Below are 55,055 nucleotides of genomic sequence, written 5' to 3' on the forward strand. Positions count from 1 at the left end.
CCCACCAGACCACATCCGGCAGCCGGACGACGTGGAAGACACCCTCGCCCAGCACCAGCGCCATCGGCAGAAGGAGGAACAGGCAGGCGAGCGCGATCGCGGCTGCGTCCTGGGCGCGGAGCGGGCCGGTCGACGCGTCCCAGCGCGGCGTCACCCGGTCGAGGCCCGCGCCGAAGCCCGAGGGCAGGGCAAGGCGCAACGACAGGATCGCCGCCGCGATGCCCAGCGCGAATTGCAGCGCCCCGAGGATCGCCGCGCGCCCGAGGTCGAAATCGAAGCGGAACGCCTGGTAGATGGCAAGCTCGACGGTGGTGGCGCGGGGCCCGCCACCCAAGGCAAGTGCCACGGCGAAGGACGTGGTGCAGATCAGGAAGATAACGACGAAGATGCCGGGCACCACGGCCCGCAGCATCGGCAGCTCGATCCGCCGGAGCATGTCGGCGGGCGTGAAGCCGAGCGACGAGGCCAGCCGCAACCGCTCGCCCGGAACGGCCTGCCAACCCTGGAGGATCAGGCGCGTGGCCAGCGGCATGTTGAAGAAGACATGGGCCAGCACGATGCCATGCGGGCCGTAGATCGAGACCGGCTCCACGCCGATCCAGCCGAGCGCGGTGTTGACCACGCCCGCCCGTCCGAACACGGCGACGAGGCCCAGCACCGCGACGATCACCGGCAGGATGAACGGCGCGCCCAGCAGAAGGACCACCGCGCCGCGCCCCGGGAAGGCGCGCCGCGCCAGCGCGCGTGCCACCGGGACCGCCAGCAGCACCGAGAGCGCGGCCGAGATCGCGGCCTGTGCCAGTGTGAAGCGCAGCGCGGCCCAGTCCGAGGTGCGCAAGCCCGCCCAGCCCTCGGCCCGCCACGCGACGGCGGCGAGCGGCAAGAGCAGCGCCGCCGCCACGATCGCGGCGGCGGCGATGCCGAGACGGCGGCCGGTCAGCGGCCCAGCCCGGCCTCGAACGCGGCCACGGCCCCGGCCCGCAGCGCCTCGGCTTCGGCCGCGTCGTAGATCAGCGCGGTCTCGGGCATCGGCAGCGTCGCGAAGCCCTCGGGCAGATCGGCGGGGTCGAGCTTGGCGGGCATCGACCAGTTGCCGGTCGGGATGATCGACTGGAAGGCGGGCGTCAGGATGAAGTCGAGGAACGCCTGCGCCAGTTCGGGCTGGTCGGTGGTGGCGATCTGGGCCGCCGTCTCGACCATGACGTAATGGCCTTCGGGGAAGATCGCCGCGGCCTTGGTGAGGTCGTCCTCGGCGATGATGTGATAGGCGGGCGAGGTCGTGTAGCTCAGCACCATGTCCACCTCGCCCTCGGTGAAGAGCCCGTAGGATTCCGACCAGCCCTGCGTCACGGTCGTGATCTTGGGGGCGAGCGCGGCCCATGCGGCCTCGGCTTCGTCGCCGAAGACCGACGTGACCCAGAGCGCGAGCGCGAGACCCGAGACCGAGCTGCGCGGGTCCTGGATCGCGATGCTGAGATCGTCGGGCGCATCGAGCAGCGCCTGGAAGCTGGCCGGCGCCTCGGTCCGCGTCGTGTCGTAGACGAAGGCCGTATGCCCCCAGTTGAAGGGCACGAAGGTGGCGTCGGTCCAGTCGACCGGCATCGTCAGGTCCGAGATGTCGACATTGTGCGGCGCGAAAAGGTCGGTCGCGCGCGCCCGCTCGGCATCGTCGGTATTGAGGCCGATGACCACGTCGGCGCGGGTGCGCGCACCTTCGAGCCGGAGACGCGGCAGCACATCGCCGGTCACGTATTCGATCTCGCAGGCGCAGGCCTCTTGGAAGGCCGCCTGGATGGCGGGGCCGGGGCCCCATTCGGAGGCGAAGTAGTCGGGCGCGTAGATCGTCAGCGGCTCGGCCCATGCGGGCGCGGCTGCGAGGATCAGGGCCGGGGCGAGGGTGGTCTTCATGTCTCTCTCCACTGGCCGGACGGGTTCGGGGACGAGAGCTCGCACCTTCCCTCCGCCGGTCTTAACCGGTTCAGGTTCAACGGGTCCGCTTGCGCATCTCAGCCTGTCGCCAGGCCCCCCGAGGTGAGGTCTGGATAGCCGACCTCAAAGGCAGAAGCCAGAGGGTCGGTGCGGCGTCGGGCGCCGGGGGCCAGCCCCCGGACCCCCGAGGCATATCCGGCCAGGGACATGTGTGATCGGGCGCGGCTACTCGCTGCCGTCATCGGGGCCGGCGAACTTCATCCGCATCTCGCGCAGGACGGGAATGGCGGCGCGGGTGCGCTCCTCGCCCACATCGCGAACGGCCTGCGTCAGGATCGGACGGATCGCGGCCAGCGCCGCCTCGCGGGCGGCCTTGCCCGACGAGCTGATACCGACGCGCTTGCGGCGGGCATCGTCCCAGTCGGGGCGGATATGAACGTGACCGGCCCATTCCAGCTTGGTCAGCGTATTGGTCATCGCGCCGCGGGTGACGTGGAAGGTGCGGGCAAGCTCGGTCGGGGTCCGCTCCTCGGGGTGCTGGGCGAGATGGTTGAGGACGGCGAAATGCGACAGCTCCATGCCCTTCGGAAGCGCACGGCTCAGGCGGGCGCGTACCAGCTGATCGGCGGTCAGCATCTCGGAGAAGAGCGCGACCGCGAGCTGATCGGCGGAGGAGGCGTCGTCGCTCATGGTCCCTTCCACGCGGGTTCGGCGGTGAGCGAGGGGATGCGGGCGCGGGTCGCCGCCACCGCGCCGAGGTCGATATCGGCCACGTAGGCCCCCGGTTCGGTGCCCGCGTCGAGCACGATCTCGCCCCAAGGTGAGGCGATCATCGAATGGCCATGGGTGTGCAGGGTGCGCTCGGCCGTGACGTCGTGGGCCCCGGTCTGGGCCGGCGCGAGGACGAAGGCGCCCGTCTCGATCGCCCGGGCCCGCAGCAGGACCTCCCAATGCGCCCGGCCGGTCGTCGCAGTGAAGGCCGCCGGGATCGCCAGCATGTCGGCCCCAGCCTGGCCGAGCCGGCGGTAGAGATGCGGGAAGCGCAGGTCGTAGCAGATCGTCATGCCCAGATCGCCCCAAGGCGTCCGGGCGAGCGTCGCGCGACCACCGGGACGGTAGCCTGCGGATTCGCGATACGTCTCGGCCTCGCTGACGGTGACGTCGAACATGTGGATCTTGTCGTAGCGCGCGGCGATCCTTCCCTCGGGGTCGATCAGGAAGGAGCGGTTGGCGAAGCGGCCATCCGGGTCCGCCGTCCGCAGCGCAAGGCTGCCGATCAGGACCCAAATCCCGTGGGTCCGTGCCGCGTCGCGGAGGCCGGCCAGCGTGGGGTCCTGCGGCTCGGGGCGCAGCACGCCCTTCTGGTAGGCACGGTCGAAGGAGAGGCAGTTCGTGACCTCGGGCGTTAGGACGAATTCGGCGCCCTGGGCGACGGCGTCATCGAAGAGCGCCCGCGTCGTCGTCAGGTTCGCGGCCGGGTCGTCGCCGACATTCAGCTGGAGGAGGCCAACCCTCATCCCGCCGCGAGAAGCGGTTCGAGCTTGCCCGCATCCTCGAGCGCGTAGAGATCGTCGCAGCCGCCGACATGGGTGTCGCCGACGAAGATCTGTGGCGTGGTGCGGCGCCCCTGAGCACGCTGCATCATCTCGGCGCGCTTTTCGGGTTGGCGGGATACGTCGTGTTCGATGACCTGCGCGCCCTTCCTCGATAGCAGACGCAGCGCCGCAGTGCAGAAACCGCAGAGCGGCTGGGTATAGACTTCGACGGTTTGCATGGGCCTTGTCCTCGGATCGGGTGTCCCCAGACATATATGCCGTCAGCGGTCCTTCGCAACGCGCGCAAGGACGAGCGCCGTCACCCGCTTCGCACCCGCAGCACGGAGCGCGTCCGCGCAGGCGGCCATCGTCGCCCCCGAGGTCAGCACGTCGTCGACCACCACGACGTGACGGCCAGCGATCTGCGCGTCCGGCGCGACGGCGATGGCACCCGCCATGTTCTCGAACCGATCGGCGACCGAACGGTGGTCCTGCCCGGCGGTCTGACGCGTGCGGCGCAGCGCCATGGGTGCGACCGTGCCGCCGCTCAGCCGCGCCAGTTCGTTGGCCAGCAGCGCGGCCTGGTTGTAGCGCCGTCGCAGCAGCCGCCAGCGATGCAGCGGCACCGGCACGAAGAGCGTCTCCGCATCCACGAGGTCCCGCGCGGCGCGATGCATCCACCGGGCCAGTCCTCGTGCCATGTCGGTGCGGTCGCAATGCTTGAAGGCCAGCGCGATGCGTCGCCCGCCGCCGGCATAGACCAGAGCCGCGCGCCCCTCGTCCCAAGGCCGGGCGAGCGTCAGGCAATCGTCGCAACGCGCCGGACCGTCCGCCTCGCCCGGAAGGGGCACGCCGCAGAGGTTGCAGGCCGCGCCGGTGATGAAGGGCGTGGCCGACCAGCAGTCGGGGCAGAGCCCGCCCGATGCCTGCACGCGCGTGTCGCAGGTCATGCAGGTTACGGGCCAGATCGCGTCGCGCAGCGCGACCGCGGCCCGATGTCCCATGCTTTGCAATGTCGCGGTCATCGCCTAAGTCCCCGGTCATGCCCCGTGCGCCGCTGACCGACACCGCCGCCCTGATGGCCCGCCGCGCCCGCGCGGACGGGACCGCGTGGTTCCTGCACGACGCGGCCATGGACGAGATCGAGGAAAGACTCGCAGACGTTAACAGAACATTTACGGCGCCCGCGATCGTGACCGGTCAGCCCGCGCTCTGGTCGGGCTTCCGGCCGGGTGCGCGGATCGTGCCGGATGCCGAAGTGCTCGACCTCGCGCCCGCCGCGCACGATCTCGTGATCCACGCCATGGCGCTTCACTGGGCGGACGATCCGGTCGGCCAGCTGATTCAGTGTCGCCGTGCGCTGCGGCCCGACGGCCTGTTGATGGTAGCGACGCTGGGCGGCGATACCCTGCACGAGTTGCGTGCCGCGCTGGGCGAGGCCGAGACGCGCGTCACCGGCGGCCTGTCGCCCCGCGTGGCACCGATGGGCGAGGTGCGTGATTTGGGCGCGCTTCTGCAACGGGCGGGGCTTGCACTGCCGGTCGCCGATCTCACGACGCTACCTGTGCGCTACCGTGACCTCGGACATCTTGCGCGCGACCTGCGCGCCATGGGCGAGACCAACGCGCTGGCCGCCCGGCACCGCGTGCCGCCGCCGCGCGCCCTTTTCAGCGAAGCCGCCCGGCTCTACAGGGAGGCCTTCCCCGACGGGGACGGCATCCGCGCGACGTTCCAGACGATCTTCCTGACCGGCTGGGCCCCGTCCGAGGACCAACCGAAACCCCTGCGCCCCGGTTCGGCGCAGGCCCGTCTGGCGGATGCGCTGGGGACGACCGAATACCGAGGGGACGATTTATGAACATGATGACCGACACGAGCCTGCCGCACGCGCCTGCCGATCACCCCAAGGTTCGGATGGGCAAGATCGGCGTGCTTCTCGCCAATCTCGGGACGCCGGACAATTACGACTACTGGTCGATGCGCCGCTATCTGGGCGAGTTCCTGTCGGATCGGCGCGTGATCGACTATTCGCCGTGGCTCTGGCAGCCGCTGTTGCAGGGGATCATCCTGACCAAGCGTCCGTTCTCATCCGGCGCGGCCTACAAGTCGATCTGGAACAATGCCCAGGGCGAGAGCCCGCTGGCCACCATCACCAAGGCCCAGACCGCCAAGATGGCCGAACGGATGCAGGACCGGTTCGGCGACCAGGTCGTGGTCGATTACTGCATGCGCTACGGCAACCCTTCGACCAAATCGAAGGTCGAGCAGATGCAGGCCGCGGGTTGCACCAAGATCGTGTTCTTCCCGCTCTATCCGCAATATGCGGGTGCGACGACCGCGACGGCCAACGATCAGTTCTTCCGGTCGCTGATGACGCTCAAGTGGCAGCCGCCGGTCCGCACCGTGCCCGCCTATAGTGACGATCCCCGCTATATCGACGCGCTGGCGAAGTCGGTCGAGCGGGCTTATGCGATGGCCGATCCGAAGCCCGACATCCTCGTCTGCTCCTATCACGGCGTGCCCAAGCGCTACCTGCTGGAGGGCGATCCGTATCATTGCCAGTGCCAGAAGACGACGCGCCTGCTGCGCGAGCGGCTGGGCTGGGACAAGACCGAGATCGTGACGACCTTCCAGTCGAAGTTCGGCCCCGAGGAATGGTTGAAGCCCTACACCGTCGAGGAGGTCGCGCGACTGGCCGAAGAGGACGGAAAGACCAATATCGCCGTCATCGCGCCCGCGTTCTCTGCGGATTGCATCGAGACGCTCGAGGAGATCAACGAGGAGATCAAGGAGAGCTTCGAGGAGGCCGGCGGCGAGCACTTCCTCTATATTCCGTGCCTCAACGACGACGACGCCCATATGGACGCGCTGGCCGATATCGTGGCGGAAAACCTGGGCGGCTGGGTCTGACGCGACCCGGCTGTCGGGTCACTAGACGGTCGGGATCAGACCGGGTGGCCGGTGAAGATGCGGCTGCCGACCTTCACCTGCATGAGGCCGCCCGTCAGCATCTGGACGAAGATCCCCTGGATCGACAGGTGGTTTCCGATGGTCACGGTCCTGAGCATTCGCGTGCCTCCCCCAGCGCGTTCATGTCCCGCTACTTATATGTCCGAAACGTGGCCCTGTCAGCCACATTCTTGCCCGTTTTGGAAACTGCCCCGTGGTGTGGCTAGGATTGTCGCGCGATCCGTGGGTTAGGTCAGAGCCAGTCGCGCAGGATCGGGATCAGCGGGATGTCGGCCGCCGGCATGGGATAGTCGCGCAGATCGCCCGGACGGACCCATTTCAGGACCTGACCTTCGCGCGGGGTCGGCTGCCCCTCCCACTTCCGGCAGGCAAAGAGCGGCATGAGCAGGTGGAAGTCGTCATAGCCATGGGATGCGAAGGTCAACGGGGCGAGGCAGGACGTCCAGGTGTCGATCCCCAACTCCTCGTGAAGCTCACGGATGAGGGCGGCCTCGGGTGTCTCCCCCGGCTCGATCTTGCCGCCTGGAAACTCCCACAGCCCGGCCATCGCGCGGCCCGGCGGGCGCTGCGCCAGAAGCACGCGCCCGTCCACGTCGATCAGTGCGACGGCGGAGACGAGGACCGTTTTCACCCGCGTCAGGACCGGTAGTCGGCGTTGATCTCGATGTACCGGTAGGTCATGTCGCAGGTCCACATCCGGTCCTCCGCCTCGCCGAGACCCAGATCGACATGCAGCAGGATCCGGTCCCGCGTCATGTAGGCCGCGCCCGCATCCTCGGTGTAGCTCTCGGCCTGCTGCCCGTTCTCGGCCACGAGGATGTCGCCGAAGGAGATGCGGAGCAGGTCGCGATCGGCCCGTGCGCCCGACTTGCCCACCGCCATGACGACACGGCCCCAGTTCGGATCCTCGCCCGCGATAGCCGTCTTCACAAGCGGGCTGTTGGCGATGGCGGAGGCGACGCGTCGGGCATCCAGCACGTTTGCCGCACCCGTGACACGCACCTCGACCAGCTTGGTGGCCCCCTCGCCGTCCATCACGATCTGGATCGCAAGGTCGCGCAGAACCTCGGCCAGCACGGCGCGGAATGCGGCACCTTCGTCGCTGCGGGCGGATTTGATCTCCGGATGGTCGGCGGCGTTGGTGGCCGCGACCACCAGGCTGTCGGAGGTTGAGGTGTCGCTGTCGACGGTGATCGCGTTGAAGGTGGTCTTTGTCAGGTCGCGGACCATGGTCTGCAACGCCCGGTCCGAGATGGTCGCATCGGTGAACACGTAGGACAGCATCGTCGCCATATCGGGCGCGATCATGCCCGACCCCTTGGCGATCCCCGCCACCGTCACCGGCACGCCGCCGATCTTGGCCACGCGGACGCAGCCCTTCGGGAAGGTGTCGGTCGTCATGATCGCGCGGGCCGCGGTCGCCATGCCGTCCGCGTCCAGCGTCGCGGTCAGCCGGTCGAGTACGGCGGTCACGCGGTCATGGGGCAGGGGCTGCCCGATCACCCCCGTCGAGGCGGTCAGAACCCGGCTGGCCGGCAGGCCCAGCGCTTGGCTCGCGGCTTGGCAGATGGCGTTGACCGAATCCGCCCCGGCCGCCCCGGTGAAGGCGTTGGCATTGCCCGAGTTCACCAGGATCGCCCAGCCGCCCGAAGCGGCGCGTGCGTCCAGCTTCGCCTGGCAGTCGCGCACCGCGGCCGATCGGGTGGCCGACGTCGTGAAGACGCCCGCGACCGACGCCCCTGGCGCGATCTCGGCCAGCATGACGTCGGTGCGGCCCTGGGTCTTGATGCCCGCCTCGGCGGTCGCGAAGCGGATGCCGTCGATGGCGGGCAGGTCGGGAAAGGCGGGTGCGAGCGGCGAGACGAGCGGGCCCTTCGGGGCCGTCGCCGCCGCCTCGAGGTCGGCCACGCGCGCCTTGAGCTTGCGGACCTTTTTCTTGAGGGCCTTCGTCTTCTTCTCGGCCTTGCCCATGCAGGTTACTCCAGCAGACCGGTGTCGCGGATCAGGGCCGGGTCCAGTTCGACCTCCATCCGCTCGATCGCGGCGCTCTCGGTGATCTCGGCGATCGCGGCATCGACCTTCTGGGTGGTGACCGCCTGTTCGAGTTCGGCGCGCACCTCCTCGAGGGGCGGTGCGGCCTTCTGGCGGGTCTCGTTGAGCTTGATGACGTGCCAGCCGAAGCTGGTCTGGACGGGGCCGCCCAGCTCGCCCGGCGCGAGGTCGACCACCGCGCCCTCGAATTCCGGCACCATCATCCCGAGGCCGAACCAGCCCAGTTCGCCGCCGTTCGGACCCGAGGGGCCGGTGCTGTGCTCGCGCGCGAGATCGGCGAAATCGGCGCCGCCCTCCAGTTCGGCCACGAGGGCCTGCGCCTCGGCCTCGGTCTCGACGAGGATGTGGCTGGCGTTGAATTCGGGCTCGGGCTCGGTCGCGCCGTACTCGGCATCGTAAGCGGCCTGGATCTCGGCATCGGTGTTTGTGACGGCCGCGGCCGCGTCGATCACGCGACCGGCGAGAAAGGCGCGCGCCTCGTTCTCAAGCCCGATCTCGTTGGCGCGGCTGAGGTCCGCGCGCGCGGCATCGGCCAGCACCTGCTGCTGGATCAGCTGCTCCAGCATCCCGTCATAGAGCGCCTGATCGGGCAGCTGCTGGTATTGCTGCGGCAGCCGTTCGCGCATGGCGATCAGGTGGCCGAGCGTGATCTCGGTCTCGCCCACGGTGGCCAGCACGGTGTCGGCATCCTGCGCCATGGCGGGGGCGGTCAGCACGAGGGCCAGCGCGGCCCCGGTCAGAAGTCGGGTCATCATCGGTCCTTTCAGGTCGCGTCCAAGGCCATTCGTCATGGCGTCGGGGGGCGTTCGTTGACACCCGATGGGCCGGGTCTTAAGTGCGGTCGAGGCTTATTTTACCGCGCCCGCCCATCGGTTTCCCCTGTCTGATATGGGGCCTGTTCCGCATCGGCAAGGGCGCGAGGACAGGACGAACATGCTGGGACTGGGTGGAATTGCGAAGAAGGTCTTCGGCACGCCGAACGACCGCAAGGTCAAGGCGACGCTGAAGACCGTCACCGCCATCAACGCGCTCGAGCCCGAGTTCGAGGCGCTCTCCGACGAGGGCATCAAGGAGCGGACTGCCGCCCTCACCGCGCGGGCCCAGTCCGGCGAGCCGCTCGACGCACTGCTGCCCGAAGCCTTCGCCAACTGCCGCGAGGCGGCGCGCCGCGCGCTGGGCCTGCGGGCCTTCGACACGCAGCTTCTGGGCGGGATCTTCCTGCACGAGGGCAACATCGCCGAGATGAAGACGGGCGAGGGCAAGACCCTCGTGGCGACCTTCCCGGCCTACCTGAACGCGCTGTCGGGGCGGGGTGTCCATATCGTGACCGTCAACGATTACCTCGTCCGGCGCGACGCGGAATGGATGGGCAAGGTGTTCGGTGCGCTGGGCCTGACGACCGGCGTGGTGGTCCCCGGGCAGACCGACGAGGAAAAGCGCGAAGGCTATGCCGCCGACGTGACCTACGCGACCAACAACGAGTTGGGCTTCGATTACCTGCGCGACAACATGCGGTCGTCGCGCAAGGAGATGGCGCAGCGCGGCCACAACTTCGCGATCGTCGACGAAGTGGATTCGATCCTGATCGACGAGGCGCGCACCCCGCTGATCATCTCGGGCCCGTCCGAGGACCGCTCGGATCTCTACACCCGCATCGACGCCCTCATCCCGCGCATCACCGAGGAACATTTCACGCTCGACGAGAAACAACGCAGCGTGACCTTCACCGACGAGGGCAACGAGTTCCTCGAAGAGCTTCTGCTGGGGGAGGGCATCCTGCCCGAGGGGCAATCGCTCTACGATCCGGAATCGACCACCATCGTCCACCACGTCAATCAGGGTCTGCGCGCGCACAAGCTCTTCCAGAAGGATCAGCATTACATCGTCCGCAACGCCGACGTCGTCCTGGTCGACGAATTCACGGGCCGCATGATGCCCGGCCGCCGCCTGTCGGACGGTCTGCACCAGGCCATCGAGGCCAAGGAAGGCGTCGCCATCCAGCCCGAGAACGTGACCCTCGCCAGCGTGACGTTCCAGAACTACTTCCGGCTCTATTCCAAGCTTGCCGGCATGACCGGCACCGCGGCGACCGAGGCCGAGGAATTCGCCTCGATCTACGGTCTCGGCGTGGTCGAGGTCCCGACCAACAAGCCCATCGCCCGTGCCGACGAGCACGATCAGGTCTACCGCACGGCGCAGGAGAAATTCGACGCCATCACCGCCGAGATCAAGGCCGCCCACGAGGCCGGCCAGCCGGTGCTCGTCGGCACGACCTCGATCGAGAAGTCCGAGATGCTGTCCGGCCTGCTGACCGCAGCGGGCATTCCCCACAACGTCCTCAACGCGCGCCAGCACGAGCAGGAGGCGCAGATCGTCGCAGATGCGGGCAAGCCCGGCGCCGTGACGATCGCGACGAACATGGCCGGACGCGGCACCGACATCAAACTGGGCGGCAATGTCGAGTTCAAGGTGATGGAGGCCATCGCCGCCGAACCCGAGGCCGACCCCGACGCCATCCGTGCCCGGATCGAAGCCGATCACGCGGGCGAGGAGGATCGCGTCAAGGCGGCTGGCGGGCTCTTCGTGCTGGCGACCGAGCGCCACGAGAGCCGGCGCATCGACAACCAGTTGCGCGGCCGCTCGGGTCGCCAGGGCGATCCGGGGCGGTCGGTGTTCTTCCTATCGCTGGACGACGACCTGATGCGGATCTTCGGGTCCGAACGGCTGGAGAAGGTACTCAACACGCTGGGCATGAAGGAGGGCGAGGCGATCATCCACCCCTGGGTGAACAAGTCGCTGGAGCGCGCGCAGGCCAAGGTCGAGGGGCGCAACTTCGACATCCGCAAGCAGCTCCTGAAGTTCGACGACGTGATGAACGACCAGCGCAAGGCCGTCTTCGAGCAGCGCCTCGAGATCATGGAAGCCGAGGAGATCGGCGAGATCGCGCAGGACATGCGCCATCAGGTCGTGGACGACCTCGTGGACCAATACCTGCCGCCCAAGACCTATGCCGACCAGTGGGACGGCGCCGGGCTGGCCGAGGCCGGGCGCGAGATGCTGGGCGTGGACGTGCCCGTCGCCGACTGGGCTGACGAGGACGGCGTCGACCAGGAGGTGGTGCGCGAGCGGCTGTACGATGCGACGGACGCGCTGATGGCCGAGAAGGCCGAGGCGTTCGGCCCCGAGCAGATGCGCTCGATCGAGAAGCAGATCCTGCTCCAGACGATCGACGCCAAGTGGCGCGAGCATCTCCTGACGCTGGAACATCTGCGCTCGGTTGTGGGCTTCCGGGGCTACGCGCAGCGCGATCCCCTCAACGAGTACAAGACCGAGGGATTCCAGCTTTTCGAGACGATGCTCGATAGTCTGCGGGTCGAGGTGACGAAGAAGCTGGCGCAGATCCGGCCGCTGTCGGAGGACGAGCGCAAGGCGATGATGGAGCAGCTCATCGCCCAGCAGCGCCAGCAGCAGGAGGCCGTGGCCGCGGCTCAGCCCCAGCCCGTGACCGAGCCCGCCGCCGCCGCGGCCGGGGCGGCCCCCGGCTTCGTCGAGGACGACCCCTCGACCTGGGGCGATCCGGGCCGCAATGAGCCCTGTCCCTGCGGGTCCGGCAAGAAGTTCAAGCATTGCCACGGCGCCTTCTGACGCAGTCGATTTGACGGAAAACGCCCGAAAGGCGGCAGGCGCGGACCCAAGTTCCGCCCGAATCGAGCGGCATTCCTCGGGAAACGAACCGTTTCCCGAGGATCGCCGCGATGACCGAGACCACGCCTGACCAGACGCCCGACTCCGATGCGCCCACCGGCCGGGCCCGCGCCGCCTTTCTGGCCGCCACCGCCCTCGAGCGCGTTCGCGCCCAGAGTCCGGTGCGTCTGGCGGCGGCTGCCGTGATCCTCGCCGGGGCCGCCGTCGCGATCATGATGCAGGTCGTAGGCGGCACCGAACGCCCCGGCCCCGCCGCCGAGAAGACCCAGCCCCCAGCGCTTGTGACCGGCGGTCGGGCGTTGGCCGAGGTCGCCCCTGCCATGCTGCCCGCGCTGCCCCGTGGTCCCGCGTCCACCAGCCTCGCCGCGGCCCCCATCCGCCCGATCAGCGCCGTCGAGCCGGTCCAGTCGGCCGCCGTCGATTGCGCGGTGACGCTGGATACGGCACCGCTCGCCGCCGCGATGGTCTCGGTCGAGATATCCGCCCCCTGCGACGCGGGCGTTCGGGCCGATATTGTGCAGGGCGACCTGCATGTGGCCATCGCGCTGGACGAAGATGGCCGCGCCGCGCTCGACATCCCCGCGCTGTCGCCCGCTCCGCTCGTCGCGGTCAGCATCGCGGATCGCGACCCGGTGAGCGCCCTGACCGAAGCGCGCGACCTCGGCAGCTATCGCCGTGCCGCCCTCGTTTGGGCGCAGGCGGCGGGGCTTGAACTGCATGCCTTCGAGGGCGAGGCCGATTATGGCGATCCGGGCCATGTCTCGCCCGAGACACCGCACACCATCGCGCGCACGCTTGCGGGCAACGGTGGTTTCCTGACCGTGCTGGGCGATCCCACCTTCGACGACGCACGGATGGCGCTGATCTACACGAGCCCCGCCGAGCAGGCGGTCGCCGTCGCCATCGAGGTGCCGGTGACCGAGGCCAATTGCGGGACGGAGGTGGTCGCGGCCACGATCCAGACCGCGCCCGGCGTCACGGCCGAGATGCACCCGCTCACCTTTGCGGTGCCCGGCTGCGACGCGGTCGGCGATCTGGTCATCCTCGGGGACCTTCCGGCCCCCGTCGCGCTGGCGTCGAACTGAGACGGCGGTCGCGGCGCATCCGCCGCGACCGGTCCCTCACATCATCTCGCGGACATCCGTCAAGCGGCCCGTGACGGCAGCGGCGGCGGCCATGGCCGGCGACATCAGGTGGGTGCGCCCACCCTTGCCCTGACGCCCCTCGAAATTGCGGTTCGACGTCGCGGCGCAGCGCTCGCCGGGCGCGAGCTGGTCGGGGTTCATCGCCAGGCACATCGAGCAACCCGCGAGCCGCCATTCGAACCCCGCGTCGATGAAGACCTGCGCCAGCCCCTCTTCCTCGGCCTGCGCACGCACGAGGCCCGAGCCGGGCACGACCATCGCGCGCATCCCGTCCTTGATCCGCTTGCCCCTGAGGATCGCGGCGGCGGCGCGCAGATCCTCGATCCGGCCATTGGTGCAAGACCCGATGAAGACGGTGTCGATCGCGACATCCGCCAGCGGCGTGCCGGGCGTCAGACCCATGTAATCCAGCGACCGCTTCGCGGCATCGACCTTGCCGCCCGCGAAATCCGACGGGTCGGGCACGGCGGCGGTGATCGGCAACACGTCTTCGGGCGAGGTGCCCCAGGTGACGACCGGTGCGATATCCTCGCCCGCGATGGTGACGACCTTGTCCCAATGGGCGTCATCGTCGGAGTGGAGCGTGGTCCACCAGTTCATCGCGGCCTCCCACTGCGCGCCCTTGGGCGCGTGGGGCCGGCCCATGCAGTAGTCGAAGGTCGTCTGGTCCGGCGCGATCAGGCCTGCGCGGGCGCCGCCCTCGATCGCCATGTTGCAGACCGTCATGCGGCCTTCCATCGACAGCGCGCGGATCGCCTCGCCGCAATACTCGATGACGTAGCCGGTGCCGCCCGCGGTGCCGGTCTTGCCGATCACGGAGAGCGTGATGTCCTTTGCCGTGACACCGGGGCGCAGCTGGCCCGTGATCTCGACCTTCATGTTCTTGGCCTTGCGCTGGATCAGCGTCTGGGTGGCCAGCACATGCTCGACCTCCGAGGTGCCAATGCCGTGGGCCAATGCGCCGAACGCGCCATGGGTGGCGGTATGGCTGTCGCCGCAGACGACGGTCATGCCGGGCAGGGTCCACCCCTGCTCGGGGCCGACGATATGGACGATCCCCTGGCGCACGTCCGAGACGGGATAATAATGGATCCCGAATTCGCGCGCGTTCTTGTCGAGTGCGGCGACCTGGATGGCGCTGTCCTCGGTCATGTTCTTGGGGTCCTCGCGGCCCGCGGTCGTCGGCACGTTGTGGTCGGGTACCGCGATGGTCTTGTCGGGCGCATGGACCGCGCGCCCGGCCATGCGCAGACCCTCGAAGGCCTGCGGGCTGGTGACCTCGTGGACGAGGTGGCGGTCGATATAGAGAAGGCAGGTGCCGTCCTCGGCCTCGTGGGCGAGATGGGCATCCCAGATCTTGTCGTAGAGCGTCTTGCCGGTCATGGCGGCGTCCCTCGTATCTGTGCGTGTCGGTCGGTGCGATTGGGGCCGCGTCGGGCGGCGGGTCCGGGGGCGGGGAAGTCCGGTCTCAGCCGCGGGCCGTCACCCCGCGCGCGCGTCCGAAGAACCGCCAGGGCAGGAAGGCATGGTCGGAGAGGCTGTGGACGCGTGTCATCGCGGCGATGAATACGCCCGGCCCCTGCGCGTGGCAAGACGATGCGCCGGACTTGTGCCGCCGCCTGCAGCGCCCCAGAGTGACGCCGACGCGTCGAGACGGGGCCTGATGGACGAAGACGGCGAATTCGCGATCCCGCTCCAGAGCGAGGTTCTCACCATCTGGCAACAGGTCGAGAGTTATCTCGACGGCCTGATGCAGCCGGGTTGGCGCCTGTGGCAGGTTCTGATCGTCCTCGGCCTGGTCGCCGTGGCCTACCTGCTCCGCCGCGTCGTGGCCGAGGTGATGACCCGCTGGATGCGCGGTCAGACGGGGCGCCCGAAATGGCAGCTGCGCTCGCTCGTCATCCTGCGCAACCGGCTTGGCCTGATCTTCTTCGCGGTGTTGGCCTGGGCGACCTACCTCCTGATGCAGGAGCTGACATGGCCCTCGCGAAGCTACCTCGTAGGGCTGGCGGCGACGATCGGCACGGCCTGGATGGTGGTCAGCTTCATCGCGCGCCTGATCCGTAACCCGTTCCTGCGCAAGATCGTCAGTTGGGGCCTTTGGATCTACGTCACGCTCTTCTATCTCGGGATCTGGGACGAGGCGCGCGAGGCGCTCGACCTCCTCGCGCTCGAATTCGGCGAGGTGCGGCTCTCCGTCCTCGGCATCCTGACGGCTATCGTCGTCATTGGCGTGCTGTTCTTCGTGGCCCGCTTCGTCAGCCAGACCACCGCCGCCCGCATCCAGCGCAACGAGGATATCAGCCCCTCGATGCGCGTCCTCGTGGTGAAGATGCTGCAGACCGTTCTTTATGCGGGCGCGTTCTTCATCGGGCTTAAGGCTGTCGGCTTCGACCTCACCGGCCTCGCGGTCCTGTCGGGCGCGATCGGCGTCGGCCTCGGCTTCGGCCTCCAGAAGGTCGTCTCGAACCTCGTCTCGGGGGTCATCATCCTGCTCGACAAGTCGATCAAGCCCGGCGACGTCATCTCGCTGGGCGAGACCTTCGGCTGGGTCACGACCCTGACCGCGCGCTACGTCTCGATCACCACGCGGGACGGCAAGGAGTACCTCATCCCGAACGAGGACCTGATCACCGGGCAGGTGGTCAACTGGTCCCATTCCAACAGCTTCGTCCGGCTCGATATCTTCTTCGGCACGGCCTACGGCGACGACCCCCATGTCGTCCGCCGGGTCGCCATCGAGGCCGCGGCCGGCGCCAAGCGCGTGCTGTCGCTGCGCCCGCCGGTCTGCCACATCGTGGGCTTCGGGGATTCCAGCGTCGATTACATCCTGCGGTTCTGGATCAGCGACCCGACCGAGGGGCTGACCAATATCCGGGGCAACGTCTATCTCGCGCTCTGGGACGCGTTCCAGGCAAACGGCATCAGCATCCCGTTCCCGCAGCGCGAGGTGAAAATCCTCGAGGGCGCGGACGGCGCGCCCGCCGCGATCGGACCGGACGATGGACCTGCTTGACGAGGACGCCACCGCGCAGATCGCAGCGCTCCGGTCGGGCGCGGTGTCGGCCCCGGAGCTCATGGCCGCGACGCTCGACCGGATCGACGCGCGCAACCCCTCTCTCAACGCCATCGTCTCGCTGCGCGACCGCGACGCATTGATGGCCGAGGCCGCGATCCCGCGCGACGGGCCGCTGGCCGGGCTGCCCTGGGCGATCAAGGACCTCGCCGACACGGCCGGACTGCGCACAACCTACGGCCATCCCGCCTTCGCTGATCACGTGCCTGCCGAAGACGCGCCCATGGTCGCCCGGTTGAAGGCGGCGGGGGCCATCGTCATCGGCAAGACCAACACGCCGGAATTCGGCCTCGGCTCGCACAGCTACAACCCGGTCCACGGCGTGACGCGCAACCCGTGGGACCCGACGCGCAGCGCGGGAGGGTCGTCGGGCGGCGCGGGTGCGGCGCTGGCGGCGCGGATGCTCGCCGCCGCCGACGGCTCGGACATGATGGGCAGCCTGCGCAATCCGGCCGCGTGGAACGGCATCTACGGGATGCGGCCGACCTATGGGTTGGTGCCGAACACGCCGCAGGGCGACCTCTTCCTGCATCCGCTCTCGACCGACGGGCCGATGGCGCGCAGCCCGCGTGATCTGGCGCTGATCCTGTCGGTCCTCGCCCCGCATGACCCGGTGCATCCCCATGCGCGTGGTCCCTTTCGCCCCGCGCCGCCGCGTCCCCTGCGGATCGGCTGGGTCGGGGACTGGGGCGGGGCGTGGCCCTGCGAGCCGGGACTGGTCGCTCATGCCGAGGCCACCGCGCGGGGTCTCGCGGATCTCGACCACGCCGTCATGGACATCGCCGCGCCGTTCCCCGCGGACCGGCTCTGGTCGGCCTGGACGACGCTGCGAAGCTGGGCCATCGCCGAGAAGATGCGCCCGCTCTGGACCGAGCGCTTCGCCGGGATGTCGAAGCCCGAGCTCGTCTGGGAGGTCGAGCGCGGGTTCGCCCTGAGCGCCGCCGAGGTCCATGCCGCCAGCGCCGTTGCCTCGGACTGGGCCCGTCGGATGGCCGCGCTGGATATCGACGTTCTGGCCATGCCCACGACCCAGTGCCTGCCCTTCGCTGCCGGGCTCGATTGGCCGAAGGAAATCGCCGGGATCCGGATGGACAGCTACCACCGATGGATGGAAAGCGTCGTGCCCGCCTCGCTGATCGGGCTGCCCGCCCTGTCGCTTCCGGCCGCGCCGGTGGAAGGTCTGCCCTGCGGTCTGCAACTGGTCGGACAGCGTGGCTCGGACGGCGCGCTGCTGGCGCTGGCCGAGGTGTGGCATCGCGACCTGCCCGCCCCTGACGTTGCGTAACTTACTGCGAATGCACTGATTCCATGCGGTGTTGCCCTCATGCCAATTGAATGGCGGGACGTCGCTTCCCATCTGGGCTTCCGTTGCCCGGTGCCAAACCGGGTGTTACGTTCGACCCATGGCCCGAGGGCCGCTCACATACCCGGAGGACCGGAACCTGTCTGTTGACACCATTGCGGCCGGCGCGGCCGATCTCGCCCCCAAGGGCACCCAAGCCAGCGACGACCTGCTGGCACTCATCCTGACATCGCTGGACGACGACAAGGCCGAGGAGATCGTTCAGATCGACCTGCGCGGCAAGTCCTCCGTGGCCGACCATATGGTGGTCTGCTCGGGTCGCTCGACGCGGCAGGTCACGGCCCTGTCCGAAAAGCTGGCCGAGCGCATCAAGCCGGTGGTCGGGCGCTCGCCCAAGATCGAAGGCAAGGCCCAGGGCGACTGGGTCCTGGTCGATGCGGGCGACGTGATCGTCCATATCTTCCGGCCCGAAGTCCGCGAGTTCTACCAGCTCGAGAAGATGTGGCAGGATCCTTCGGCCGACGGCCCCCGCGCCAACTGAGTGCGGATCGACCTGATCGCCGTCGGGCGCCTGCGCAAGGGGCCCGAGAAGGCGATGATCGACGACTATCTCGACCGTTTCGCGAAGACGGGTCGTGGGCTTGGCCTGCCGCTCCTCTCGGTCGTGGAACTCGACGCGAAGGGTGGCGGTCAGGCCGCCGAGGCGGCGCTGATCGAGCGGGCACTACCCGAGGGCGCAGTCGTGGTCGCGCTGGACGAGCGGGGGCGGCAGATGACCTCGCCGGACCTCGCCACGCTGATCGGGCGGACCCGCGACGAGGCACGCGACATGGCCTTCGTGATCGGCGGGGCCGACGGGCTGACGCCGGCGCTGCGGGACCGGGCCGATGTCATACTCAGCTTCGGGGCGATGGTCTGGCCGCATATGCTGGCGCGCGTCATGCTGACCGAACAGCTCTACCGCGCGGCCAGCATCCTCGGCGGTTCGCCCTACCATCGCGCCTGAGCCCGCCGTAGAACGGGCGGCGCAACCCCGCGCGAGGCCCGATCCCATGTCGAAGAAACCCGTCATCCTGTGCATCCTCGACGGCTGGGGCATCTCGGACCGGCCCGAGCAATCCGCCCCCGACGTGGCCGACACCCCCAATTTCGACCGTCTGATGGCGACCTGTCCCCACGCGACGCTGACCACCTTCGGGCCCGACGTAGGCCTGCCCGAGGGCCAGATGGGCAATTCCGAGGTCGGGCACATGAATATCGGCGCGGGCCGCGTCGTGCGCATGGATCTGGGCCTGATTGACCATGCCATCGCGAGCGAGAGCTTCCGCGACGAGCCCGCGCTGACCGACTGGATCGCCGCCCTCAAGAAAAGCGGCGGGCGCGCACATCTGATGGGCGTCATCTCGGACGGGGGCGTGCACGGGCATATCGACCACGTGATCCATGCTTGCCGCGTCGTGGCCGATGCAGGCGTGCCGGTCGTGCTGCATGCAATCGCCGACGGGCGCGACGTGGCGCCCCGCTCGGCCGAAGGCTTCGTCGACCGACTGGCGTCCGAACTGCCCGACGGCGTGACGATCGGCACACTGACGGGTCGCTATTTCGCGATGGACCGTGACAACCGCTGGGACCGGGTACAGCGCGCCTGGGCCGCGATGGTCTGGGGCGAGGGGGAGCATGTCGCCGACGCGGCTGCTGCCGTCTCCGCCGCACGCGACCGCGACGAGGGCGACGAGTTCATCCAGCCGACGGTTCTGGGCGACTACGAGGGGATGTCGGATGGCGACGGCCTCTTTTGCCTGAATTTCCGGGCCGACCGGGCGCGCGAGATCCTCGCGGCGCTAGGCGATCCCGAATTCGACGGGTTCGAGACCAACGAGCGGCCGAACCTGCACATGCTCGGAATGGTCGACTACTCCGAGGCGCATGACGCCTACATGACCACCGTCTTCCCCAAGCAGACCGTGCCCAACACGCTGGGCCACTGGGTCGCGTCCAAGGGCCTGACGCAGTTTCACCTAGCCGAGACCGAGAAGTATCCGCACGTCACCTTTTTCCTGAACGGCGGCAAGGAGGCACCGGAGTCGGGCGAGGATCGCCACATGCCGAAATCGCCCGACGTCGCGACCTACGACCTGCAACCCGAGATGTCCGCCGCCGCCGTGACCGAGGCGTTCGTCGGTGCCATCGGCAAGGGCTACGACCTGATCGTGGTGAACTATGCCAACCCGGACATGGTCGGGCATACGGGCGACCTCGCCGCCGCCGCCCGCGCCTGCGAGGCGGTGGACGCGGGGCTCGGGGCGGTGCTCGACGCGCTGGAAGGAACGGACGGCGCCATGATCGTCTGCGCCGATCATGGAAATTGCGAAACGATGGTCGATCCCGATACGGGCAAGCCCCATACCGCGCATACGCTGAATCCAGTGCCCGTCATCCTCTGGGGTGGGCCCGAGGGCGCCACCCTCGGTGACGGGCGCCTGGGCGACCTCGCGCCGACGCTGTTGGAGTTGATGGGCATCGAGCCGCCGGCGGAAATGACGGGCCGGAGCCTCATCGGCTGATGCTTCGCGCGCTGATCCTATGGCTGGCGCTGGCGGGGGCCGCGACGGCGCAGGACGCGCGGGGCGATGCGCGTGCCGCCGCCGAGCAGCTGTCCCGCGCCGCCGCCGCGCTGGATGCGGCGCGCGGGGCCGGGGACCGCATTGCCGCCTTGACCGGCGTCGTTCGCGCCTATGAGGACGGACTGAGCGCGCTACGCGACGGCCTCCGGCAGGTCTCGATCCGCGAGCGTGCGCTGGGCGCCGATCTCGCGGCGCGCGAGGCCGAGATCGGCCGTCTCATCACCGCGCTCCAGACGATCGAGCGGGCGCCCGGCCCGCTGCTCCTCCTGCATCCGTCGGGCGCGCTGGGGACGGCGCGATCTTCGATGCTGCTGGCCGAGGTGACTCCCGCACTCAACCGCGAGGCGGCCACGCTGCGCGCCGATCTGGCCGAGCTGCAGCAGCTGCGCGCGCTGGAGGAGGCGGCGGTCGACAGCCTGTCCAAGGGTCTGTCCGGGGTGCAAGACGCGCGCGCGGCGCTCTCCGAGGCGATCACCGACCGCACGCCCCTCCCGGAGCGCTTCGCGGGGGATGCGGCGCGGGTCGAGGATCTTCTGGGCCGCGTGGACACGCTTCAGGCCTTTGCGGACGGGCTGGGTACGCTCGCGCCCAGCGACGCGGCACCGCTGGTGCTGCCGCTGCCATGGCCGGTCGCGGGTACGCTTTTGCGGCGCTTCGACGAGCCGGATGCGGCGGGTATCGTGCGTCCGGGCATCGTGATCGCGACGGCGGCGGGCGCCCTGGTCACCGCGCCCGCGGCGGGTACGATCCGCTATGCGGGCCCGCTTCTGGATTACGGGAACGTGATCATCCTCGAGCCCCGCCCCGACGCGTTGCTTGTTTTCGCCGGTCTGTCCGAGGTTTATGGTCGCGCCGGAGAGATCGTCGCCGCATCCGCGCCGCTGGGCCTGATGGGCGGGGCATCGCCGAGCGCGGGGGACTTCCTGCGTGACGCATTGTCCGGTGGGGGTGCGTCGCGTCCAGAGACGCTTTATGTGGAAGCGAGAGAGGCCGGAAGGCCCGTTGACCCGGCGGCGTGGTTCGCCACGGATAGAGACGAGTAGGGATTGAAAATGAGAAAGACCGCGATGGCCGCAGCCGTCGGCATGGTGTCCGGCATCCTCGCCACGACGCAGATCGCCGGCCCCCTTCTGGCCCAGGAGAACGTCAACGAGGCGAGCGTTTACGAACAGCTCGACCTGTTCGGCATCGTCTTCGAGCGCATCCGCAACCAGTATGTCGAAGAGGTCGACGAGGGCGAGCTGATCGAGGCCGCCATCAACGGGATGCTGACCTCGCTCGATCCGCATTCGTCCTACCTGCCGCCACGCGATTTCGAAGACATGCAGACCGACACGCGCGGCGAGTTCGGCGGCCTCGGGATCGAAGTCACGCAGGAAGAGGGCTACGTGAAGGTCATCACGCCCATGGACGGCACCCCGGCCTACGAGGCGGGTGTCGAGGCGGGCGACTTCATCACTGCGGTCGATGGCGAGAACATCCTCGGCCTCACGCTGGAAGAGGCGGTCGACCTGATGCGCGGGCCGGTCGGGTCGGACATCATCGTGACCATCGTGCGCGAGGGGCTCGAGGAGCCGCTCGACATCACGATCACGCGCGACACCATCAAGCTGACCGCTGCGCGCGTCCGCCAGGAAGGCGACACGATCGTCGTCCGCGTCTCGACCTTCAACGATCAGACCCTGCCGAACGTCCGCGCGGGCCTCGACGAGGTGCTGGCCGAGATCGGCGGCGGCCTCGACGACGTCAATGGCATCGTGCTCGACCTGCGCAACAATCCCGGCGGGCTTCTGACGGCGGGCGTGGCGCTGGCCGACGCGTTTCTCGAGCAGGGCGAGATCGTCTCGACCCGCTCGCGCGAGGCGGATGCGGGCGATCGGTTCAACGCGCGTGCCGGCGACATCGCCGAGGGGAAGCCGATGGTCGTCCTGATCAACGGCGGGTCTGCCTCGGCCTCCGAGATCGTCGCGGGCGCGCTGCAGGATCACCGCCGTGCCGTGGTCGTCGGCACCAAATCCTTCGGCAAGGGGTCGGTCCAGACGATCATGCCGGTGCAGGGCGATGGCGCCATCCGCCTGACGACCTCGCGCTACTACACGCCCTCGGGCCGCTCGATCCAGGCGCTGGGCATCTCGCCCGACATCGTCGTCGTCCAGCCCCGTCCCGACCCCAATGCCGAGGAGGAGGAAGAGGACAACGATCGTCCCAACCGCTCCGAGGCCGGTCTGCGCGGGTCGCTCGACAATGACAGCCTGACCGAGGACCAGCAGGAGCAGATCCGGCTCGAGCAGGAGGAGGCGCGTGCCGTCGCCGAACTGCGCGACGAGGATTACCAGATGGCCTATGCGATCGACATCCTGAAGGGTCTGTCGGCCATCGAGCTGGCCGGCCAGTGACGATCGGGGGCGGGCTGTCGCGGTCCGCCCCATCCGCGCCATGACCCCCGAAGAGATCGCCAAGCTGCCCTACCGCCCCTGCGCGGGCGTCTGCCTGACCAACGCCGCGGGCCTGATCTGGGCGGGCGAGCGTCTGGACACGCCGGGCGCCTGGCAGATGCCGCAGGGCGGGATCGATCCCGGCGAGGCGCCCGAGGCGGCGGCCCTGCGCGAGCTTCACGAGGAGACGGGTCTCGTGGCCGAGGCCGTGACCGAACTGGCCCGCCTGCCCGAGCCGCTCGCCTATGACCTTCCGCACCACCTTGTGCCGACGCTCTGGAAGGGGCGCTACCGGGGGCAGGCGCAGCACTGGTTCCGGTTCCGCTACGACGGGCCGGACGACGCCGTCGATCTCGACGTCCATGAGCGCGAGTTCGCGCGCTGGCGGTGGATGACGCCGGCGGACCTGCTGGCCGCGATCGTGCCGTTCAAGCGCGACCTCTACGGCCGGGTGCTCGACGGGTTCGACCTGCGCTGATCCGCTCGGGGCGACCGCGCTATCGGATACGGCTTGCCGGGCTGCGGCGGCCGTCCCACCTTTCGGCCCAGACCCGCAACGGAGCCGCGCCATGATCCGCACCGCCCTTCTCGCCGCCCTGACCCTCGCCGTGGCCCAGCCCGCCATGGCGCTGTCCTGCCTGCGCCCGACCGTCCAGTCGAGCTTCCAGCATGCCGACCAGTCCGAGGCGCAGTACACGTTGGCCGTCGGGCGCATCCGCGTCCTGCCCGGCCAGACGATCCCCGAACAGCCCGACGACCCGAACCAGCGGCAGGGCTACGAACTTCAGGCCCGGTTCCAGGGCCAGCTCGCCTCGGCCACCGGGTTCGACACGCCCGCCGACTTCCCGGTGACGCTCAAGGTCGAATGTGTCGCCGCCTGGTGCGGGGGCGTGCCGCTGGACCGGGTGCTCGCCTTCGTGGAGCGTACCGAGGATGGCAACCTCATCACCGAGGGGCCGTGCCCGCGCGACCTGCTCCAGGCCTCGCCCGAGGCGCTGAAGCAGGCGATGGCCTGCATCCGGGGCGAGCCCTGCGAGGCGACCGACCGACCCTGACGGCTACTCGCCGATGGCGACGCCCTCGCGCCGGGGATCGGCCCCGCCGCTCAGGGTGTCGCCGTCGATCGAGATGACGTGCAGCCCCGAGGTCAGGCCACGCACATTGGTCTCGAAGCCCATCGCCGTCAGCGCCTCGCCCAGTCCCTCGGCGGCGGTGCCCTCCTCGAGATCGTAGGTCCCGAACCGGTTGACCAGATGCGGCAGGGCGACGGCCTGCTGGATGTCCATGCCCCAGTCGAGATGCGCGACGATGGTCTTGGCGACGTATCCGATGATCCGGCTGCCGCCGGGCGAGCCGACGACCATCACGGGCGCCCCGTCGCGCAGCACGATGGTCGGCGACATGGAAGAGCGGGGGCGCTTGCCCGGCTCGACCCGGTTGGCGATGGGCACGCCGTCCGAATGGGTCCGGAAGCTGAAGTCGGTCAGCTCGTTGTTCAGAAGGAACCCGCCCGGCGTCATCAGCCGGGAGCCGAAGCCGTTCTCGATGGTCGTCGTCATCGAGAGCGCGTTGCCGTCCCCGTCCACGATCGAGATATGCGAGGTCGAGGGCAGCTCCAGCGACACGTCATCGGCGAAGTCCAGCGCCGCGTGGTCCCAGGGCGGCGACCCGGCCGAGACCTCGGGCAGGGCGTCGTCGCCGCTCAGAAGCATGGCGCGGTCGCGCAGATAGGCCCCGTCCAAAAGCTTGGGCATGGGGACGAAATCGCTGTCGGCCATGTAGCGACCGCGATCCGCGAAGGCGAGGCGCGACGCGTCGCCGATCAGCCGCCAGACCTCCGGATCGTCGGGGCCCATGGCGGCGATGTCGTGATATTCCAGCATCGCGAGGATCTGACCGACGGTCAGCGCCCCGGACGAGGGCGGGCCCATGCCGCAGACCTGCGTGCCGTGATAGGGCGCACAGACGGCCGGGCGCTCGACCACGTCGTAGGCAGCCAGATCGTCCATCGTCAGGACGCCGGGCTGGGCCGCATCCCGCACGGTGGCCACGATACCCTCGGCAACTTCGCCCGAATAGAACGCGTCGGTTCCCTCGGCGGCCAACGCTCGCAGCGTCGCGGCATAGGCCGGGTTGCGCAGCGTCTCGCCCTTCTGGAGCGGGCTGCCGTTCGGCAGGAAGTAGGCGGCGGTGGCCGGTGCCACGGCGAGGCGTTCGGCGTCGCCGGTCACCAGTTCGGCCAGCCGCAGCGAGACGGCGAAGCCGTCATCGGCCAACTCGATAGCATCGTCGAAAAGCCCGCTCCAGCTTGCGCGGCCCCAGCGGCGATGCGCCTCCTCCATCAGCATGGGCGTGCCGGGCGTTCCGACCGAAAGGCCGCCGACCACGGCATCGAAGAAGCCCATCGGCTCGCCGTTCTCGGTCTGGAACAGGGTCGGCGTCGCGGCCATCGGCGCGGTCTCGCGGCCGTCGAGCGTCGTCGTCTCGCCGGTCGCGGCGTCGTACCAGACGAGGAACGCGCCGCCGCCGAGGCCCGAAGACTGCGGCTCGACGAGGCCGAGGACGGCCTGGACGGCGACCATCGCGTCCGCGGCGCTGCCCCCGTCGCGGAGGACCTGGGCGCCGGCCTCGGCGGCCAGCGGATTGGCCGCCGTAACCATCCAGTCGGTCGAGGTGACGGGCGCGGCCACCTCGGGGGCGAGGCCGGTGGCGGCCTCGGGCGCCACGGCATCGGCCGCCTCCTGCGCGAAGGCGGGCGTCGTCAGAAGCAGTAGGGCGAGGGCGGTCCGCATGGCGTGTCTCCTGTCGGGGTTGATTCCGGACAGGATGACACGGATTTACGCTGCGGCAACCTTGCGGCGCGTGAGCGGCGTTTCGTTGACCGGCAGATGGACGATCGCCGAAAGCAGTCCGACTCCCACCCCGACCCACCAGACCGCGACGTAGCTGCCCGTGGAATCGTAGAGCGCGCCGCCCAGCCAGACGCCGAGAAAGCTGCCGAGCTGGTGCGAGAAGAAGACCAGCCCGTAAAGCGTGCCCATGTAGCGCAGTCCGTAGATATGCGCGACGAGGCCAGAGGTCAGCGGCACCGTGGCAAGCCAGAGCGACCCCATCGCGACCGAGAAGAGCACAACCGAAAGCGGCGTGATCGGCAGCAGGATGAAGAGCGCGGCCACCACCGTACGGCCGAGATAGATGCCCGCCAGCAGCTTCTTGCGACTGAAGCGCTGACCCAGCCATCCCGCGTAGAGCGTGCCCGCGATATTCGCGAGCCCGATGAGCGAGATCGCGACGGCACCCAGCGCCGAAGTCGTCGTGATGCCCATCGAATGCAGCGTCGAGCCGGGGTCGATCGGGCCGCACATCTCGGTGACGAAGGCCGGGAAATGCGCCGTGATGAAGCCGAGCTGGTAGCCGCAGGAGAAGAAGCCCACGAAGATCAGCGCGTAGGACGGATCGCGGACGGCCTTGGTCAGGATCGCGCCCATCGATTCCTCGAGCGCGGCCTTCGGGACGACCGGCGCCCGCATCGTCGGGAGTGCGAAGAGCGCGAGCCCGATGACGCCCGCGAAGATCAGGAAGACCTCTTGCCAGGAAAAGCTCCCCAGCAGCCATTCGGCGATCGGCGGGCCGAAGACCTGTCCCAGCGATCCGGCGGCGGTCGCGATGCCCAGCGCCATCGAGCGGTTCTCGTCCGAGGCGGCGCGTCCCACGACCGCGAGGATCACGCCGAAGCCCATTCCCGCGATGCCGAAACCCACGAGGATTTCCAGCAGTTGATGCGCCCCCGGCGTCACCGCGAATGACGACAGCACGAGCCCCGCCGCGTAACAGATCACGCCCGCGACGATCGCCTTCCGGTCTCCGAAGCGATCGGCCAGCGCACCGAAGATCGGCTGGCCGATCCCCCAGGCGAGGTTCTGGATCGCGATGGCGAGGCTGAACTCGGCCCGGGGCCAGCCGAACTCGGCCGCGATGGGGATCTGGAAGACGCCGAAGCTCGATCGGATCGCGAAGCCGATCATCAGGACGATGCAGCCCGACACGAGGACGGGGGTGACGAGGTTCTGGCGCGGCGCGGTGGCGGACGGTTCGGACATGGGGTGCAGTTTCATCCGGCAGGCCGAAGCGTCAACGCGGGAAATCTTGGGCACGCATCAGATCGGCTGACGCGAGCGCCGCGCGCGCTTGACACCCCCGGTCGCCGCGCCGACGCTCGGCCACGTCTTTTCAAGGAGGTCTGCCATGTCCCGTTTCACCACGCTCACCCTGTCCCGTCGACGCCTCCTGGGATCGGTCGCGACGCTCGGCGGCGCAGCGCTGCTGCCCCGAATGGTTCGCTCCGACGGCCACGCGCCACTGAAGGTCGCTGGGATCTACACCGTGCCGGTCGAGCAGCAATGGGTCAGCCGCATCCATCAGGCCGCCGAGACGGCGCAGGCGCGGGGCGATATCGAGTACAGCTTCACCGAGAACGTCGCCAACACCGACTACCCCCGCGTGATGCGCGAATATGCCGAATCCGGGGTCGACATGATCGTGGGCGAGGTGTTCGGCGCCGAGGCCGAGGCGCGCGAGGTCGCCGCCGAATATCCCGACACCGCCTTCCTGATGGGCTCGTCCTTCAAGGAAGATGCGGGCCTGCCGAACTTCGCGGTCTTCGACAATTACATCCAGGACGCGGCCTATCTCTCGGGGATCATCGCGGGGTCCATGACCGAGAGCGGGAATATCGGCATGGTCGGCGGCTTCCCCATTCCTGAGGTCAACCGCCTGATGCACGCCTTCATGGCCGGCGTCCGCGAGACCTCGCCCGAGGCGACCTTCCAGGTCAGCTTCATCGGCTCGTGGTTCGATCCGCCCAAGGCCAAGGAGACGGCCTTCGCGATGATCGAGAACGGCGCCGACGTGATGTATGCCGAGCGCTTCGGCGTGTCGGATGCCGCCGCCGAGCGGGACGTTCTGGCCATCGGCAACGTGATCGACACCCAAGGAGACTATCCCGACACCGTGGTCGCCAGCGCGATCTGGCATTTCGAGCCGACGCTGGACGCGGCCATCGCCGCGGTGAAGGCGGGCGAGTTCACCGCCGCCGATTACGGCCGGTTCAGCTTCATGGATCGAGGCGGATCGAGCCTTGCGCCGCTGGGCACGTTCGAAGGCCGCGTGCCGCAGGAGGCGCTGGACCTCGTGGCCGAGCGCGAGGCCGCGATCCGGGCGGGCGAATTCTCGGTCGAGATCAACGACGACGAGCCGAAGTCCTCCTGACGTGACGGGGGACGGCGAGGCGGAGGTCGTCCTCCGCCTCGAGGGCATCACCAAGCGGTTCGGGCCGGTCACGGCCAATGACGGCGTCGGTTTCACCCTGCGACGCGGTGAGGTCGTGGCGCTGCTGGGCGAGAACGGCGCGGGCAAGACGACGCTGATGAACATCCTCTTCGGGCAGTACACGCCCGATGCGGGGACGATCGAGGTGATGGGCCAACGCCTGCCGGAGGGGAGCCCGGGTGCCGCCCTGCGTGCAGGTGTCGGCATGGTGCATCAGCATTTCACGCTGGCGGGGAACCTCACGGTGCTGGACAACATCGCGCTGGGTACGCGGCCGCTCTGGTCGCCGGGCTCGGGGCGGCGGGCCGCGCGGGCGCGGATCGCGGATTTGGCGCGGGATTACGGGCTGGCGGTCGATCCCGACGCGCTGGTCGGGCCGCTGACAGTCGGCGAACGTCAACGGGTCGAGATCCTGAAGGCGCTCTACCGCGACGCGCGCATCCTGATCCTGGACGAACCGACGGCGGTGCTGACCCCTCAGGAAACCGAGGACCTCTTCGCGACGATGCGCCATGCCGTCGCGGACGGCTTGTCGGTCATCTTCATCAGCCACAAGCTCCACGAGGTGGCGGCGATCTCGGACCGGGTCGTGGTGCTCCGCCATGGCCGCGTCGTGGCCGAGGCCGCGACCGCCGACACCTCCCGCGAGGAGATGGCCCGCCTGATGGTCGGGACCGAGATCCCCGCCCCCACGGTCCGCCCGCAGGCCCCCGGCGACGCGGTGGCCGAACTTCGGGAGGTCGACACCCCTCGCACCGGGCTCGCCCCCGGCCTCCGGTCCGCGACGATGGCGATCCGGCGTGGCCAGATCGTCGGGATTGCAGGGGTCTCGGGCAACGGGCAGGCGGCGCTGGCCGATCTTCTGGGCGGGCTCGTCGCGCCGATCGCGGGTCGGTTCGCGCTTAAGGGCGACGTTCCCGCCGACTGGTCGCCCCGCGCGGCCGTCAATGCGGGGGTCGCGCGCATCCCCGAGGATCGCCACCGCACCGGCACCGTCGCCGACATGGACCTGACCGAGAACGCGATGCTCGAACTCTATGCCCGCCCTCCCATGAGCCGGGGCGGCTGGCTGAACCGGGGCGCGGCCGCCGCCTTCGCGCGCCGCATCATCGACGGCTACGACGTGCGCTGCCCCGGACCGGACACGCGCATTCGCCTGCTGTCGGGGGGGAACATGCAAAAGCTGATCCTCGGACGCGTGCTCGAGACCACGCCCGACCTGATCGTCGCGAACCAGCCGGTGCGCGGCCTCGATATCGGGGCGCTGACATATGTCCACGAACAGCTTCTGGCCGCACGCGACCGGGGCGCGGGCGTCCTTCTGATCTCCGAGGATCTCGACGAGATCGTGGCGCTGTCGGACGTGATCCACGTCATCAGCCGGGGCCGCCTGTCGCCCCCGTTCGAACGCGGGACGATGACGCCCGCCGAACTCGGCGGCTGGATGGCCGGGCAGGGGTTCGATCATGCGGCTTGAACCCATCGCCGCCCCCACCGCGCTCCGCACGGTCGGGTTGCCCGCGCTGGCCCTGGTGCTGACCGCGCTCTTCGCGACCGGGCTCGCGGCCTTGGCGGGGGCCGCGCCGCTGGCGGTGGCGGGCCTGATCGTCGAGGGCGCGGTCGGATCGAAATTCGCCCTGCTCGAGACGCTGAACCGTGCGACGCCGCTGATCTTCACCGGGCTCGCCGTCGCGGTCGCGTTCCGCGCCAAGCTCTGGAATATCGGGGCCGAGGCGCAGCTCTATCTCGGGGCGGTGGCGACGGTCGTTCTCGGGACCGGCGCGCTGGGCTGGCCCGGCGCGACGCTGCTTCCGGTGCTGGCGCTGGCCGCGATCGTCTGCGGGGCGGTCGCCCTGCTGGTTCCGACCTACCTCAAGACGCGCTTCGGCGTGGACGAGGTGGTCACGACGCTCCTGTTGAACTTCGTGGTCCTCCTCTTCGTCTCGATGCTGCTCGAAGGGCCGCTGAAGGACCCGATGGGCCTCGGCTGGCCGAAATCGGCGGCGCTGGTCCCCGAGGCCCGGCTGCCCCGGATCGCCGAAGGCCTGCGGCTTCATTGGGGGTTCGGACTGGGACTGATCGCGGCGGGCGTGGTCTGGGTGATCCAGACGCGCACCATCTGGGGCTACGAGATGCGCGCCGTCGGGCTGAACGTCGAAGCGGCACAATTCGCGGGCATTCCGGTCCGCGCGACCTTGGTTCGGACGGCGGTCCTGTCGGGCGGGCTCGCCGCACTCGCGGGCTTCTCGGAGGTGGCGGGGGCGAAGGGGTCGCTGACCTTGGATCTGTCACCGGGCTTCGGCTACACCGGCATCATCGTCGCGATGCTGGCGCTTCTCAATCCGTTGGGCGTGGTCGTCGCCGCGATCTTCGTCGCGGGCATCTTCGTCGGCGCCGACAGCATGTCCCGCGCGGCGGGCGTCCCGACCTATCTGGCCGATATCCTGCTGGCGACCGCGCTCCTCTCGATGGTGCTGGCCATCCTGCTGACGCGGTTCCGGATGCGGCGCGGATGATGGAGATCGTCGAAATCCTCCTTTCGGCCAGCTTCTGGGCCGCCGCGATCCGCATCGCCTCCCCGCTGATCTTCGCGGCGATGGGCGAATTGATCTGCGAGCGGGCGGGCGTCCTGAACCTCGGGATTGAGGGGATCATGGTCACCGGCGCCTTCGCGGGCTGGATGGCGGTCTATGCGGGCACGGGCCTCTGGGCCGGGGTCGGCGTGGCACTTCTGGCGGGGATGACGTTTGGCCTCCTGCACAGCGTCCTGACGGTGCCCTTCGGCCTGTCGCAACACGTCGTGGGCCTCGGGATCACGCTCCTGGCGACCTCGGCGACCTATTACGCCTATCGCCTGGCCCTGCCCGAGGTGACGAGCCCGCCCAAGATCGAGGCGTTCCAGCCCTGGCCCGTGCCCGGCCTGTCGGAGATCCCGATCCTCGGCGAGGCGCTCTTCACGCAGACACCGCTCACCTATGCCGCCTTCGCCACCGCCGCGCTCGTGGCGCTGGTGCTGTTCCGCACGCCGCTGGGGCTCGCGGTCCGCGCGGCGGGCGAGAACCCGGCGGCGGTCGCGGCGCAGGGCCTCTCGGTCACGGTCCTTCGAATGGGGGCGGTGATCGTCGGGTCGGGCCTGATGGCAGTCGGCGGGGCGTTCCTGACCATGTCGGCCTTCGACAGCTTCTTCTTCGAGATGGTGAACGGGCGCGGCTGGATCTGCATCGCGCTGGTCGTGTTCGGCGCATGGAAGCCCGGCAAGACGCTGCTGGGCGCGATCCTGTTCGCGGCGTTCGACGCATTGCAGATCCGCCTCCAGCAGACGCCGCTCGGGGCCGACATTCCGTATCAGGTCTTCCTGATGGCGCCCTATATCCTGTCCATCCTGGCCCTCGTGGTCATGTCGCGCCGCGCGCAGGTGCCCGCGGCCCTGATGGTGCCGTTCAACCGGGGGGAGCGCTGATGTTCGATCTGATCGTGAAGGGTGGCACGCTGCCCGACGGGCGCGCCGCGGATATCGGCATCCGGGGCGACCGGATCGCCGCCGTCGAGGCGCGGCTCGACGCCGAGGCGGGCGAGGTGATCGACGCGACGGGCGACCTCGTGTCTCCGCCCTTCGTCGATCCGCATTTCCATATGGACGCCACGCTGAGCTACGGCATCCCGCGCGTGAATGCCTCCGGCACGCTGCTCGAGGGGATCGGCCTCTGGGGTGAGCTCAAGCAGGTGATGACCCAAGGCGAAGTTCGCGACCGCGCGCTGGCCTATTGCGACTGGGCCGTCTCGATGGGTCTTCTGGCGATCCGCAGCCATGTCGATACCTGCGACGACCGTCTGCTCGGGGTCGAGGCGCTGCTCGATGTCCGCGAGACGGTGAAGCCCTATCTCGACCTGCAACTCGTGGCCTTCCCGCAGGACGGCGTGTTTCGCGACCCGACCGCATGGGACAACACCGTGCGCGCGCTGGACATGGGCGTCGACATCGTCGGCGGCATCCCGCATTTCGAGCGCACGATGGCCGAAGGCGCGCGTTCGGTCACCGCGCTCTGCGAACTGGCCGCCGAGCGGGGCTTGCCCGTCGACATGCATTGCGACGAGACCGACGATCCCATGTCGCGCCATATCGAGACGCTGGCCGCCGAGACGACGCGGCTGGGCCTCGGGGGTCGCGTCGCGGGCTCGCACCTGACGTCCATGCATTCGATGGACAATTACTACGTCTCGAAGCTCATCCCGCTGATGGCGGAGGCTGGGGTCGCGGCGATCCCCAACCCGCTGATCAACATCACGATCCAGGGACGGCACGACACCTACCCCAAGCGCCGTGGCCTGACCCGCGTGAAGGAGCTGCTGACCGCCGGGATCGAGGTCGGCTGGGGACAGGATTGCGTCCTCGACCCGTGGTATCCGCTGGGCACCGCCGACATGCTCGACGTGGCCTTCATGGGGATGCATGTCGCGCAGATGACCCACCCGTCCGAGATGCGCCGCTGCTTCGACATGGTGACGGAGGGCAATGCGCGCATCCTCGGGCTCGACGGCTATGGCCTGGCGGTCGGTGACATGGCCTCGCTCGTCGTGCTGGATGCGGGCGATCCGGTCGAGGCGCTGCGCCTCAGGGCCAGGCGGCTCGCGGTGGTCTCGAAGGGCAAGGTCGTCGCACGCGGTGCGCGGGACGATGCGGAGCTCGACCTGCCCGGGCGTCCCGGCTCGGTGCGCCGCCGCCACCGGAGCGTCTAGACCGGCATCAGCGCCCCCCTCCCGCCGATCACCTTCGCCGAGAGCTCGCAGCCCGTGCGGAGTGCCGCCTCGGGGTCCGCACCGTCCATCTGCGCGGCGAGGAACCCGGCGTTCCAGCTGTCGCCGGCGGCAGTCGAGTCGACCACGTGCGGTACCGGCGCCGGGTCGTGATGCGCGAGGCCGTCCGGCGTGGCACAGATCACCCGGCCCGGCCCGTCCTTGACCGCAACGATCGCCGCCCCGGCCGCGCGATAGCGGTCCAAGGTCTCCCGGGGATTGGCATCGCCGAACCAGGTCGCCTCGTCCTCGTGCGACGGCAGTATGATGTCCGCGCGCGCCGCAGCCGTCATGACGGCAGAACACATCGCGGCGCCGTCGGGCCAGAGGCGGGGCCGCAGGTTCGGATCGAACGCCACCTGCGCGCCCGCCGCCCGTGCCGCGTCCAGCCGGTCCATCAGCGCCGCGCGCCCCGGCGCGTCGAGGATGCCCAGCGTGATCCCCGAGAGGTAGATGAGATCGGCGTTCGTGAATGCCTCGGCCAGCGCGTCGCCCTCGGCGAGCCGCCGTGCCGCCGACTGCCCGCGCCAGTAGGAAAAGCTCCGCTCGCCATCCTCGAGTTCGATTAGGTAGAGCCCGACCGTCCGCGCCGGGTCGCGCACGACATGCGCCGTCCCGATCCCCGCCGCCGCCATCGCCGCGACCATCCGGTCCGACAGCGCGTCCGTGCCGACGCGCGTGGCATAGTCGACCGTCCACCCCGGCCGCAGCCGCGCCAGATACCAGGCCGTATTGAACGTGTCCCCCGCGAAGCTGGGGCGCAGCAGACCGCCCTCCGCCGGTGCCAGCTCGACCATGCATTCGCCCACCGATACGACCCGCATCCCGCTCCCCTTCCGCATCCGACCGCCGGACCTTCGCACGGGGCTGACGGGGGCGCCATGCCGCGCTAGATGCGGGACGGATGACGACGCTTCCCGACCTCTATGCCGCGCGCGTGGCCGATGGCCACCTGTCGCGCGACCCCGCGCAGGAGGCCGCGCTGGAGGTGCTGGAGCGCATCCGCGCCAAGCTGGCCGAGCCGGAGAAGCGCGGCCTCTTCTCGCGCCGCCGTGCGCCCGAAGGCCCGATGGGTGCCTATCTCTGGGGCGGGGTCGGACGCGGCAAGTCGATGCTGATGGACCTTTTCCACGAGGCGTCGCCGGTGCCGTCGCGCCGGGTCCATTTCCACGCCTTCATGCAGGAGATGCACGAGGCCCTGCACGAAGCCCGCGCCACCGGTCAGCGCGACGCGCTCGCCCCCTTTGCGGAGGGCGTGATCGACCGCGTGCGCGTGCTCTGCTTCGACGAGATGCAGATCACCGACATCACCGACGCGATGATGGTCGGGCGGCTCTTCGAGAAGTTATGGGAGGGCGGGGTGCATATCGTCACCACCTCGAACCGCGTACCGGACGATCTCTACAAGGACGGGCTGAACCGCGCGCTGTTCCTGCCCTTCATCGAGATGGTGAAGACCCGGATGATCGTCCACCATCTCGATGCGCCGACGGATTACCGGCAGGGTCGGCTGGCCGGGGTGCAGAGCTATTTCATCGGCGGCGGCAGGCTGGACGAGGTCTGGGCGGACCTGTCCGATGGACGCTCCGAGGGGCTCACGCTGCGGGTGAAGGGGCGTGAGTTGCGGCTGGACGACTTCGCCTCCGGTGTCGCGCGCGCATCCTTCGCGCAGCTCTGCGGCCAGCCCCTGGGGGCGGCGGACTACCTCGCACTGGCGCGCGCGGTGCGGGTCCTGATCCTGACCGACGTGCCGGTGCTCGACCGCGCCCATGGCAACGAAGCGCGGCGCTTCGTGACGCTCATCGACGCGCTCTACGAGGCGGGCGTGCGCCTGATCGTCAGCGCCGAGGCCGAACCCGAGGCGCTGTCGGGCAAGGACGTGTTCGAGTTCGAACGCACCGCGTCCCGTCTGCGCGAGATGCAAGCCGAGGGCTGGGGCGCGGCCTAGCCGGGGATCACCTGCATCAGCGCCTCGCCCGCATGGGGCACGCCGCCCCGCACGGTGACTTCGCGGACGACATCCAGACCTGTCTTGATGCCCGCGTCCCGCCGCGCCCGTCGCCACGCCTCCCAGTCCAACCCTTTGAGGGGCGCGAACGTCGCGCGTCCGCGGCGCGGCGTGTCGTGTACCGTGGCCCCGGTGTTGAACGGTGCGATCTCGGCGCGGTCCCAGACGGGACCCAGCAGCGCGCGCGTATCGAAGCCGTGCCATTCCACGCCAAGGCCCATCTTGGCCCGCGCCTTCGCGTTGTTCGCGCCGATGCCGCGATCCGGCCAGAAGAACACCCGGTCGTTGAGCATCGCCAGCCACGCCTCCGGCGTTAGCCCATCATCGAGTTTCGTCGCCAGCTTCCGGAGGCTCAGAGGGCCGTTATCCGTGATCGTGATCGGCGTGCCGTCGGGGAGGTTCGACCGCACGGGACGCGGGCGACGGGCCGTCATGTCGATGCCCGTCCGTGCGCCGATCTGGCCGGCTGTCAGCAGGCCGTGCTGTCGAATCCCCTCGGCCGATCCGGGTTCCGACACCCGCCAGAGGACCGGGATGCGTGCGGCGAAGGCCTCGGGTGTCATCCGTGGCGACGCGGCAGCGAGAGCGACGACATCGGCAGCGGGCCGCAGGGGTTCGACGGATCGGGCGAGATCCGGAGCGGGGTCGCGGGCGGCACGCCGCTCTCGTCGATGAAGACTCCGTCGACGCAGATGTCCTGCGCCCGGTTGCCGCCGTTGAAGCCGAAGCCCGGATTTCCGCAATCATCCGCAAAGCCGTTGGCGTTCCATTCCTGGTAGGTGCCCTGCGCCGGCTCGCCCCCCATGGGGAAGGCCAGCCGGTCCGCGTCGAAGCGCAGCGTCCACGCGGTCTCGGGCGTCCGGTCGGCCAACGTCCACTGGCCCAGCACGGCGTCGCCGCGCAGCCCGGTGATCGCGAACCCGGTGATGTCGGCTTCGGTCAGGATGCCGGTCGCACCGTCGGGATAGGAGATCGTCCCCTCGATCCGGTATCCGTCGGACCCGATCCAGCAGAACGCGTGCGTGGCGGCGTGGGCAGGCGCGACGAGAGTGGCGAGGGCGAGGACGAGGCGGATCATGGGCGATCTATCGACGCGGGCGCGGGCCGGATCAAGTCGCGGAAACGCCGCGGGCCGCCCGGCAGGGGGCGGCCCGAAGACGTCGGAGGGAGGGGATCACCAGTCGCCGGGACCACGATCGCGGAAGCTCTCGACGAGGAAGTCGATGAAGGCGCGGACCTTCGGCTGGGTGTAGCGGCCCGGAGGATAGACCGCGTAGACGCCCTGCACCTCGGGGGCATGGTTCTCGATGGCGGGGACGAGCTTCCCCTCCTTCATGGCGTCCGCATAGAGGAAGTCCGGCAGGAACGCGATGCCAAGGCCGTTGCAGGCCGCGTTCAGGAGCGACTGTCCATCGTTCACGGTCAGCCAGCCGGCCGAGCGAACCTGACGCTTTTCGCCTGAAGGGGCGGTCAGCTTCCAGACCGAGCCGTTGGCCTGGTTCGAATAATGCAGAAGCTTGTGGTCGTTGAGGTCGTCGATCCGCTGCGGGCGACCATATTCCTCGAGATATTCGGGCGAGGCGATCATCTGCTTGTGCGTTTCGGCCAGCTTGCGGGCCCGCATGGAGCTGTCTTCCAGGTCGCCGATCCGCACCGCGAGGTCGAACCCTTCCGAGATCAGCTCCACGTAGCGGTTGTTGAGGACCATGTTGACCGTGATGTCGGGATATTCGTGCAGGAAGCCCCCGAGAATCGGGCTGAGGTGATTGACGCCGAAATCGGTGGCGACCGACACCCGCAGCACGCCCGAGGGGGCCGACTGCATCGAGGTCACCAGCGCATCTGCCTCGCCCGCGTCGTTCAAGACGCGGCGGGCGCGGTCGTAATAAGCCAAGCCGATTTCCGTCGGGCTGACGCGGCGGGTGGTGCGATTGAGGAGCCGGGCGCCCAGCCGCGTCTCGAGCGAGGACACATGCTTCGAGACGGCGGATTTGGAGATGCCGAGCTTCTTTGCGGCATCGGTGAAGCCGCCTTGGTCGACGACCGTGGCAAAAGCTTCCATTTCAGACAGGCGATCCATTTGGCAGACCCTTCGGCAAACATACTGGTTGGTCATCAGTGATGCCCTCCGATTGCGGCCTTTCCTTGCCTCATGTCGGTCACGGACGGGATTGTTTCTGGATTTAAGCGGGGCAGATCGTGGCGCGCGCCGGGCGGTAAGTAGTTGTTAACCTTCGGGTTCAGTTGGTCGCCGGTATTCACAAAGCCTCAATCTGGCGGCTCTAGGGTTCGCCGGGATGTCCGATACTGCCCCGATCCATGCCGATGCGCCTTATCCCGTTCCTGCGAACGAATGCGCGCGCGGCCATGTCATCGCCGAACTCGACCTGCCGCGCCGCGCGGACGATCCCTTCTTTGCCCATGTCGTCGATCTGGCACGGAGGATCTTCGACGCGCCGGTGGCCTTCATCTCGCTGATCTCGGGCGAGGAGCAGCGCTTCCTGCGAATCGACGGCATGGATCTCGAGGGGACGCCGCGGACCCATTCGATGTGCGCCTACACGGTGGCCGCGCGCCAAACGATCGTCTCCGGCGACACGCATGACGACCCTCGCTTCCGCGATCATCCCATCGTGGCCGGACCGCCCCATGTGCGCTTCTCGGCCAGCGCGCCGGTGATCCTTTCGTCGGGTTTCTGCCTCGGCACGGTCTGCGCGGTCGATCTGGTGCCCCACGATCCTCCAACGCCATCGCAAATCGCCCAGCTGGACGCGCTGGCCGGCATGGTCGCGCGCTTTTACGAAGTCCCGCTCGAGCCCGACCCGGCCCATGCCCACCGCCTCCGTGCCATCGCGTCCGAGGCGCAGGACGCGTTTCTCGACCTGATCGGGCACGAATTGCGGACGCCGCTCAACGGCATCATGGGGCTGGCCGAATGCCTTTCGCCCACCGATCCGGGCGAGGCGGAGATCGTCGCCGCCCTCAAGGGATCGACGGAGCATCTCGGCGCGATCGTCGAGAGCATCCTGTCCTTTACCGAATTGCGCTCGGGCGATGTGGCGCTGAACGAGGCGCCAGCGCGGATCGACATGCTCGTCACGCGGGCCGTCGACCGGATGCGCAGGCTGGCGGCGGCGCGGGGCACGTCGGTCGTTCTCCACCTGCCGGACAGCGAGGCGCGCCCGCTCATCGATGCCGCCAAGCTGGAACTCGCGATCACCTGCCTTCTCGACAACGTGCTGGCTCATGGCGGCGGCCAAGCGGTCGTGACCGTGACGACGGACCCCAGTGCCGGCATCCAGATCACCGTGCAGGACGACGGCGCGGGCATCCCCGACGCCCAGCAGGCCCGGATCTGGTCCGCCTTCGCGGTCGGCGCCGATCTGCACACGCGCGCCACCGATGGGCTGGGCCTCGGTCTGCCGCTCGCGCATCGCATCGCCGAGCTGCATGGCGGCACGCTGACCCTCCAGCCCGCGACCACCGGCATTTCGGTCGTGATGACCCTTCCGGGATGGCGCATGGCGGCTTGATGGTCCGGCACACCGACGGGCAGCGACACGACGGGCCGGCCCTTAATCGGACCTGCGAGACGCGGCATGCCTGACATGCCCTTCGGCGGCCCTGGTCCCGTATGGGTCCGAAGGGCCCGCGCCTGCCCTGCGAACATACTCGGCGGGGACAGCGCGCCGACCTCGTACGGACGCGGTCGCGCCCAAAGGCTCTAGAAGGTCGCGGCCAGCCGCGCGCCCTGATCGATGGCGCGCTTGGCGTCGAGCTCGGCGGCGACGTCGGCCCCTCCGATGACGTGGCAGGCGATGCCCTCGGCCTCGAGCGCATCCGCAAGGCCGCGTTCCGGCACTTGCCCCGCGCAGAGGACGATCGTATCCGCCTCGATCAGGGTCGGCCGCTCGCGCGCCTCGCCGAAGCTGATCTCCAGCCCCTCGGGCACGATCCGCTCGTAATTCACGCCGCCGACCATCTGAACGTCCTTCATGGCCAGCGATGCGCGGTGGATCCAGCCTGTCGTCTTGCCCAGCCGCTTGCCCAGCTTCTCGGATTTGCGCTGCAGCAGCGTGATATGCCGCGCCGACGGTTCGGGTCGCGGGCCCTCGGGCTCCAGCCCGCCGCGATGATCCTCGGGATCGGCCACGCCCCATTCGCGCAGCCAGGCATCCAGGTCCTCGGTCGTGCTCTCGCCGCCGTCATGGGTCAGAAAGTCGGCGGTATCGAACCCGATCCCGCCCGCACCGATCACGGCCACGCGTGCGCCGACCTCGGCCCCACCGCGCAGCACGTCGATATAGCTCAGGACGTTCGGTCCGTCCTGCCCCTCGATGCCGGGGTCGCGCGGCGACACGCCCGTCGCGATCACCACCTCGTCCGCGGCGCGCAGGTCGTCGACACCCGGCGCGGTCCCCAGCCTCACGTCGATTGACGGGTGTTCGACCATGCGCGCCATCCAGTCGACGAGGCCCACGAACTCTTCCTTGCCGGGAATCACCTTGGCCATGTTGAGCTGGCCGCCGATCTGCTCGGCCTTGTCCCAAAGCGTGACGCGGTGACCCCGTTCGGCGGCGACCATGGCCACGGTGACGCCCGCCGCACCGGCGCCGACGACGGCGACATGACGGGGCGTCTCGGCCGGATCGTAGCGCAGCTCCGTCTCGTGGCAGGCGCGCGGGTTCACGAGGCAGGACGAGATCTTGCCCCCGAAGGTATGGTCGAGACAGGCCTGGTTGCAGGCGATGCAGGGCGCGATCTCGGCGGCGCGCCCGGCGGCAGCCTTGGCCACGAAATGCGAATCCGCAAGGAACGGGCGCGCCATCGAGATCATGTCGGCGCAGCCGTCGGCGAGCACGGCTTCGGCCACCTCGGGCGTATTGATCCGGTTCGACGTGATGACGGGGATCGACACCTCGCCCATCAGCTTCTTCGTGACCCAGGTGAACGCGCGGCGCGGCACCGAGGTGGCGATGGTCGGGATGCGCGCTTCGTGCCAGCCGATGCCGGTGTTGAGGATGGTCGCGCCCGCCGCCTCGATCTTGCCGGCCAGCGCCACGACCTCGTCCCAGGTCTGGCCCTTGGGGATGAGGTCGATCATCGACAGCCTGTAGATCAGGATGAAATCGTCGCCCACGGCCTCGCGGACGCGCCGCACCACCTCGACGGGGAGGCGCTGGCGGTTCTCGAGCGAGTCGCCCCAGCGGTCGGTTCGCTTGTTGGTATGTTCGACGAGGAACTGGTTCAGGAAATACCCCTCGGACCCCATCACCTCGACGCCGTCATACCCGGCCTCGCGGGCGCGGGCGGCGGCGGTCGCGATATCGGCGATCTGTTTCTCGATACCGTCCTCGTCCAACTCCTTCGGGGGGAAGGGCGAGATCGGCGACTTGATGGGCGAGGGCGCGACGCATTCGGGCGAATAGGCGTAGCGTCCGGCATGGAGGATCTGCATCGCGATCTTGCCGCCCGCGTCGTGGACCCGGTCGGTGACGGTGCGGTGGTTGGCGATGTCGGCGTCCGAGAACAGGCCGGCCGCGCCGGGAAACACCCCGCCTTCGCGGTTGGGGGACATGCCGCCGGTGACCATCAGGCCGACGCCGCCCTCGGCGCGTTCGGCATAGAAGGTCGCGACGCGGTTCCAGTCCTTCGTCTCCTCGAGGCCGGTATGCATCGACCCCATCAGCACGCGGTTCCTGAGCGTCGTGAAGCCGAGATCGAGCGGCTCGAGCAGGCGGGGATAATCGGTCATGCGGGCGTCCTCCTGGTTGGGGGATGTGCCGCCCGGCGCGCAAAGTCACGCCGGACGCGGCGTCAGACGGTCATTCGGTCGAGGCGACATGGGCGCGGAAGGACCGCTTGAGGATGTCCAGTTCGTCGCGCATGGCGTCCAGTTCGGCGCGCAGGTCGGTCTCGGCATCGAGGCCGCAAATCACCGTCACGCGGTCGAGCACCGCGCCGTCCCCTGTGCGGATCGAGACGGTGCGCGTCCCCTCGGTCAGAAGGCTCGGGTCGAGCTCGGCTTCCACCTGCCAGCCGCCGTCGACCGGGGCGGGGGTCAGGTGGCCGGTGACGTCCGCGCCGATCACCAGCTCGAGCGGCGGCGGATCGCCCGCGCCGGTCAACAGACCGCGATAGGTGCCGCCGACGATCCCGGCGCGGTGGAGAACCCAATCCATGCGATCCCTCCTTCTAGAGGTCGGCGCGGGGGCGCCGCGTGACGGTCATGTCGGCGATATCGACCCGGTTCATCGCGGGCCGCTCGAAGATCAGGTCGATCCAGGCATGCTCCAGCCGGGTCGGGTTGATCTCCTGGAAGCCGAGGTCAAATTCGGCGGTGACCGGGCTGTCTGGCCGGTTGCCGGGGGAGAGCTCGCTGACGAGCTGTTCGGTGTTCGGACCGTGGCGGACGTTCAGGCGGACGAACATCTCGGCCGGCCTCTCGCGGCGGAGGGTGAGTGTGACGCGGACGATGTGACTGGTCCGGAGCGTGGTCGCGCCCTCGGGGGGCAAATCGAGCGCGAGCGACAGGAACGACCCGTCGAAGCGCAGCGCGTCGAGCGACAGCGCGTAGGGGGCAACGGCCAGCGGATCGGTGCTCCGCCGCTGGCGAAGCGTGATTTCGGAGAGGGGGCAGTCGTGAAAGAGCGTGATGCCGGGCGCAAGCGTCGTGCCGCCCGCCGCGCCGGAGATGCAGGCGGGGTCGAGCGCCGCGGACCACGGCAGCGGCCGCCACGCCCAGTCGCATTGCGCGGGGCGCGCGATGCCGTCCTCATCCATCCGGGGGCGTTTCATGCGAGCCTCGGACGCGTCGGCGATCCGGCGTGCCTGGGCGGCGACATCGCGGGCCACGGGGCCCAGCGCGGCCAGATCGGTCGTCCGCATCGTCGTGACCGCCCCGGCCGCCGCGCGCCACGCATCCGCCGCGCGCTGGCGGCGGAGGGCGTCTATCAGGCGTGGAAGCCGGGGTGCCATGTCACAGGTCCATGTAGACGTGCGCCTCCTGCGCGCCGCCGGGATGGGTCGGGGCGCCGGCCTTGGCCGAGCCGACGAGCTGCGCGTATTTCCACAACGCGCCCGAGGCGTAGATCGTCTTGCGCGGCCCGGACCAGTCGGCGCGCCGTGCCTCCAGTTCTTCGTCCGTCAGGTCGACCGAAATCGTGCCCTCGATGGCGTTAAGCGTGATGACGTCGCCATCCTTCAACATCGCGATGGGGCCGCCATGGGCCGCCTCGGGGCCGACATGGCCGACACAGAAGCCACGCGTCGCGCCGGAAAAGCGGCCGTCGGTGATGAGCGCGACCTTCTTGCCCATGCCCTGACCGGACAGGGCGGCGGTCGTGGCCAGCATCTCGCGCATGCCGGGGCCGCCCGCAGGGCCCTCGTTGCGGATGACGATGACCTCGCCTTCCTCGTATTGCCGTGCCTTCACGGCCTCGAAGGCATCTTCCTCGCATTCGAAGACGCGCGCGGGGCCGGTGAAGAGCTGGTGCTGCGCCTCCATGCCCGCGACCTTCACGATGGCGCCGTCGGGCGCGAGGTTACCCTTGAGGCCGACGACGCCGCCCGTCTTGGTGATCGGGGTCTCGACCGGGTAGATCACCTTGCCATCCGCCTCGCCGCGCGTCTCGTCGATGACTTCGCCCATGGTCTTGCCGGTGGCTGTCATGCAGTCCTCGTGGATGAGGCCGGCTTTGCGCAGCTCCTTCATCACGATCGGCACGCCGCCCGCCTCGTAGAGGTCCTTGGCCACGTATTGGCCGCCGGGCTTCAGGTCGACGAAATAGGGCGTGTCGCGGAAGATGTCGCAGACGTCGCCCAAGTCGAAATCGATCCCGGCCTCGTGCGCGATCGCGGGCAGATGCAGGCCCGCATTTGTCGAGCCGCCGGTGCAGGCGACGACGCGCGCGGCGTTCTCGAGCGACTTGCGCGTGACGACATCGCGGGCGCGGATGTTCTTCTCGATGAGGCTCATCACGGCGACGCCGGATGCGATGGAGTACTGGTCCCGGCTCTCGTAGGGGGCGGGGGCGCCCGACGAGTTCGGCAGCGCCAGCCCGATCGCCTCGGACACGCAGGCCATGGTGTTGGCGGTGAACTGGCCGCCGCAGGCACCCGCGCTGGGGCAAGCGACGCGCTCGAGGATTTCCAGCGCGGCGTCCGACAGGTTCCCGGCCTGATGGTTGCCCACGGCCTCGAACATGTCCTGCACGGTCAGGTCGCGGTCGCGATACTGCTGGGGGATGTCGGCCCCCGCGGGCGCGCGGCCCGGCAGGATCGAGCCGCCATAGATGAAGACCGACGGTGTGTTCAGCCGGACCATCGCCATCATCATGCCCGGCAGCGACTTGTCGCAACCCGCAAGGCCCACGATGGCGTCATAGCAATGCCCGCGCATCGTCAGCTCGACCGTGTCGGCGATGGCTTCGCGGGACGCCAGTGACGAGCGCATCCCCTCGTGGCCCATGGCGATGCCGTCGGTGACGGTGATGGTCGTGAATTCGCGGGGCGTGCCGCCGCCCTGCTTGACGCCCAGCTTCACGGCCTGCGCCTGCCGGTTCAGGGCGATGTTGCAGGGCGCGGCCTCGTTCCAGCAGGTGGCGACGCCGACCCAGGGCTGGTGGATCTCCTCGTCGCCCAGGCCCATCGCGTAGAAGTAGGACCGGTGCGGTGCGCGCGCAGGGCCTTCGGTGACGTGCCGGCTGGGCAGGTTCGTCTTGTCGGTGGGGGCTTTCAGCATCGTCGTATCCTCCTCGGCGCGCACCCCCTCGGATAGACGCCGCGTCCCCCCCGGACAAGCGCGATTGCCGTAAGCGCCTTGTGTCGCTAGATTCGCGAAAAAAACATAAGAGGGCATCGAGCATGTGGACCTCTCCGTTCGAATCTTTCGTAGCCCCCGCACGGGCGCGACCGCATCTTTGGCGCATCATCCTGGGCTTCGTCCTGGCGATGCTGACTTGGGCCGTGGTCTACGTGGTGATGATCGCGGGCACCGCGTTCGTGGCGATGGCGACCAGCGATCCGGCGTTGGCCGGGCCGAACGGCCTGCCGACATGGTTCGCCGATTTCGCCATCGGTAAGACACCGACGGGCGTCGTCGCGACGCTCGCGACCTTCGCGGGGATGCTGCTGGGCACGATCCTCGCGGCGCGGTGGCTGCACCGCCGGTCGGCCGCCAGCCTGTTCGGAGCCCATATGCTGCCGGACTTCCTCGCGGCCGGCGCGATCACCGGCGGGGTCGGGCTCGTGGCACTGCTGATGCTCGGGGCGGGCGACCTGACGCTGGTGCCGGCCACGCCGATCGACCTCTTCCTGACTTTCCTGCCCATCGTCCTCGTGGCGCTCCTGCTCCAGACCGGGGCGGAAGAGCTCTTGTTCCGCGGCTATCTCCAGTCCCAGCTCGCCGCGCGCTTCCGCAGTCCGATCGTCTGGATGCTGGTACCGTCGGTAATGTTCGGATCGCTCCATATCGACATCGGTACGCTCTGGGGCACGGGCACGCTCGCGCCCAATGACGGGCTGATCTTCGCGGCGACGACGCTGGTCGGGTTGATCACGGCCGACCTCGTGCGCGTCACCGGATCGCTGGGCGCGGCCTGGGGCCTGCATTTCGTCAACAATTGCCAGGCGCTGCTGCTGATCTCGCTCGACGACGTGCTGTCGGGGCTCGCACTCTACAAGCTGCCCTTCGACGGCGACGATCTCGAGATGCTGCCGTTCCTCATCCTGCAGGACATGGTTCTCCTGGTGATCATCTGGGCCTGCATCCGGCTTTGGCTGGCGCGCCGGGGACGCATGGCCGCCGCCTGAGCGCGAATTGCATTCCCCGGCCGCGCATCCTATCTCGGCGGGGCCAATCAGGGGGCACGCATGAACTGGATCTCGAACTACGTCCGGCCGAAGATCAACAGCCTGTTCTCGCGCCGCGAGGTGCCCGAGAACCTGTGGACCAAGTGCGACGAGTGCGGAACGATGCTGTTTCACCGCGAGCTGAAGGACAACCTGCGCGTCTGCACCTCATGCGGCCATCACATGAACATCGCCCCGCGCGAGCGGTTCGAGGCGCTGTTCGACGGTGGCATCTTCACCGACGTCGCGGTGCCTGCCCCGGTCGAGGATCCGCTGAAGTTCCGCGACCAAAAGCGCTACCCCGAACGGCTCAAGGCCGCACAGAAGGCCACGCAGGAGGCCGAGGCGATGCTGGTCGCCGAAGGTGAGATCCACAAGACGCCCATCGTCGCCGCCGCGCAGGATTTCGGTTTCATGGCCGGATCGATGGGCATGTATGTCGGCAACGCGATCATCGCCGCCGCCGAACGCGCGGTGAAGCTGGAGCGTCCGCTGGTCCTGTTCTCCGCCGCGGGCGGCGCGCGCATGCAGGAGGGCATCCTGAGCCTGATGCAGATGCCGCGCACAACGGTCGCGGTCGAGATGCTGAAGGAAGCGGGCCTGCCCTATATCGTCGTGCTGACGCATCCGACGACGGGCGGGGTCACGGCCTCCTACGCGATGCTGGGCGACGTCCAGATCGCCGAACCGAACGCGCTCATCTGCTTCGCCGGGCCGCGCGTCATCGAACAGACCATCCGCGAGACGCTGCCCGAAGGGTTCCAGCGGGCCGAGTATTTGCTCGACCACGGGATGCTCGACCGGGTGACGCCCCGCGGCCAGATGCGCGACGAGCTGGCCACGATCCTGCGCATGCTGACCGGGCAAGGCCCCGTCGTGCATGGCGACCTGCCACGCCCGATCGAGACGATCCAGCCCGAGCCCGCCGTCGAGGCGCCCGAGCCTGCGGCGACCAAGGCCTGACGGGGGGCGCAGGGCCACGCGATCGCCGGTTGACCGCCGACGCCCCGGCCCGGACAAGGCGCCCATGACCAGCTCCGATGTGATCCTCGAGCGCCTGATGGCGCTGCACCCGAAGGTGATCGACCTCGTGCTCGACCGGGTGCACCGGTTGCTCGACGCGCTCGACCATCCCGAAACGCGCCTTCCGCCGGTGATCCATATCGCCGGCACCAACGGCAAGGGGTCGACGCAGGCCATGATCCGCGCGGGGCTGGAGGGCGCGGGCGACACCGTCCACGCCTATACCTCGCCGCATCTCGCGCGGTTCCACGAACGCATCCGTCTGGCGGGCGAGCTGATCCCCGAGCCGCTGCTGGCCGACCTCCTGGCTGAATGCGAGGCGGCCAATGGCGGCGCGCCGATCACCTATTTCGAGATCACGACCTGCGCCGCACTCCTCGCCTTTGCGCGGCACCCAGCGGACTGGACCCTCCTGGAAGTCGGGCTGGGCGGCCGGCTGGACGCGACGAACGTGGTGAATCCGGCGCTGACCGTCATCACGCCCGTCTCGATGGATCACGAGGGGTTCCTCGGGGATACGATCGCCAAGATCGCCGCCGAGAAGGCGGGCATCCTGAAGCCCGGCGTGCCCTGCATCGTCGGCCCGCAGGAGGAGGTCGCGCTCGAAGTGATCGAATACCGCGCCGCGCGACTCAACGCGCCGCTTTCCGTCCATGGTCAGCACTGGCACGTCACCGAGGAGAATGGCGGCCTCGTGTTCGAGGACGAGACGGGCCTGATGGACCTGCCGCCGCCGCGCCTGATCGGCGCGCACCAGGTCCAGAACGCGGGCATGGCCATCGCGGCGCTTCGTGAGCTGGGCCGGGCCGAGGGTGCCGCGGCGGCGATGCGCGACGCCGAGTGGCCCGCGCGGATGCAGCGCCTGTCGCGGGGCCCGCTGGTCGAGGCGGCGGGCGCGGCCGAACTCTGGCTCGATGGCGGGCACAACCTGGCCGCGGGCGTGGCGCTGGCCGAAGCGCTGGGCCGGTTGCCGGACCGCCCGGTGCATCTGGTCTGCGGGATGCTCAACACCAAGGACGCGACGGGCTACATGGCGCCCCTCGCCGAACGGGTACGCGCGCTTCACGCAGTCGCGATCCCGGGCGAGATCAACACACTGCCGCCCGAGGCCACGGTCGCCGCCGCGACCCGCGCGGGAATCCCCGCCGTCGAGGCCCCGTCCGTGGCGGACGCCATCGCAACGATTATCGCGGACGATCCCGCGGCCCGCATCCTGATCTGCGGGTCGCTCTATCTGGCCGGGCGCGTGCTCCGCGAGAACGGCTGAGGTCACTCGGTCGAGGTCAGCACCACTTCGACGCGGCGATTTGCGGTGCGGCCCTCGGGCGTGTCGTTGCGCGCAATGGGGGCGAAGAACCCGACGCCATGGGTCTCGATCCGGCCGGGCGCGATACCATGCGTGCCCGTCAAGAGCGCCTTCGCTGCATCGGCCCGCCGCCGGGAGATCGCCATGTTGCTTTCGGCCGTGCCCTCGGCATCGGTGTGGCCGACCAGCGCGATGGTCGCCGTGGCGTTGTCCCGCAGGAAGGCCGCGAGCGTGGCGAGCGAAGCATAATCGGTGCCCGGAAGCTGGGTCGAGCCCGTCGGGAAATCGAGGTCGTCGAGCACCGCGTGGCCCGTCTCGGTCAGCGTGCGTGTCACGTCGGAGGTGGCGCTGAGCCTTGGCGCGGGCGGCGGGTTGGAGGCGGATTTCGTGACGGCCTCGACCGTCCCGTCCGGGTCGAGATAGGCGGCCTGGACATAGGCGAGATCGCCCGACGGGCTGGCCAGCAGCGCAATCCGCTCATTTCCCTTCTGCGCCGCCAGGTAGCGGAAATCGGCGAGGTCCACGAACATCTCGGGCGCGGGGATGACGTCGATCTCGAAGCGAAAGTCGAAGCCGCCGCAGGCCCGCGTCCGGCATTCGAAGGTCATGGTCCAGCCGTCGGCCAGGAGCGCGTCCCGGAGAGGTGCCATGACCTGAAGGGCGGTCGCGCCGGGGGCCGCGATCTGCCAGACGCGGCGGGTCAGCGCGCCTTCGGCCACCTCCGCCGGAAAGACGCCATTCGCGAACGGGCCGGTCGCGAAGCGGTAGGAGGTCAGCGGCACGGTCTCGGCGAAGGACGGCGAGGCAGGCAGGGGCAGGTCCGGCACCTCGGCCCGGGCCGCGCCCATGGTGATCGCCAGGACCGCCAGCGCCCTCAACGGGACTGGCCGTGGTATTCGGGGTTCGGTTGCATCGCAATGGCCGAGGCCACCCGGTTCGTCATGTTGAAGAACCCGGCCACCGAGGCGAGGTCGAAGATGTCGCGGTCGCTCAGCCCGTGATCGCGCAGCGCCTGGCGGTCGCCCTCCACGAGGGTGGCGGAGGCGCGGGTCATCGTCACCGCGAAATCGAGCATCGCCCGCTGGCGGTCGTCGATCGGGGCCACGCGGTAGTTCATGGCGATCATCTCGCCCAAGGCCGGATCGCCCGAGAGCTGCCGCACGGCGGCCCCATGGGCCACGAGGCAATAGAAGCACCGATTCTCGGCCGAGACCGCGACGGCCACCATCTCGCGCTCCAGCTTCGTCAGGCCCGACGGAGCCAGCATCAGGTCGTTATACATCGCCGTGAAGGCGTTCAGCTTGTCGATGTCGAAGGCATAGGCCCGCAGGACGTTCGGCACGAACCCGAGTTTCTCGACGCAGATGTCGAAATAGCGCTGCGTCTCGGGCGGCAGCGGATCGACCTGCGGCAGGTCCAATGCGGTGGGCGAGGCTTCGGTCATGTCCGGCTCCAATAGCGGTATCCGCCGCGCCGGACGAGCCCCGCGCGCCTGTACAACGCGACGGCGGGCACGTTGTTCGCCTCGACCGGCAAGGCCATCGTATCGGCGCCGTGCTCGCGCGCCCAGCGCATGGCGTGGAGCATGCCGATCCGTCCGACACCTTTTCCGCGTGCCCGCGGCAGCGTCAGCACGAGATGGCAGACCGCGACCGTCCCGCTCTGCCCGACGAAGAGCGCGCCCGCCGCGCGGTCGTCGAAGCGCAGGAGGATCGCCGTCTTCGGCTCCGGCGCGCGGTGCATCGGGGTGCGTCGGTCGGGGCCGTTCCCGTGCTCGTCCCAGAGCGCGTCGCAGATCGCCATCGGAGGCCAGTGGGGAAACCCACTGACCGGTGGCGTGTCGGGCAGGGTGTCGGAGATCGGTCCCGCCATCAGGTCGGACGGATCGCTGGGCGCGTAGCCACGCGCCGCCAAGACACCCTCTAGCGCGCCGTCCTCCTCCATGATCGCGGCGAAGACCGTGCCCGGCCGCGCGGTCTCGACCGCCGCGACGTCCGCATCCGTGATCGCCGCGCCGGGGATCGGGCGGGCGGCGGTGCCCCGGCGGGTGCCCTCGCGTTCGGCGGGCAGATCGAACGGCCCCACGCGGTCGAGGCGGGAGGGCGGCCAGGTCGCCCGGATCGCGTCCATGATCGCCTGCGCGTCCGGAAGGGATCCGGCCCCGGTCATTCGGCGAAGAGCGCGGCGAGCCTGTCCGTCGCCTCCGTCACCCGCCCGGCATCCTGTCCGCGCACGACGATATTCGCGCCGAAGCGGCCATCCTTCTGGAAGGGGTATGACCCGATGGAGAGGTCGGGAAACGCCGCCGCCAGGTCGCCCAGCGGCCCGGCGATATCGCCCTCGCCCCGGTCGATCCGCGTCGAGGTCGAGACCAGCGGCGCGCCGCCCGTGAGCGTCGGCAGCACCGTCGCCACCATCGCCTGAAACACTGACGGCACGCCTGCCATGACGTGGACATTGCCCAGCGTGAAGCCCGGCGCGGTGCTGACCGGGTTGTCGATCAGCGTGGCGCCGTCGGGAATGCGGGCCATGCGCAGCCGCGCGGCGTTCAACTCGCCCCCGGTCCGTTCGTAATGCGCCGCCAGAAGGGCGCGGGCGTCATCCCGGATATCGACGGATGCGCCGAACGCCGCGCCGATGGCGTCGGCGGTGATATCGTCATGGGTCGGTCCGATCCCGCCCGAGGTGAAGACGTGGTCCCACGCCTCCGACAGCGCGCGCACGGCCGCGACGATGGCGTCGTGGTCGTCGCTGACCACGCGCACTTCCGACAGCGTGATCCCCATCTCGGTCAGCCGTCCCGCGAGATGGTGCATGTTGGCGTCACGGGTGCGCCCGGACAGGATCTCGTCCCCGATCACGAGCATGGCGGCGGTGGGGTTGGTCATCACTGGTTCTCCTGTCCGCCTGGGGTATAGGACGCGGCCATGCGCTTCGCCACACCGCTGATCCCCGCCACGCTGATCCGCCGATACAAGCGGTTCCTCGCGGACGTCCTGCTGGAGGACGGGCCGACCGTCGTCGCGCATTGCCCCAATCCCGGCGCGATGACCGGGCAGGCCGATCCGGGCGCGCGCATCTGGCTGGAGCCGAATGACGACCCGCGCAAGAAGCTCGACTACGGCTGGCGGCTGACGGAGCTGGGGGGCGGGCATTTCTGCTGCGTCGATACCGGCGGCGCCAATCGCACGGTCGAGGCGGCGCTCCGGGCGGGGGCGGTGCCGGGCCTAGACGTGAGCGGTGGTCTGCGGGCCGAGGTCCCTTATGCGGACGGAAGCCGCGTGGATTTCGTGCTGGGCGGTGAGGTGTTCGTCGAAGTGAAGGCCGTATCCCTGTCACGCGCGCCGGGTCTGGCCGAGTTTCCCGATACGCGGACGGCGCGGGGCGCGCGGCACATGGACGATCTGGCGGGTGTCGTCGCCGGGGGCCGGCGCGCCGTCGTCCTGTTCCTCGTTCAGCGGACCGATTGCGACCGGGTCGGCGTCGCAGCCGACATCGACCCGGTCTACGCTGCCGCCGTCGCCCGCGCGCGGGATGCAGGTGTCGAGGTCATGGCGCTGGGCACGAAGGTCGACACGGTCGGAGTCACCGCGACGGGCCGGCTTCCGGTGGAACTTCCGCCGCTCTCGTCTTAAGTGACACGCGACGACGACCGGAGGGCCCGGACATGGACGAACATCGCGGCAGACTGACACGCGACGGCATCCGCATCCACGAGGACGCGGATTTCGCGGGGATGCGCGTGGCGGGTGCGCTGGCGGCCGAGATCCTGGACCGGATCGCGGATCACGTCGTGCCGGGTGCGACGACCGGCGCGCTGGACCGTCTGATCACCGACTGGGTGACCGAGGCGGGCGCGACCTCGGCCACGATCGGATACAAGGGATACGCCCACGCCTCCTGCATCAGCGTGAACCACGTGGTCTGCCACGGCATCCCGGGCGACAAGACCCTCAAGGATGGAGACATCCTGAACATCGACGTGACCGTGATCGTCGACGGCTGGTTCGGCGACAGCTCGCGGATGTATGTCGCGGGCGCGCCGTCACGGAAGGCCGAACGACTGATCCAGGTGACCCACGATTCGCTGATGAAGGGGATCGACGCGGTCGCTCCGGGCAAGACCTTCGGGGATATCGGCTTCGCGATCCAGGCTTATGCCGAGGCGCATCGCATGTCGGTGGTGCGCGATTTCTGCGGTCACGGGCTGGGCCGCGTCTTCCACGCCCCGCCCAACGTGCTGCATTACGGGCGGCCGGGCACCGGGCCGGTGTTGGAAGAAGGCATGTTCTTCACCATCGAGCCGATGATCAATCTCGGCCGTGCCGAGACGAAGGTGCTGGCCGACGACTGGACCGCCGTGACCCGCGACAAGTCGCTCTCGGCCCAGTTCGAGCATTCGGTCGGCGTGACCGCCACGGGGGCCGAGATCTTTACGCTCTCGCCGGGCGGTCGCTTCCATCCGACACGGGGCTGACGCGCGGGCCTAACCCGCGACGTCGAGGATGTAGCGCGCGACCATCAGGTCGAGATGCGCGCCGCCGCCATTCTTGAAGAGCGTGATCTCGTCGTCGGACGACCGCCGCATGGCATCGCCGTCGTAGTAGTCGGCCACGATGTCCGAGCGCGCGATCACCCCTTCGGCCAGCGGGATCTTCAGCTCGCCGATATGGTCGAGCGTGGTGGCGCGGGCATCGACGAAGATCGTGGCCCGGCGGAGCGCGTCGTCATCGGCCTCGCGCATGTCCGGACGGTAGGCGCCGATCAGGTCGAGATGCTGGCCCGGACGAAGCCATTCGCCGCGGATGATCGGGTCGGTCGTCATCGTCGCCACGGTCACGATATCGGCCGTCGACACCGCGTCGCCCAGATCCGGCGCGGCGGTGCCGCCGATCTCGTGTGCCAGCGCGGCCGCGTTCTCGCCGTTGCGCGACCATACCGTGAAGCGCGCGTCTGGGAAGGCCGCGGAATAGGCCTCGTGCAGGGATTTCGCCACCGTGCCGGAGCCGACGATCAGGATGTCCCGGCTGTCGGGGCGCGCCAGGCGGGTGGCCCCGAGAAGGCTGTCGCCCGCCGTCTTCCACTTGGTCACGAGGCGGAAGTCGAGCATGGCCGAAAGCGAGCCGTCCGTGTCCGAGAAGACCGACACCGCGCCGCCGACCGCGGGTTTCTCGGGCACGTTGCCCGGAAAGATCGTGGCCGTCTTCACCAGTACGCCCAGCCCGTCGATCCAGGCCGAGCGCGACAGCATCGTGTCGGGATCGCGGTAGAGGAACGTGTCGCCGATCTCGGCGCAGGGCAGGTCGTGCCCGGCGGCGATGGCGCGGGTCAGGGCGAGCCAGTCAAGCTTGCCATCGGCCTCGGGTCCGATGAAGGGGATGGTCATGCGGCCTCCTGTTCGCTGAGAAGGCCCTCGGAGACGAGGCGGTCCGCCCAGCCGTCCGGCCCCTCGAAATGGTGGGTGCGCCAGCCGCGTGCGGCGGCAGCGGCGATATTCTCGGCCCGGTCGTCCGCGAAGAGTAGCGCGTCGCCGCCGAGGCCCGTGCCGTCCTCGACCGCGACGTAGATCCCGGCATCGGGCTTGATGACCCGCAGGTGTCCGGACACGAAGGTCCGGTCGAATTCGGACAGGAAGTCGTAGCGGGTGCGGGCCAGCGCGAAGGTCTCGACCCCGAAATTCGTCAGCGCGTGAACCGGCACGCCCCTGGTCCGCAGTGCCCGCAGGAGACGGACCGAGCGCGGGATCGCGGGCGTCGCGAGGTCGAGCCAATGGTCGTGCCACATCCGGATCTCGTCGGCCCAGTCGGGATGGGCTTCGGCAGCCTCGTAGATCACGTCGCGAAACCCTTCGCCCCGGTCGACACGGTCGTTCATCGCATGCAGGTCGATCGCGGCGAACATCGCGCGACGGCGCTCGGGGCCGATCCGGGCGTCGTACCAGCGCTCGGGCTGCCATTCGATCAGGACGTTGCCGATGTCGAAGACGACCGCCTGGATCGTCACGCGAGATGCTCGGCGTGGAAGGCGACGTGGTCGGCCGCAAAGCTCGCGACGAAGAAGTAGCTATGGTCGTAGCCCGCGCGCAGGTTCAGTTCGGCGGCGGATTTCGTGCGCGCGAGGGCGGCCGCGAACGCTTCCGTTCCCAGCTTGTCGTAGAACTGGTCTGACGTGCCGGTGTCGATCAAGGCCGGCGGCAGGACCGCGCCGCCCGAGAGGAGGATTGTCGCGTCATGCGCCTCGGGGTCGCCGGTATAGCCCGTGAGCTGCGGCGCACCCCAGTCCGACGCCGACGGATTGCAGATCGGCGCGAAGGCCGAAACCGAGCGGAACCGCTTCGGATTCTTGAGCGCCAGCGTCAGCGCGCCGTGCCCACCCATGGAATGCCCAGTGATGCCCTGCCGCGCCTCGTCGAGGTCGAAGGCCGCGAAGACCGTCTCGGGCAGGTCGGTGGCGATGTAGCTCTGCATCTTGAAGTGCTCGGCCCATTTGCCCTCGGTCGCGTCGACGTAGAACCCCGCGCCCTGTCCCATGTCGAAGGCATCGTCGTCGGGGACGTCCGCGCCGCGGGGGGTGGTGTCGGGGAAGACGACGGCCAGCCCCGCCTCGGCGGCCCAACCCTGCAGGCCGGCCTTGGTCATCGCGTTCTCGTGCGTGCAGGTCAGGCCGGACAGGTACCACAGAACGGCGCCGGTCGGATGCTCGGGGAGGAAGAGGCCGAAGGTCATGTCGGTGCCGGTGGCGTCGGACGCGTGGGAATAGACGCCCTGCGTGCCGCCGAAGCAGCGGTTTTCGGCGATGGTCTTCATGGGGTTCCTCCGGTGAGCAGGCCGATGATGACCGAAACGGTGATAATGGACACGGCCGTCGAGACGAGGATCGCGGCCGAGACCCGCTGGGGTGCGACGCCGTAGTGCTGGGCCAGAATGTAGACGTTGCCCGCGACCGGCAAGGCGGCCGACGAGATCATCACCGTCGCCGCGAGCGGATCGGCGACGGGAAAGAGCACCAGCGCGGAGAGCGCCACGGCCGCCGGATGCAGCACCAGCTTGCAGAAGGTGAGCCAGCCCGCGACCGAGATGCGTTCGGCGGTCTTGCCCGCGAGCGACGCACCGATCGCGAAGAGCGCGCCCGGCGTCGCCGCGGCCCCGAGGATCGAGAGGAACTCGTTGACCGGCGCCCAGATCTCGAGCCCCGTGGCCGACCACGCGATCCCGAGCGAGATCGAGACGATCATCGGGTTCTTCACGAGGCCCAACCCGACCGTCCCGAGGGTCGCCGCCGTCACGCGCCCCTCGCGCGAGCCGGTGATGAGGATGACGATGATCGAGGAGAAGACGATCAGATCGGTCGCGAGGATCATCAGCATCGGGCCCGCGCTGTCGGGGCCGAGCAGCAGGATGAACATCGGGATGCCGAGAAAGCCCACATTGCCGATGGTAGCGACCTGCGCCTCGACCGCGCATTCCGCGACCGAGAGCCCGCGCGCGAAGCCGACGGCGCTGGCGATCAGGTAGACGATGAAACAGCCCCAGAGATACGCGGTGATGAACTGCCAATCGAGGATGTCGGCCAAGCTGAGATTGGCCGAGAAATTGAAGAGCATCGCCGAGAGCGCGAAGTAGAAGACGAATTTCGTGAGGTAGGCGGTCGCCTCGGCGGAGAAGAACTTCGTCCGGCCCGCGAAGTAGCCCAGCGCGATCAGGGCGAAGAAGGGCAGGGTCTTCAGGAAGATCGCGATCATCCAGAACGCGTAGCGACGGGTCCCGGCAGTGTCTAGCGCACGGTGCGCTGGTGCGAGAGCGGTCCGTTCGATAATGAACCGATTAGTTCAGATTGCCTCTTGCGGCCTATCAGGGCGGCGCGGTATCCAGCATTATGAACTGAACGGTTCGGTTCGTAAGCGAGGAGAGACGAGATGAAAGCCCTGTTCCTAACCAGTCTGACGGCAGCCGCACTCGCGCTGCCCGCTA

Annotated in this window: 55 protein-coding genes and 1 riboswitch (2 of these 56 only partly in view); of the genes, 26 read left to right on the forward strand and 29 right to left on the reverse strand. The window is 69.1% G+C overall.

Features of this window, described 5'->3' with window-relative positions:
• The 6 genes from ACK8OR_RS12605 to ACK8OR_RS12630 all read right to left on the reverse strand — a co-directional run.
• Positions 1-901 carry the 5' portion of an ABC transporter permease family protein gene (locus ACK8OR_RS12605; protein ID WP_410189733.1) on the reverse strand. It extends 593 nt beyond the left edge of the window, so only the first 901 of its 1,494 coding nucleotides appear in the window; it begins with the start codon at positions 899-901; its stop codon lies off the left edge, out of view.
• 35 nt (positions 902-936) lie between these two features.
• Positions 937-1,908, reverse strand: coding sequence for a thiamine ABC transporter substrate-binding protein (locus tag ACK8OR_RS12610; RefSeq protein WP_410189734.1), 972 nt, complete (start codon positions 1,906-1,908; stop codon positions 937-939).
• 30 nt (positions 1,909-1,938) lie between these two features.
• Positions 1,939-2,039, reverse strand: a riboswitch (TPP riboswitch).
• A gap of 115 nt (positions 2,040-2,154) precedes the next feature.
• A complete protein-coding gene (locus ACK8OR_RS12615) occupies positions 2,155-2,619 on the reverse strand; it encodes a MarR family winged helix-turn-helix transcriptional regulator (protein ID WP_410189735.1) in 465 nt (154 codons plus the stop codon).
• Positions 2,616-3,446, reverse strand: coding sequence for a carbon-nitrogen hydrolase family protein (locus ACK8OR_RS12620; protein ID WP_410189736.1), 831 nt, complete (start codon positions 3,444-3,446; stop codon positions 2,616-2,618). The genes ACK8OR_RS12615 and ACK8OR_RS12620 overlap by 4 nt, the downstream gene beginning before the upstream one ends.
• The gene (gene grxC, locus ACK8OR_RS12625) at positions 3,443-3,703 is read right to left on the reverse strand and encodes a glutaredoxin 3 (RefSeq protein ID WP_410189737.1); all 261 of its coding nucleotides are present in this window, start codon (positions 3,701-3,703) and stop codon (positions 3,443-3,445) included. Before grxC ends, ACK8OR_RS12620 begins: the two co-directional genes overlap by 4 nt.
• A 42-nt stretch (positions 3,704-3,745) precedes the next feature.
• Positions 3,746-4,468, reverse strand: a complete 723-nt coding sequence (locus tag ACK8OR_RS12630) for a double zinc ribbon domain-containing protein (RefSeq protein WP_410189902.1) — start codon at positions 4,466-4,468, stop codon at positions 3,746-3,748.
• Positions 4,469-4,506: 38 nt separating this feature from the next.
• Here ACK8OR_RS12630 and ACK8OR_RS12635 point away from each other — a divergent pair, with 38 nt between their 5' ends.
• Positions 4,507-5,322, forward strand: coding sequence for a methyltransferase domain-containing protein (locus ACK8OR_RS12635; protein WP_410189738.1), 816 nt, complete (start codon positions 4,507-4,509; stop codon positions 5,320-5,322).
• A 5-nt stretch (positions 5,323-5,327) separates the two neighbouring features.
• Positions 5,328-6,374, forward strand: a complete 1,047-nt coding sequence (gene hemH, locus ACK8OR_RS12640) for a ferrochelatase (RefSeq protein WP_410189903.1) — start codon at positions 5,328-5,330, stop codon at positions 6,372-6,374.
• A gap of 35 nt (positions 6,375-6,409) precedes the next feature.
• Here the strand turns inward: hemH and ACK8OR_RS12645 are convergent, their stop codons facing one another.
• The 4 genes from ACK8OR_RS12645 to ACK8OR_RS12660 all read right to left on the reverse strand — a co-directional run bounded on the left by ACK8OR_RS12645 (position 6,410) and on the right by ACK8OR_RS12660 (position 9,238).
• Positions 6,410-6,532: a hypothetical protein gene (locus ACK8OR_RS12645; protein ID WP_298438011.1), complete on the reverse strand. Its 123-nt coding sequence runs from the start codon at positions 6,530-6,532 to the stop codon at positions 6,410-6,412.
• A gap of 134 nt (positions 6,533-6,666) precedes the next feature.
• Entirely contained in the window at positions 6,667-7,065 is a 399-nt protein-coding gene (locus ACK8OR_RS12650; RefSeq protein ID WP_410189739.1) for a (deoxy)nucleoside triphosphate pyrophosphohydrolase, read from the reverse strand.
• 5 nt (positions 7,066-7,070) lie between these two features.
• Positions 7,071-8,405 (reverse strand): bifunctional glutamate N-acetyltransferase/amino-acid acetyltransferase ArgJ, encoded by a 1,335-nt coding sequence (gene argJ, locus ACK8OR_RS12655; protein WP_410189740.1) that lies wholly within the window; start codon positions 8,403-8,405, stop codon positions 7,071-7,073.
• Between the two features lie 5 nt (positions 8,406-8,410).
• Positions 8,411-9,238 carry a peptidylprolyl isomerase gene (locus ACK8OR_RS12660; protein WP_410189741.1) on the reverse strand — a complete coding sequence of 276 codons (828 nt, stop codon included), beginning with the start codon at positions 9,236-9,238 and terminating at the stop codon, positions 8,411-8,413.
• Positions 9,239-9,419: 181 nt separating this feature from the next.
• Here ACK8OR_RS12660 and secA point away from each other — a divergent pair, with 181 nt between their 5' ends.
• A complete protein-coding gene (gene secA, locus ACK8OR_RS12665; protein WP_410189742.1) occupies positions 9,420-12,131 on the forward strand; it encodes a preprotein translocase subunit SecA in 2,712 nt (903 codons plus the stop codon).
• Positions 12,132-12,241: 110 nt separating this feature from the next.
• The gene (locus tag ACK8OR_RS12670; protein ID WP_410189743.1) at positions 12,242-13,276 is read left to right on the forward strand and encodes a hypothetical protein; all 1,035 of its coding nucleotides are present in this window, start codon (positions 12,242-12,244) and stop codon (positions 13,274-13,276) included.
• A gap of 36 nt (positions 13,277-13,312) precedes the next feature.
• Here ACK8OR_RS12670 and leuC read toward each other — a convergent pair whose 3' ends face one another.
• A complete protein-coding gene (gene leuC, locus ACK8OR_RS12675; RefSeq protein ID WP_410189744.1) occupies positions 13,313-14,719 on the reverse strand; it encodes a 3-isopropylmalate dehydratase large subunit in 1,407 nt (468 codons plus the stop codon).
• A 280-nt stretch (positions 14,720-14,999) separates the two neighbouring features.
• On the opposite strand from leuC, the gene ACK8OR_RS12680 reads away from it, so the two are divergent.
• From ACK8OR_RS12680 to ACK8OR_RS12720, 9 genes are all read left to right on the forward strand, one after another.
• Entirely contained in the window at positions 15,000-16,352 is a 1,353-nt protein-coding gene (locus tag ACK8OR_RS12680; protein WP_410189745.1) for a mechanosensitive ion channel family protein, read from the forward strand.
• The gene (locus ACK8OR_RS12685; protein ID WP_410189746.1) at positions 16,339-17,697 is read left to right on the forward strand and encodes an amidase; all 1,359 of its coding nucleotides are present in this window, start codon (positions 16,339-16,341) and stop codon (positions 17,695-17,697) included. Before ACK8OR_RS12680 ends, ACK8OR_RS12685 begins: the two co-directional genes overlap by 14 nt.
• A 118-nt stretch (positions 17,698-17,815) precedes the next feature.
• Positions 17,816-18,256: a ribosome silencing factor gene (gene rsfS, locus ACK8OR_RS12690; protein WP_410189747.1), complete on the forward strand. Its 441-nt coding sequence runs from the start codon at positions 17,816-17,818 to the stop codon at positions 18,254-18,256.
• Positions 18,257-18,721, forward strand: a complete 465-nt coding sequence (gene rlmH / locus ACK8OR_RS12695) for a 23S rRNA (pseudouridine(1915)-N(3))-methyltransferase RlmH (protein WP_410189748.1) — start codon at positions 18,257-18,259, stop codon at positions 18,719-18,721.
• 46 nt (positions 18,722-18,767) lie between these two features.
• On the forward strand, positions 18,768-20,279 hold the full coding sequence (gene gpmI / locus ACK8OR_RS12700; RefSeq protein ID WP_410189749.1) for a 2,3-bisphosphoglycerate-independent phosphoglycerate mutase: 1,512 nt from the start codon (positions 18,768-18,770) through the stop codon (positions 20,277-20,279).
• The gene (locus ACK8OR_RS12705) at positions 20,279-21,382 is read left to right on the forward strand and encodes a murein hydrolase activator EnvC family protein (RefSeq protein WP_410189750.1); all 1,104 of its coding nucleotides are present in this window, start codon (positions 20,279-20,281) and stop codon (positions 21,380-21,382) included. Before gpmI ends, ACK8OR_RS12705 begins: the two co-directional genes overlap by 1 nt.
• A gap of 9 nt (positions 21,383-21,391) precedes the next feature.
• Positions 21,392-22,735 carry a S41 family peptidase gene (locus ACK8OR_RS12710; RefSeq protein WP_410189751.1) on the forward strand — a complete coding sequence of 448 codons (1,344 nt, stop codon included), beginning with the start codon at positions 21,392-21,394 and terminating at the stop codon, positions 22,733-22,735.
• 40 nt (positions 22,736-22,775) lie between these two features.
• Complete coding sequence (locus ACK8OR_RS12715) at positions 22,776-23,252, forward strand: RNA pyrophosphohydrolase (RefSeq protein ID WP_410189752.1); 477 nt, start codon at positions 22,776-22,778, stop codon at positions 23,250-23,252.
• Positions 23,253-23,343: 91 nt separating this feature from the next.
• On the forward strand, positions 23,344-23,829 hold the full coding sequence (locus ACK8OR_RS12720; RefSeq protein ID WP_410189753.1) for a hypothetical protein: 486 nt from the start codon (positions 23,344-23,346) through the stop codon (positions 23,827-23,829).
• 3 nt (positions 23,830-23,832) lie between these two features.
• On the opposite strand, the gene ggt is transcribed toward ACK8OR_RS12720, so the two are convergent.
• Positions 23,833-25,566, reverse strand: a complete 1,734-nt coding sequence (gene ggt / locus ACK8OR_RS12725) for a gamma-glutamyltransferase (protein ID WP_410189754.1) — start codon at positions 25,564-25,566, stop codon at positions 23,833-23,835.
• A 45-nt stretch (positions 25,567-25,611) separates the two neighbouring features.
• A complete protein-coding gene (locus tag ACK8OR_RS12730) occupies positions 25,612-26,874 on the reverse strand; it encodes an MFS transporter (protein WP_410189755.1) in 1,263 nt (420 codons plus the stop codon).
• Between the two features lie 145 nt (positions 26,875-27,019).
• On the opposite strand from ACK8OR_RS12730, the gene ACK8OR_RS12735 reads away from it, so the two are divergent.
• Genes ACK8OR_RS12735 through ACK8OR_RS12755 form a run of 5 tightly spaced genes read left to right on the forward strand, consistent with a single transcriptional unit; the run spans position 27,020 to position 32,839 of the window.
• Positions 27,020-28,042, forward strand: coding sequence for a BMP family protein (locus tag ACK8OR_RS12735; RefSeq protein WP_410189756.1), 1,023 nt, complete (start codon positions 27,020-27,022; stop codon positions 28,040-28,042).
• A gap of 1 nt (position 28,043) precedes the next feature.
• Complete coding sequence (locus tag ACK8OR_RS12740; RefSeq protein ID WP_410189757.1) at positions 28,044-29,579, forward strand: ABC transporter ATP-binding protein; 1,536 nt, start codon at positions 28,044-28,046, stop codon at positions 29,577-29,579.
• Entirely contained in the window at positions 29,569-30,618 is a 1,050-nt protein-coding gene (locus ACK8OR_RS12745) for an ABC transporter permease (protein WP_410189758.1), read from the forward strand. Before ACK8OR_RS12740 ends, ACK8OR_RS12745 begins: the two co-directional genes overlap by 11 nt.
• Positions 30,618-31,562, forward strand: a complete 945-nt coding sequence (locus ACK8OR_RS12750) for an ABC transporter permease (protein WP_410189904.1) — start codon at positions 30,618-30,620, stop codon at positions 31,560-31,562. The genes ACK8OR_RS12745 and ACK8OR_RS12750 overlap by 1 nt, the downstream gene beginning before the upstream one ends.
• Complete coding sequence (locus tag ACK8OR_RS12755; protein WP_410189759.1) at positions 31,562-32,839, forward strand: amidohydrolase family protein; 1,278 nt, start codon at positions 31,562-31,564, stop codon at positions 32,837-32,839. The genes ACK8OR_RS12750 and ACK8OR_RS12755 overlap by 1 nt, the downstream gene beginning before the upstream one ends.
• Here ACK8OR_RS12755 and ACK8OR_RS12760 read toward each other — a convergent pair.
• Complete coding sequence (locus tag ACK8OR_RS12760; RefSeq protein WP_410189760.1) at positions 32,836-33,720, reverse strand: sugar kinase; 885 nt, start codon at positions 33,718-33,720, stop codon at positions 32,836-32,838. The genes ACK8OR_RS12755 and ACK8OR_RS12760 overlap by 4 nt on opposite strands.
• 80 nt (positions 33,721-33,800) lie before the next feature.
• Between ACK8OR_RS12760 and zapE the strand changes: the two genes are divergently transcribed.
• Positions 33,801-34,844 (forward strand): cell division protein ZapE, encoded by a 1,044-nt coding sequence (gene zapE, locus ACK8OR_RS12765; protein WP_410189761.1) that lies wholly within the window; start codon positions 33,801-33,803, stop codon positions 34,842-34,844.
• Here zapE and ACK8OR_RS12770 read toward each other — a convergent pair.
• From ACK8OR_RS12770 to ACK8OR_RS12780, 3 genes are all read right to left on the reverse strand, one after another.
• A complete protein-coding gene (locus ACK8OR_RS12770) occupies positions 34,841-35,467 on the reverse strand; it encodes a DUF7002 family protein (protein ID WP_410189762.1) in 627 nt (208 codons plus the stop codon). The two genes, zapE and ACK8OR_RS12770, sit on opposite strands and share 4 nt — an antisense overlap.
• Positions 35,464-35,982, reverse strand: coding sequence for a hypothetical protein (locus ACK8OR_RS12775; protein WP_410189763.1), 519 nt, complete (start codon positions 35,980-35,982; stop codon positions 35,464-35,466). The genes ACK8OR_RS12770 and ACK8OR_RS12775 overlap by 4 nt, the downstream gene beginning before the upstream one ends.
• A gap of 96 nt (positions 35,983-36,078) precedes the next feature.
• Positions 36,079-36,984, reverse strand: coding sequence for a LysR family transcriptional regulator (locus ACK8OR_RS12780; protein ID WP_298438084.1), 906 nt, complete (start codon positions 36,982-36,984; stop codon positions 36,079-36,081).
• 217 nt (positions 36,985-37,201) lie between these two features.
• On the opposite strand from ACK8OR_RS12780, the gene ACK8OR_RS12785 reads away from it, so the two are divergent.
• On the forward strand, positions 37,202-38,437 hold the full coding sequence (locus tag ACK8OR_RS12785) for a GAF domain-containing sensor histidine kinase (RefSeq protein ID WP_410189764.1): 1,236 nt from the start codon (positions 37,202-37,204) through the stop codon (positions 38,435-38,437).
• A gap of 191 nt (positions 38,438-38,628) precedes the next feature.
• On the opposite strand, the gene ACK8OR_RS12790 is transcribed toward ACK8OR_RS12785, so the two are convergent.
• From ACK8OR_RS12790 to ilvD, 4 genes are all read right to left on the reverse strand, one after another.
• Complete coding sequence (locus tag ACK8OR_RS12790) at positions 38,629-40,659, reverse strand: FAD-dependent oxidoreductase (protein ID WP_410189765.1); 2,031 nt, start codon at positions 40,657-40,659, stop codon at positions 38,629-38,631.
• A 70-nt stretch (positions 40,660-40,729) separates the two neighbouring features.
• Positions 40,730-41,086, reverse strand: a complete 357-nt coding sequence (locus ACK8OR_RS12795; RefSeq protein WP_410189766.1) for a hypothetical protein — start codon at positions 41,084-41,086, stop codon at positions 40,730-40,732.
• Positions 41,087-41,099: 13 nt separating this feature from the next.
• Positions 41,100-41,882 carry a DUF6478 family protein gene (locus ACK8OR_RS12800; RefSeq protein ID WP_410189767.1) on the reverse strand — a complete coding sequence of 261 codons (783 nt, stop codon included), beginning with the start codon at positions 41,880-41,882 and terminating at the stop codon, positions 41,100-41,102.
• 1 nt (position 41,883) lies between these two features.
• Complete coding sequence (gene ilvD, locus ACK8OR_RS12805; protein WP_410189768.1) at positions 41,884-43,647, reverse strand: dihydroxy-acid dehydratase; 1,764 nt, start codon at positions 43,645-43,647, stop codon at positions 41,884-41,886.
• Positions 43,648-43,769: 122 nt separating this feature from the next.
• Between ilvD and ACK8OR_RS12810 the strand changes: the two genes are divergently transcribed.
• The 3 genes from ACK8OR_RS12810 to ACK8OR_RS12820 all read left to right on the forward strand — a co-directional run bounded on the left by ACK8OR_RS12810 (position 43,770) and on the right by ACK8OR_RS12820 (position 47,046).
• The gene (locus ACK8OR_RS12810) at positions 43,770-44,717 is read left to right on the forward strand and encodes a CPBP family intramembrane glutamic endopeptidase (protein WP_410189769.1); all 948 of its coding nucleotides are present in this window, start codon (positions 43,770-43,772) and stop codon (positions 44,715-44,717) included.
• 60 nt (positions 44,718-44,777) lie between these two features.
• Complete coding sequence (accD, locus tag ACK8OR_RS12815; RefSeq protein WP_298438106.1) at positions 44,778-45,719, forward strand: acetyl-CoA carboxylase, carboxyltransferase subunit beta; 942 nt, start codon at positions 44,778-44,780, stop codon at positions 45,717-45,719.
• 64 nt (positions 45,720-45,783) lie between these two features.
• Positions 45,784-47,046: a bifunctional folylpolyglutamate synthase/dihydrofolate synthase gene (locus ACK8OR_RS12820; protein ID WP_410189770.1), complete on the forward strand. Its 1,263-nt coding sequence runs from the start codon at positions 45,784-45,786 to the stop codon at positions 47,044-47,046.
• 2 nt (positions 47,047-47,048) lie between these two features.
• On the opposite strand, the gene ACK8OR_RS12825 is transcribed toward ACK8OR_RS12820, so the two are convergent.
• Genes ACK8OR_RS12825 through ACK8OR_RS12840 form a run of 4 tightly spaced genes read right to left on the reverse strand, consistent with a single transcriptional unit; the run spans position 47,049 to position 49,973 of the window.
• Complete coding sequence (locus tag ACK8OR_RS12825; protein WP_410189771.1) at positions 47,049-47,963, reverse strand: OmpA family protein; 915 nt, start codon at positions 47,961-47,963, stop codon at positions 47,049-47,051.
• Positions 47,960-48,529, reverse strand: a complete 570-nt coding sequence (locus ACK8OR_RS12830; RefSeq protein ID WP_410189772.1) for a peroxidase-related enzyme — start codon at positions 48,527-48,529, stop codon at positions 47,960-47,962. Before ACK8OR_RS12830 ends, ACK8OR_RS12825 begins: the two co-directional genes overlap by 4 nt.
• The gene (locus tag ACK8OR_RS12835) at positions 48,526-49,215 is read right to left on the reverse strand and encodes a GNAT family N-acetyltransferase (protein ID WP_410189773.1); all 690 of its coding nucleotides are present in this window, start codon (positions 49,213-49,215) and stop codon (positions 48,526-48,528) included. The genes ACK8OR_RS12830 and ACK8OR_RS12835 overlap by 4 nt, the downstream gene beginning before the upstream one ends.
• 35 nt (positions 49,216-49,250) lie before the next feature.
• Positions 49,251-49,973, reverse strand: coding sequence for a competence/damage-inducible protein A (locus ACK8OR_RS12840; RefSeq protein WP_410189774.1), 723 nt, complete (start codon positions 49,971-49,973; stop codon positions 49,251-49,253).
• 39 nt (positions 49,974-50,012) lie between these two features.
• Here ACK8OR_RS12840 and sfsA point away from each other — a divergent pair, with 39 nt between their 5' ends.
• Positions 50,013-50,720 (forward strand): DNA/RNA nuclease SfsA, encoded by a 708-nt coding sequence (gene sfsA, locus ACK8OR_RS12845; protein WP_410189775.1) that lies wholly within the window; start codon positions 50,013-50,015, stop codon positions 50,718-50,720.
• Between the two features lie 32 nt (positions 50,721-50,752).
• Positions 50,753-51,562 carry a type I methionyl aminopeptidase gene (gene map / locus ACK8OR_RS12850; protein WP_410189776.1) on the forward strand — a complete coding sequence of 270 codons (810 nt, stop codon included), beginning with the start codon at positions 50,753-50,755 and terminating at the stop codon, positions 51,560-51,562.
• Between the two features lie 9 nt (positions 51,563-51,571).
• Here map and ACK8OR_RS12855 read toward each other — a convergent pair whose 3' ends face one another.
• The 4 genes from ACK8OR_RS12855 to ACK8OR_RS12870 are packed head-to-tail and all read right to left on the reverse strand — an operon-like array spanning position 51,572 to position 54,826.
• Entirely contained in the window at positions 51,572-52,471 is a 900-nt protein-coding gene (locus ACK8OR_RS12855; protein ID WP_410189777.1) for an ornithine cyclodeaminase family protein, read from the reverse strand.
• Entirely contained in the window at positions 52,468-53,088 is a 621-nt protein-coding gene (locus tag ACK8OR_RS12860; RefSeq protein ID WP_410189778.1) for an HAD-IA family hydrolase, read from the reverse strand. Before ACK8OR_RS12860 ends, ACK8OR_RS12855 begins: the two co-directional genes overlap by 4 nt.
• Positions 53,085-53,891: an S-formylglutathione hydrolase gene (gene fghA, locus ACK8OR_RS12865; protein WP_410189779.1), complete on the reverse strand. Its 807-nt coding sequence runs from the start codon at positions 53,889-53,891 to the stop codon at positions 53,085-53,087. Before fghA ends, ACK8OR_RS12860 begins: the two co-directional genes overlap by 4 nt.
• Positions 53,888-54,826 carry an AEC family transporter gene (locus tag ACK8OR_RS12870; RefSeq protein WP_410189780.1) on the reverse strand — a complete coding sequence of 313 codons (939 nt, stop codon included), beginning with the start codon at positions 54,824-54,826 and terminating at the stop codon, positions 53,888-53,890. Before ACK8OR_RS12870 ends, fghA begins: the two co-directional genes overlap by 4 nt.
• Positions 54,827-55,000: 174 nt before the next feature.
• Between ACK8OR_RS12870 and ACK8OR_RS12875 the strand changes: the two genes are divergently transcribed.
• Positions 55,001-55,055 carry the beginning of a hypothetical protein gene (locus tag ACK8OR_RS12875; RefSeq protein WP_410189781.1) on the forward strand. Its footprint extends 245 nt past the window's final position, so 55 of the gene's 300 nt are visible here — the first part of the coding sequence; it begins with the start codon at positions 55,001-55,003; its stop codon lies beyond the right edge, outside the window.

This window comes from Jannaschia halovivens, assembly GCF_046452375.1.
Taxonomy (GTDB): Bacteria; Pseudomonadota; Alphaproteobacteria; order Rhodobacterales; family Rhodobacteraceae; genus Jannaschia; species Jannaschia halovivens.

Coding starts and splice junctions, on each gene's coding strand:
- ACK8OR_RS12610 (WP_410189734.1), bottom strand. CDS start 1,908: ATGAAGACCACCCTCGCCCCGGCCCTGATCCTCGCAGCCGCGCCCGCA.
- ACK8OR_RS12615 (WP_410189735.1), bottom strand. CDS start 2,619: ATGAGCGACGACGCCTCCTCCGCCGATCAGCTCGCGGTCGCGCTCTTC.
- ACK8OR_RS12620 (WP_410189736.1), bottom strand. CDS start 3,446: ATGAGGGTTGGCCTCCTCCAGCTGAATGTCGGCGACGACCCGGCCGCG.
- grxC (WP_410189737.1), bottom strand. CDS start 3,703: ATGCAAACCGTCGAAGTCTATACCCAGCCGCTCTGCGGTTTCTGCACT.
- ACK8OR_RS12630 (WP_410189902.1), bottom strand. CDS start 4,468: ATGGGACATCGGGCCGCGGTCGCGCTGCGCGACGCGATCTGGCCCGTA.
- ACK8OR_RS12635 (WP_410189738.1), top strand. CDS start 4,507: ATGCCCCGTGCGCCGCTGACCGACACCGCCGCCCTGATGGCCCGCCGC.
- hemH (WP_410189903.1), top strand. CDS start 5,328: ATGACCGACACGAGCCTGCCGCACGCGCCTGCCGATCACCCCAAGGTT.
- ACK8OR_RS12645 (WP_298438011.1), bottom strand. CDS start 6,532: ATGCTCAGGACCGTGACCATCGGAAACCACCTGTCGATCCAGGGGATC.
- argJ (WP_410189740.1), bottom strand. CDS start 8,405: ATGGGCAAGGCCGAGAAGAAGACGAAGGCCCTCAAGAAAAAGGTCCGC.
- ACK8OR_RS12660 (WP_410189741.1), bottom strand. CDS start 9,238: ATGACCCGACTTCTGACCGGGGCCGCGCTGGCCCTCGTGCTGACCGCC.
- secA (WP_410189742.1), top strand. CDS start 9,420: ATGCTGGGACTGGGTGGAATTGCGAAGAAGGTCTTCGGCACGCCGAAC.
- ACK8OR_RS12670 (WP_410189743.1), top strand. CDS start 12,242: ATGACCGAGACCACGCCTGACCAGACGCCCGACTCCGATGCGCCCACC.
- leuC (WP_410189744.1), bottom strand. CDS start 14,719: ATGACCGGCAAGACGCTCTACGACAAGATCTGGGATGCCCATCTCGCC.
- ACK8OR_RS12680 (WP_410189745.1), top strand. CDS start 15,000: ATGGACGAAGACGGCGAATTCGCGATCCCGCTCCAGAGCGAGGTTCTC.
- ACK8OR_RS12685 (WP_410189746.1), top strand. CDS start 16,339: ATGGACCTGCTTGACGAGGACGCCACCGCGCAGATCGCAGCGCTCCGG.
- rsfS (WP_410189747.1), top strand. CDS start 17,816: ATGGCCCGAGGGCCGCTCACATACCCGGAGGACCGGAACCTGTCTGTT.
- gpmI (WP_410189749.1), top strand. CDS start 18,768: ATGTCGAAGAAACCCGTCATCCTGTGCATCCTCGACGGCTGGGGCATC.
- ACK8OR_RS12705 (WP_410189750.1), top strand. CDS start 20,279: ATGCTTCGCGCGCTGATCCTATGGCTGGCGCTGGCGGGGGCCGCGACG.
- ACK8OR_RS12710 (WP_410189751.1), top strand. CDS start 21,392: ATGAGAAAGACCGCGATGGCCGCAGCCGTCGGCATGGTGTCCGGCATC.
- ACK8OR_RS12715 (WP_410189752.1), top strand. CDS start 22,776: ATGACCCCCGAAGAGATCGCCAAGCTGCCCTACCGCCCCTGCGCGGGC.
- ACK8OR_RS12720 (WP_410189753.1), top strand. CDS start 23,344: ATGATCCGCACCGCCCTTCTCGCCGCCCTGACCCTCGCCGTGGCCCAG.
- ggt (WP_410189754.1), bottom strand. CDS start 25,566: ATGCGGACCGCCCTCGCCCTACTGCTTCTGACGACGCCCGCCTTCGCG.
- ACK8OR_RS12730 (WP_410189755.1), bottom strand. CDS start 26,874: ATGTCCGAACCGTCCGCCACCGCGCCGCGCCAGAACCTCGTCACCCCC.
- ACK8OR_RS12735 (WP_410189756.1), top strand. CDS start 27,020: ATGTCCCGTTTCACCACGCTCACCCTGTCCCGTCGACGCCTCCTGGGA.
- ACK8OR_RS12745 (WP_410189758.1), top strand. CDS start 29,569: ATGCGGCTTGAACCCATCGCCGCCCCCACCGCGCTCCGCACGGTCGGG.
- ACK8OR_RS12750 (WP_410189904.1), top strand. CDS start 30,618: ATGGAGATCGTCGAAATCCTCCTTTCGGCCAGCTTCTGGGCCGCCGCG.
- ACK8OR_RS12755 (WP_410189759.1), top strand. CDS start 31,562: ATGTTCGATCTGATCGTGAAGGGTGGCACGCTGCCCGACGGGCGCGCC.
- ACK8OR_RS12760 (WP_410189760.1), bottom strand. CDS start 33,720: ATGCGGGTCGTATCGGTGGGCGAATGCATGGTCGAGCTGGCACCGGCG.
- zapE (WP_410189761.1), top strand. CDS start 33,801: ATGACGACGCTTCCCGACCTCTATGCCGCGCGCGTGGCCGATGGCCAC.
- ACK8OR_RS12770 (WP_410189762.1), bottom strand. CDS start 35,467: ATGACACCCGAGGCCTTCGCCGCACGCATCCCGGTCCTCTGGCGGGTG.
- ACK8OR_RS12775 (WP_410189763.1), bottom strand. CDS start 35,982: ATGATCCGCCTCGTCCTCGCCCTCGCCACTCTCGTCGCGCCTGCCCAC.
- ACK8OR_RS12780 (WP_298438084.1), bottom strand. CDS start 36,984: ATGGATCGCCTGTCTGAAATGGAAGCTTTTGCCACGGTCGTCGACCAA.
- ACK8OR_RS12785 (WP_410189764.1), top strand. CDS start 37,202: ATGTCCGATACTGCCCCGATCCATGCCGATGCGCCTTATCCCGTTCCT.
- ACK8OR_RS12790 (WP_410189765.1), bottom strand. CDS start 40,659: ATGACCGATTATCCCCGCCTGCTCGAGCCGCTCGATCTCGGCTTCACG.
- ACK8OR_RS12795 (WP_410189766.1), bottom strand. CDS start 41,086: ATGGATTGGGTTCTCCACCGCGCCGGGATCGTCGGCGGCACCTATCGC.
- ACK8OR_RS12800 (WP_410189767.1), bottom strand. CDS start 41,882: ATGGCACCCCGGCTTCCACGCCTGATAGACGCCCTCCGCCGCCAGCGC.
- ilvD (WP_410189768.1), bottom strand. CDS start 43,647: ATGCTGAAAGCCCCCACCGACAAGACGAACCTGCCCAGCCGGCACGTC.
- ACK8OR_RS12810 (WP_410189769.1), top strand. CDS start 43,770: ATGTGGACCTCTCCGTTCGAATCTTTCGTAGCCCCCGCACGGGCGCGA.
- accD (WP_298438106.1), top strand. CDS start 44,778: ATGAACTGGATCTCGAACTACGTCCGGCCGAAGATCAACAGCCTGTTC.
- ACK8OR_RS12820 (WP_410189770.1), top strand. CDS start 45,784: ATGACCAGCTCCGATGTGATCCTCGAGCGCCTGATGGCGCTGCACCCG.
- ACK8OR_RS12830 (WP_410189772.1), bottom strand. CDS start 48,529: ATGACCGAAGCCTCGCCCACCGCATTGGACCTGCCGCAGGTCGATCCG.
- ACK8OR_RS12835 (WP_410189773.1), bottom strand. CDS start 49,215: ATGGACGCGATCCGGGCGACCTGGCCGCCCTCCCGCCTCGACCGCGTG.
- ACK8OR_RS12840 (WP_410189774.1), bottom strand. CDS start 49,973: ATGACCAACCCCACCGCCGCCATGCTCGTGATCGGGGACGAGATCCTG.
- sfsA (WP_410189775.1), top strand. CDS start 50,013: ATGCGCTTCGCCACACCGCTGATCCCCGCCACGCTGATCCGCCGATAC.
- map (WP_410189776.1), top strand. CDS start 50,753: ATGGACGAACATCGCGGCAGACTGACACGCGACGGCATCCGCATCCAC.
- ACK8OR_RS12855 (WP_410189777.1), bottom strand. CDS start 52,471: ATGACCATCCCCTTCATCGGACCCGAGGCCGATGGCAAGCTTGACTGG.
- fghA (WP_410189779.1), bottom strand. CDS start 53,891: ATGAAGACCATCGCCGAAAACCGCTGCTTCGGCGGCACGCAGGGCGTC.
- ACK8OR_RS12870 (WP_410189780.1), bottom strand. CDS start 54,826: ATGATCGCGATCTTCCTGAAGACCCTGCCCTTCTTCGCCCTGATCGCG.